The 57671-nt window shown below is 36.7% G+C and carries 51 protein-coding genes; 41 read left to right on the top strand and 10 right to left on the bottom strand.

The features are described from left to right. Window positions 1–324: 324 nt before the first annotated feature. Complete coding sequence (locus tag D1839_RS12970) at window positions 325–1443, top strand: C45 family autoproteolytic acyltransferase/hydolase (protein WP_120380387.1); 1119 nt, start codon at window positions 325–327, stop codon at window positions 1441–1443. A 495-nt stretch (window positions 1444–1938) separates the two neighbouring features. On the opposite strand, the gene D1839_RS12965 is transcribed toward D1839_RS12970, so the two are convergent. Then, window positions 1939–2844, bottom strand: a complete 906-nt coding sequence (locus D1839_RS12965; RefSeq protein WP_120380386.1) for a DMT family transporter — start codon at window positions 2842–2844, stop codon at window positions 1939–1941. A gap of 158 nt (window positions 2845–3002) precedes the next feature. On the opposite strand from D1839_RS12965, the gene D1839_RS12960 reads away from it, so the two are divergent. The 19 genes from D1839_RS12960 (at window position 3003) to D1839_RS12875 (ending at window position 26045) form a co-directional block, all read left to right on the top strand. Beyond that, complete coding sequence (locus D1839_RS12960; protein ID WP_158589658.1) at window positions 3003–4778, top strand: ABC transporter substrate-binding protein; 1776 nt, start codon at window positions 3003–3005, stop codon at window positions 4776–4778. A gap of 402 nt (window positions 4779–5180) precedes the next feature. Further along, window positions 5181–5960, top strand: coding sequence for an ABC transporter ATP-binding protein (locus D1839_RS12955; protein ID WP_120380384.1), 780 nt, complete (start codon window positions 5181–5183; stop codon window positions 5958–5960). After that, window positions 5950–8115, top strand: coding sequence for an ABC transporter permease (locus D1839_RS12950; protein ID WP_120380383.1), 2166 nt, complete (start codon window positions 5950–5952; stop codon window positions 8113–8115). Before D1839_RS12955 ends, D1839_RS12950 begins: the two co-directional genes overlap by 11 nt. Before the next feature lie 36 nt (window positions 8116–8151). Next, complete coding sequence (locus D1839_RS12945) at window positions 8152–8829, top strand: response regulator transcription factor (RefSeq protein WP_120380382.1); 678 nt, start codon at window positions 8152–8154, stop codon at window positions 8827–8829. Continuing rightward, complete coding sequence (locus tag D1839_RS12940) at window positions 8826–9878, top strand: sensor histidine kinase (RefSeq protein WP_120380381.1); 1053 nt, start codon at window positions 8826–8828, stop codon at window positions 9876–9878. Before D1839_RS12945 ends, D1839_RS12940 begins: the two co-directional genes overlap by 4 nt. Window positions 9879–11724: 1846 nt before the next feature. Further along, window positions 11725–12219 carry an RNA polymerase sigma factor gene (locus D1839_RS12935; protein WP_120380380.1) on the top strand — a complete coding sequence of 165 codons (495 nt, stop codon included), beginning with the start codon at window positions 11725–11727 and terminating at the stop codon, window positions 12217–12219. After that, window positions 12206–12865, top strand: coding sequence for a zf-HC2 domain-containing protein (locus D1839_RS12930; protein WP_120380379.1), 660 nt, complete (start codon window positions 12206–12208; stop codon window positions 12863–12865). Before D1839_RS12935 ends, D1839_RS12930 begins: the two co-directional genes overlap by 14 nt. 761 nt (window positions 12866–13626) lie before the next feature. Further along, complete coding sequence (locus tag D1839_RS12925) at window positions 13627–14247, top strand: TetR/AcrR family transcriptional regulator (RefSeq protein WP_120380378.1); 621 nt, start codon at window positions 13627–13629, stop codon at window positions 14245–14247. 364 nt (window positions 14248–14611) lie between these two features. Next, window positions 14612–16936: an ABC transporter permease gene (locus tag D1839_RS12920; protein ID WP_120380377.1), complete on the top strand. Its 2325-nt coding sequence runs from the start codon at window positions 14612–14614 to the stop codon at window positions 16934–16936. Next, complete coding sequence (locus D1839_RS12915; RefSeq protein WP_120380376.1) at window positions 16933–17691, top strand: ABC transporter ATP-binding protein; 759 nt, start codon at window positions 16933–16935, stop codon at window positions 17689–17691. The genes D1839_RS12920 and D1839_RS12915 overlap by 4 nt, the downstream gene beginning before the upstream one ends. Window positions 17692–18141: 450 nt before the next feature. Then, on the top strand, window positions 18142–18327 hold the full coding sequence (locus tag D1839_RS21335) for a DUF2306 domain-containing protein (RefSeq protein WP_353616255.1): 186 nt from the start codon (window positions 18142–18144) through the stop codon (window positions 18325–18327). Window positions 18328–18506: 179 nt separating this feature from the next. Further along, a complete protein-coding gene (locus D1839_RS12910; protein ID WP_120380375.1) occupies window positions 18507–18719 on the top strand; it encodes a hypothetical protein in 213 nt (70 codons plus the stop codon). Window positions 18720–19377: 658 nt separating this feature from the next. Further along, entirely contained in the window at window positions 19378–20637 is a 1260-nt protein-coding gene (locus D1839_RS12905; protein WP_120380373.1) for a cytochrome P450, read from the top strand. Window positions 20638–21148: 511 nt separating this feature from the next. After that, complete coding sequence (locus tag D1839_RS12900; RefSeq protein ID WP_120380372.1) at window positions 21149–21631, top strand: DUF2975 domain-containing protein; 483 nt, start codon at window positions 21149–21151, stop codon at window positions 21629–21631. 10 nt (window positions 21632–21641) lie between these two features. Beyond that, window positions 21642–21863 (top strand): helix-turn-helix domain-containing protein, encoded by a 222-nt coding sequence (locus tag D1839_RS12895; protein WP_120380371.1) that lies wholly within the window; start codon window positions 21642–21644, stop codon window positions 21861–21863. Window positions 21864–21931: 68 nt separating this feature from the next. Beyond that, window positions 21932–22780 carry a DUF817 domain-containing protein gene (locus D1839_RS12890; protein ID WP_286164806.1) on the top strand — a complete coding sequence of 283 codons (849 nt, stop codon included), beginning with the start codon at window positions 21932–21934 and terminating at the stop codon, window positions 22778–22780. Window positions 22781–23225: 445 nt separating this feature from the next. Continuing rightward, window positions 23226–24266, top strand: a complete 1041-nt coding sequence (locus D1839_RS12885; protein ID WP_120380370.1) for a DUF1835 domain-containing protein — start codon at window positions 23226–23228, stop codon at window positions 24264–24266. Window positions 24267–24289: 23 nt separating this feature from the next. Then, window positions 24290–24871 carry a DUF4256 domain-containing protein gene (locus D1839_RS12880; protein ID WP_120380369.1) on the top strand — a complete coding sequence of 194 codons (582 nt, stop codon included), beginning with the start codon at window positions 24290–24292 and terminating at the stop codon, window positions 24869–24871. Window positions 24872–25187: 316 nt separating this feature from the next. Continuing rightward, on the top strand, window positions 25188–26045 hold the full coding sequence (locus tag D1839_RS12875; protein WP_286164805.1) for an AraC family transcriptional regulator: 858 nt from the start codon (window positions 25188–25190) through the stop codon (window positions 26043–26045). Window positions 26046–26707: 662 nt separating this feature from the next. Here the strand turns inward: D1839_RS12875 and D1839_RS12870 are convergent. The 6 genes from D1839_RS12870 to D1839_RS12845 all read right to left on the bottom strand — a co-directional run bounded on the left by D1839_RS12870 (window position 26708) and on the right by D1839_RS12845 (window position 31921). Then, window positions 26708–27424 (bottom strand): GntR family transcriptional regulator, encoded by a 717-nt coding sequence (locus D1839_RS12870; protein ID WP_120380368.1) that lies wholly within the window; start codon window positions 27422–27424, stop codon window positions 26708–26710. 187 nt (window positions 27425–27611) lie between these two features. Further along, on the bottom strand, window positions 27612–28973 hold the full coding sequence (locus tag D1839_RS12865; protein ID WP_120380367.1) for a hypothetical protein: 1362 nt from the start codon (window positions 28971–28973) through the stop codon (window positions 27612–27614). Between the two features lie 42 nt (window positions 28974–29015). Then, the gene (locus D1839_RS12860; protein ID WP_120380366.1) at window positions 29016–30368 is read right to left on the bottom strand and encodes a PTS ascorbate transporter subunit IIC; all 1353 of its coding nucleotides are present in this window, start codon (window positions 30366–30368) and stop codon (window positions 29016–29018) included. A gap of 70 nt (window positions 30369–30438) precedes the next feature. Next, window positions 30439–30717 (bottom strand): PTS sugar transporter subunit IIB, encoded by a 279-nt coding sequence (locus tag D1839_RS12855; RefSeq protein ID WP_120380365.1) that lies wholly within the window; start codon window positions 30715–30717, stop codon window positions 30439–30441. Between the two features lie 14 nt (window positions 30718–30731). Then, window positions 30732–31466, bottom strand: a complete 735-nt coding sequence (locus tag D1839_RS12850; protein WP_120380364.1) for a sugar isomerase domain-containing protein — start codon at window positions 31464–31466, stop codon at window positions 30732–30734. A 2-nt stretch (window positions 31467–31468) separates the two neighbouring features. Then, window positions 31469–31921, bottom strand: coding sequence for a PTS sugar transporter subunit IIA (locus tag D1839_RS12845; RefSeq protein ID WP_120380363.1), 453 nt, complete (start codon window positions 31919–31921; stop codon window positions 31469–31471). Window positions 31922–32318: 397 nt separating this feature from the next. Here D1839_RS12845 and D1839_RS12840 point away from each other — a divergent pair, with 397 nt between their 5' ends. From D1839_RS12840 to D1839_RS12825, 4 genes are all read left to right on the top strand, one after another. Further along, the gene (locus D1839_RS12840) at window positions 32319–32873 is read left to right on the top strand and encodes a histidine phosphatase family protein (RefSeq protein ID WP_286168733.1); all 555 of its coding nucleotides are present in this window, start codon (window positions 32319–32321) and stop codon (window positions 32871–32873) included. Window positions 32874–33009: 136 nt separating this feature from the next. After that, window positions 33010–33564 (top strand): histidine phosphatase family protein, encoded by a 555-nt coding sequence (locus D1839_RS12835; RefSeq protein ID WP_120380362.1) that lies wholly within the window; start codon window positions 33010–33012, stop codon window positions 33562–33564. A 470-nt stretch (window positions 33565–34034) separates the two neighbouring features. After that, window positions 34035–34877 carry a protein phosphatase 2C domain-containing protein gene (locus tag D1839_RS12830; RefSeq protein WP_120380361.1) on the top strand — a complete coding sequence of 281 codons (843 nt, stop codon included), beginning with the start codon at window positions 34035–34037 and terminating at the stop codon, window positions 34875–34877. Between the two features lie 227 nt (window positions 34878–35104). Continuing rightward, window positions 35105–35860 (top strand): class I SAM-dependent methyltransferase, encoded by a 756-nt coding sequence (locus tag D1839_RS12825; protein ID WP_120380360.1) that lies wholly within the window; start codon window positions 35105–35107, stop codon window positions 35858–35860. Window positions 35861–36903: 1043 nt separating this feature from the next. Here D1839_RS12825 and D1839_RS21110 read toward each other — a convergent pair. Both D1839_RS21110 and D1839_RS12815 read right to left on the bottom strand, forming a co-directional pair. Beyond that, the gene (locus D1839_RS21110) at window positions 36904–37410 is read right to left on the bottom strand and encodes a methylated-DNA--[protein]-cysteine S-methyltransferase (protein ID WP_120380358.1); all 507 of its coding nucleotides are present in this window, start codon (window positions 37408–37410) and stop codon (window positions 36904–36906) included. A gap of 67 nt (window positions 37411–37477) precedes the next feature. Then, window positions 37478–38047, bottom strand: coding sequence for a bifunctional transcriptional activator/DNA repair enzyme AdaA (locus D1839_RS12815; protein ID WP_120380357.1), 570 nt, complete (start codon window positions 38045–38047; stop codon window positions 37478–37480). 341 nt (window positions 38048–38388) lie between these two features. On the opposite strand from D1839_RS12815, the gene D1839_RS12810 reads away from it, so the two are divergent. The 7 genes from D1839_RS12810 to D1839_RS12780 all read left to right on the top strand — a co-directional run bounded on the left by D1839_RS12810 (window position 38389) and on the right by D1839_RS12780 (window position 45297). Further along, on the top strand, window positions 38389–38811 hold the full coding sequence (locus tag D1839_RS12810) for a DNA-3-methyladenine glycosylase family protein (RefSeq protein WP_158589659.1): 423 nt from the start codon (window positions 38389–38391) through the stop codon (window positions 38809–38811). Window positions 38812–39333: 522 nt separating this feature from the next. After that, on the top strand, window positions 39334–39927 hold the full coding sequence (locus tag D1839_RS12805; RefSeq protein WP_120380355.1) for a YdcF family protein: 594 nt from the start codon (window positions 39334–39336) through the stop codon (window positions 39925–39927). A gap of 168 nt (window positions 39928–40095) precedes the next feature. Beyond that, complete coding sequence (locus tag D1839_RS12800; RefSeq protein WP_120380354.1) at window positions 40096–41223, top strand: sensor histidine kinase; 1128 nt, start codon at window positions 40096–40098, stop codon at window positions 41221–41223. Window positions 41224–41229: 6 nt separating this feature from the next. Then, window positions 41230–41862, top strand: coding sequence for a response regulator (locus D1839_RS12795; RefSeq protein ID WP_120380353.1), 633 nt, complete (start codon window positions 41230–41232; stop codon window positions 41860–41862). 123 nt (window positions 41863–41985) lie between these two features. After that, complete coding sequence (locus D1839_RS12790) at window positions 41986–42918, top strand: ABC transporter ATP-binding protein (RefSeq protein ID WP_120380352.1); 933 nt, start codon at window positions 41986–41988, stop codon at window positions 42916–42918. Window positions 42919–42931: 13 nt separating this feature from the next. Further along, the gene (locus D1839_RS12785) at window positions 42932–44200 is read left to right on the top strand and encodes an ABC transporter permease (protein WP_120380351.1); all 1269 of its coding nucleotides are present in this window, start codon (window positions 42932–42934) and stop codon (window positions 44198–44200) included. Then, entirely contained in the window at window positions 44197–45297 is a 1101-nt protein-coding gene (locus tag D1839_RS12780; RefSeq protein WP_120380350.1) for an ABC transporter permease, read from the top strand. Before D1839_RS12785 ends, D1839_RS12780 begins: the two co-directional genes overlap by 4 nt. 307 nt (window positions 45298–45604) lie before the next feature. On the opposite strand, the gene D1839_RS12775 is transcribed toward D1839_RS12780, so the two are convergent. Further along, window positions 45605–47095 carry a CapA family protein gene (locus tag D1839_RS12775; protein ID WP_120380349.1) on the bottom strand — a complete coding sequence of 497 codons (1491 nt, stop codon included), beginning with the start codon at window positions 47093–47095 and terminating at the stop codon, window positions 45605–45607. 361 nt (window positions 47096–47456) lie between these two features. On the opposite strand from D1839_RS12775, the gene D1839_RS12770 reads away from it, so the two are divergent. From D1839_RS12770 to rlmD, 10 genes are all read left to right on the top strand, one after another. Further along, entirely contained in the window at window positions 47457–48425 is a 969-nt protein-coding gene (locus D1839_RS12770; protein WP_120380348.1) for a phosphotransferase enzyme family protein, read from the top strand. Window positions 48426–48459: 34 nt separating this feature from the next. After that, complete coding sequence (locus tag D1839_RS12765) at window positions 48460–49002, top strand: GNAT family N-acetyltransferase (RefSeq protein ID WP_120380347.1); 543 nt, start codon at window positions 48460–48462, stop codon at window positions 49000–49002. Between the two features lie 430 nt (window positions 49003–49432). Further along, window positions 49433–49846, top strand: coding sequence for a GNAT family N-acetyltransferase (locus D1839_RS12760; RefSeq protein ID WP_120380346.1), 414 nt, complete (start codon window positions 49433–49435; stop codon window positions 49844–49846). Between the two features lie 174 nt (window positions 49847–50020). Further along, window positions 50021–50512, top strand: coding sequence for an HD domain-containing protein (locus D1839_RS12755; protein WP_199690125.1), 492 nt, complete (start codon window positions 50021–50023; stop codon window positions 50510–50512). A gap of 91 nt (window positions 50513–50603) precedes the next feature. Then, window positions 50604–50858, top strand: a complete 255-nt coding sequence (locus tag D1839_RS12750; RefSeq protein ID WP_120380345.1) for a hypothetical protein — start codon at window positions 50604–50606, stop codon at window positions 50856–50858. A gap of 658 nt (window positions 50859–51516) precedes the next feature. Further along, entirely contained in the window at window positions 51517–51903 is a 387-nt protein-coding gene (locus D1839_RS12745; protein WP_120380344.1) for a GNAT family N-acetyltransferase, read from the top strand. 638 nt (window positions 51904–52541) lie between these two features. Then, the gene (locus tag D1839_RS12740; protein WP_120380343.1) at window positions 52542–53750 is read left to right on the top strand and encodes an efflux RND transporter periplasmic adaptor subunit; all 1209 of its coding nucleotides are present in this window, start codon (window positions 52542–52544) and stop codon (window positions 53748–53750) included. After that, window positions 53722–54411 (top strand): ABC transporter ATP-binding protein, encoded by a 690-nt coding sequence (locus D1839_RS12735; protein WP_286164803.1) that lies wholly within the window; start codon window positions 53722–53724, stop codon window positions 54409–54411. Before D1839_RS12740 ends, D1839_RS12735 begins: the two co-directional genes overlap by 29 nt. After that, a complete protein-coding gene (locus D1839_RS12730) occupies window positions 54404–55651 on the top strand; it encodes an ABC transporter permease (RefSeq protein WP_120380341.1) in 1248 nt (415 codons plus the stop codon). Before D1839_RS12735 ends, D1839_RS12730 begins: the two co-directional genes overlap by 8 nt. A 436-nt stretch (window positions 55652–56087) precedes the next feature. Next, complete coding sequence (rlmD, locus tag D1839_RS12725) at window positions 56088–57479, top strand: 23S rRNA (uracil(1939)-C(5))-methyltransferase RlmD (protein WP_120380340.1); 1392 nt, start codon at window positions 56088–56090, stop codon at window positions 57477–57479. Window positions 57480–57671 lie beyond the last annotated feature (192 nt).

Genomic DNA, 57671 nt, shown 5'->3' with positions numbered 1-57671 from the left:
AAACTCTCCACCTGCTGGAGGGTTTATTCTTTATATAGACATAGAAATAAAGGGGGGAAATTATGATGTATATCTAGCTAAGAGTCAAGACTTACCAGGCAGGCATACGCGGGAACCCTTTATCGATCCCTGAAGATTCGAGCAATGCAAATCTATTCTCACTGAATTTGACTCAGGTTTTCTGGGAAGGAAATCGAAGGGTTTGCTGATGCTTGTCATTCTTTATTGGAAGAAGTCAGTTCATTTCTTTTAAGAATATGTTGAGATAGCTGGTATGTATGTCCACGATATACATCAATCATTTTGACTGAGGAGAGATAAATTATGAAAGAGTCCATTCACGCTTCTTTTTCGTATCTTGAAGGCACTAGTTATGAAATTGGTAGAAAGCAAGGAAAAGAAATAAAAAAGAATCCAGTAGCAAAGAATACAGTTTTATCAGTCAAACCAATAGACGAGGCAAAATGTAAGGATATGGAAAAGCTCATGAACCAGTATTGTCCAGGTTTAAACGAAGAATTACAAGGGTTTGCAGATGAGCTTAATGTAAAGCTAAGTGATCTTGTCTTCTTCGATGAAGCGTTGCTACAACCAGGTGGATGTAGTTTGGGTGCTGTTTTACCGACTAAGACAAACGATCGTAAAACGTATGTCCTAAGAAACTACGACTTGTCCCCAGCCATCGCTGATATGAGACTCTGTACAACAAAAGTAAAGGGGCAATACAGTCATACTGGATTTTCCGTTTCATATTTTGGTCGAAGCGAAGGCTTAAATGAAAAAGGGTTTTGTGTAGCTTTTGCCGCTTGCGGTATGCCAGTTGGAAAACATCCGGGAATGAAAAAGCCGACTATAAAAGGGTTACAGTTTATGGTGATCGTCAGGGCGTTACTGGAAAATTGTAAAGACGTTGAGGAGGGAATTTCTTATATAGAGGATATGCCTATTGGAACAAATATGAATTTGCTTCTAGCAGATGCCGATGGTCATGCAGCTTTAATCGAAACTTATGATGGAAAAAGAGCTGTAGAAAAGAGCACCACCAAATCAGAATATATGATTGCAACTAACCATGCCCTATTTCCTCATATTTCGAGAATAGAAAATGGCATGTTGGAACAGTCCAAAGTACGTTATGATTTTATGAAAAATAGTTTAAAAAGCAATGATCTTATCTCGAAAAACCATCTGCGAAGTTTCCTATTACAAGAATATCCTGAGGGGTTAACGGTGCATAATTATCAACAAAACTTTGGAACCGTGCATTCTATATTGTTTGATTTAGACGCCAAACAACTGGAATTCTCCTTTGGCTCTCCTATACAAAATAACATGCATCAGTTAACAGTTGGAGAAGCTTTACCTGCTTCTGATTTAAATATTTCGGTTGAGAATACAGATTATGGACCGAGTTTTTGGAGAATGAATGATCAATCATTTTAGAATGTAGAAAAAATAAAGTGTAGTTGAAAAATGATGGAGAAGAATGAAACAACTTTATTATTATTTGTTTTTTGTGAAAAAAATCACTGCTATTTAAATCGGTCCGTTTTTTGAATGATTTTATCCCGCATGTAAGGTGCTGTAAGACTCCCACTTCATAATCCCTGAGTTGGTACAAAAGGTCTAAGTGGGAGTAAACGGCACCTAAATACCCAATTGGTTCAAAGGCCTTTAGGTCATACCCTGGCGGTACTAACAACAGTAGAAGATGGAAGAAAAATCCTCCGGAATAAAGTTTCACTTGATGATGCGCTTTTTCCTCTTTAAAATGTTCCCTATCAGGGACATTGCTAATTGGATGCCCTCTGCACAGCCATTTATAGAGAATCAATATGACAGGATAAATGATTGGTTACGGTCTATCTAAAGGAATTTTTCATATCCAGATATCGAGAGTTAGAATCTCGGGACTTCGTTTGGAATGATATTACGAATTTATATGTATTTTTTATTGGTATCGCTAGACTTGCTTTTATTTCTTTCTCCAAAAGATAATAAAAGAATGGAGATGATTAAAACGATTGCACCTGCCGTATTCTGAAAGGTTATTTCAATAGGAAAAAACGGAAAGGATATAACAGCGAGCAATAATGGACTGAATGCTCTCGTTACATTGGCGATTGCGAAACGTAAATGATTCAATGCTTGATACAGAAAAAGTGTTCCTAAAAACCCAGTACAAAGTGAAGATATTACTATATAACTAATTCCTGTTAATGAATACCCCGATGTAAATAGGTCCCCTGTAAAAGTAGCATAAAGAAAAAGAAATATAAAGGTGATACAATTGTTGGTGAATAGAATTGAATTTGATTCTTTTTCTTTTGTTAGGCTCTTTTTTATAAAAATATTGGTTAGTGCGAAAAAGAATGTATATAAAATTGCGAAGAAACTGCCTAATATATTGGATTCGTAATTGCCGTCTTTATGAACAAATAAAAATGCTCCTAAAATGGCTAAGCTAATAAATATGATTTCATTTTTGCTTAGCTTTTCTTTTAATAATAAAACAGATAATAGAACAGCAAATACTGTATAAAATCTTCCAATAAATCCTATTTCAACAGGTGAAAGCAAATGAGTGCTTAGAAATAAAAAAATAACCCCTATTGAATTAAATAAAGCTAACATAATGATTTCTTTTTCAAAATAGAATGTCACCTTCTTGTTTTGTAGTAAACCCAATAAATAACTTGCAAATATAACAGTTATAGCATTAATAACAGATGCCTTTGCAGGTGAAATTTCTACTAGTCCAAATTTGGACAATAACGGTCCTACTGCCATCATGAGAACAGAAAGCAAGTTGTATAGATGTCCTTTTTTTAATGAATTACTCATCTGAATAAATCTCCTGGTATACTACGTTAAGCAATTATTTTTACCCCTTTCTTTGAAATCCGTTTACAAATCCTATACTTATTATTATATTTAATAAAAGGAGAACGAAAAGTGAAAATTGTTATTTATCTTTTCACCTTTTATGGGAGCATTCAATGATGAAACTTATAGACTATTATTTGCAACTGTTTGTTAAATTTTCAAATGGTGTAGCTTTCCAAGAGGTTAAACTAACAAGAGCTAAGATCAGTAAAGAATTACAATGTACGGAAAGAACTGTAACCAATATATTGAATAAGTTGGTGGATAAAAAGTGGATAGAAAGAAACAAGGGAGAAGGAAGAGGTAATTCAACCACGATCATTTTTTTAAAAACAATGGAAGAAATGCTTGATTATTTTGAACGCCTAGCCCCTAATTATGACGATATTCTTAGGCTGATATCACTGTTAGATATGAATGCGTTATATATAGAGAAAGAACAGGTCTATACTGATATCGTTTTTAAACTATTTGGATTAAAAGTTGGCTCTATGACAATGGAAAATGAAGAAAAAAATGATTATGAACATTTAAAGATTCCTTATTTCCGTTCCTTTTATTCATTAGATCCCTCTGCTGTAGAAAGACGTTCCGAAAGACATCTAGTTGAGCAAATTTTTAATACATTAGTTACCTACAATAAGCCATCCGGAAAAATAGTGCCGAACATTTCGCATTATTGGAAACAAGATAATGATGGGAAAGAATGGACTTTTTATATAAGGAAGGGTATTCATTTCCATAACAATAAAATCCTTACTGCAAAAGATGTAAAATTTAGCTTTGAAAGGCTTAGAAATACATCGGAAAAATGGATAGTGAGACACCTTAACAACATAAGTTGCTTAGGGAATTATGTTGTTCGCTTTGAGTTTTCACAGCCGATGAATGGCTGGGATATTCTATTATCTTCCCCTAAATGCTCCATTATTCCTGAAAATTATAGTGGTAAATCACAAGAGGAATTTGCTAAATATCCAGTAGGTACAGGACCTTATATGGTTAGAAAACACGATAAGTATCTATTAAAACTAATGGCTCATGTTACTTACTTTCAAGGGAGAGCCTTTATTGATGAAATATCCATCTTTGTGTTACCGACCATGGAAAAGTATTTTAATGCTAATAAAATGGGGCATAAACCTTTATTTTACATTCCGTTTTCTATAGAAGAAAGTGGTAATGAGGTGTATCAAAATATTCAACAACATAACTTATCCATAAAGTACTTGATGTGGAATATGAAAAAAGAGAATGTAAAAGTAAATAGTGTATTAAGAAGAAAGATATCTTCTATTATAAATAAAGATAAGCTGATTGGGGATTTGGGGTATCCAAGGTTTCAAACAGCAAATTCAGTGATAGATCCAGAAAATGCATATATCTCCAATTCTTTAATTAATCAAGATATTGATTATAAAGAACCGTTAATTTTAATGACATATCAATGGATCCCAAATCAGGATAACATCAAATGGTTGCGGAGGGAATTTGAAGAAGTTGGAGTAAAACTTCATATTGTAAACGTACCTTATTCACGCTTTATAGAGGAGTCGAAACAAGCAGATATCGTTCTATCCGAATTGGTTTTTGACAACTCAAGAGAGGTTTCGGCATATAACCTATTTCTATCTGGTAGTAGTGTATTTTCTAACCTATACCATTCAGATAAGGACATTTATCAATTTATTGATAAAGCTATGAGAGAAAAACAACGTGTAAAGCGGATGCAGTTGCTAAAAGGGTTGGAAGAAAGCTTCATCAATCAAGGTATTATAATACCTTTATATTCTACGTTTGAAAAGGCCATATTTCATAAAAACCTAATGGGGATATCTTTAAATACAATGGGGCTGGTTCCCTTTGAAAGATTATTTTTCCGAAAAAATTAATATATATATGCTTTATCTATTATTAGATTGGTTACATTAAAAATTTAGAATGGTGAGCATAAACTTTTGTGTACGTAGGCACTTTCTGAAAGCGTATCATTTATTTACTAATGCTAAAGCGGAGTCACAATTAAAAACGTTGTTTGTTTTTTTGCTGCTTTTAACTCGAAATTTTAATAGGAAATCTTTAACAAATGGTAATTTTTTAATGCCACCAAGAGGGGACGAGAAGATAGAATAAGAGGAGCGTTATAGAAACCTAGATTAACAAGTAGATGTATAGAATAAGCGGAGATTCAACTTTCCTTACATCATCTGTAAGTGTTCTTAGTCATTTACACCGTTTATAATGTGTATAACTCCATTCGAGATTCAAAATGATCATAAAAAGGAGAGTTATATATGACGAGGCAAGAGAAGTTACTAGAGGTTCAAGACTTACAAAAAAACTTCGGAAAGAAAGACAATATAACAAAAGCTTTAAACGGTGTCAGTTTTGATATTCTCCCAGGAGAATTTTTAGGAATCATGGGACCAAGCGGGTCTGGTAAAACGACGTTATTAAACTGCATTGCCACGATCATCAAGCCAACTGCCGGGCGGGTGCTTTTACATGGGAAAAACATCAGTGCTTTTGACAGTAAGGATTTAGCAGAATATCGTGGTAGTCGAATTGGGTACTTGTTTCAAGACTTTGCGCTGCTAGATAATTTAACGGGACAAGAAAATATCTTATTGCCGCTGTCTATTCATGGGGTGGATTTTGCGAAAGCTCGTGTTAAGTTAGATGAGCTGGCAAGTTTTTTTGAAATTACCGATATCCTTCATAAATTTCCATCTCAGATGTCTGGAGGACAAAAGCAAAGGGTGGCTGCTGCCCGCAGTTTGATTTCTGATCCAGATATCGTTCTTGCAGATGAACCGACAGGAGCATTGGACACACGCTCTGCAAAAATCTTAATGAATAAGCTGGAAGGAATGAATAGAAGTAGTGGAAAAACAATTTTAATGGTCAGCCATGACCCGAATGCCGCAAGCTTTTGCTCCAGAATCCTGTTTATTCAAGATGGTGTTATCTTTCATGAACTGCGTCGCAAACAAGATGAGTCTCGCGAGAAATTTTATGACAGAATTTTAAAGGTATTAGCTCAGCTTGGGGGAGGAAGCGCAAATGTTCTCTAGGCTGATTTATCGTAATGCGAATCGAAGTCGGAAGGAAAATTTAATCTATTTTGCAACACTTGTCACAGCAGTAGCCTCGTTTTATATCATTCTTTCACTTGGAAGACAAGATGTGATCCTATTCTTGAAAGAATTTGAAAGTGATGCGATCGATAAGCTCTTATCGCTCATGCCCCTTGTGTATCTATTTGCCCTATTACTATTGTTTTTTTTGATTTTATTTGCGAATCAGTACCAATTAAATCGGAGAAGCAAAGAGTTTGGACTCTATCTCATGTTAGGAATGCGTAAAGAGCGCCTTGTTCTTCAACTTGCAGCAGAGGGGCTTATGACGTCTATTTTTGCGCTCATTGGCGGCATTTTAATAGGCGCATTTTTAGCGGAAATTATCAGCTTGACGGTTTCTAAACTAGTCGGCCAGGGAATTATCGGTCATCAAATAAGCTTGTCGGTAAGCGCGATAATCTTTACAATCATCGGTTTTTTATTCATCCAGCTCATCGCATTAGTCATTCTTGGCGGAAGGTTATTTAATCAAGAGGTACATCAATTACTTTATGAGCAAATGGATAAGAAACAAGATATGGGACATTTTAAAGGCAATATAATCCATATTTTAGTGGGTATTGTCTTACTAGGTGTTGCCTACTGGATTGTTTTATATCGTTTTATGGATTTTGCAGGACTTCTCCTGTTTGTGGCATTGGCTCTCGGATGTTTGGGAACGATCTTTTTTATGAGGGGATTTGGAAAACTATTTGGCTTATTGGCAAGCTTGTCCGAAGGTAAATCTACGAAAGGGCTGCGCACCTTTACTTTAAGGCAGTTCCAGGAAAATGTAGCGAATAAATCCACTTCTGTTGCTGTAACATCCATCCTCATCACATTGTCGATCATTTTGATCACCAATGGTGCTTCAACGATTATTGGTTTCGATAGTGCTATTACTAGGACTTCCTCGTTATATGATTTTACGGTACATGGAGATCATCAAAAGGTTGAGCAATTTCTTACTTCAGAAAAAATGGTACCATATGTAGAAGACTTGAATCTATTAGAAATCGGGAAAATGAAATATAAGGATGAACAAGGGGATGGCAACTCGCCTTCATCGTTGGTAGACTGGTCTGAATTAAGAGAGCAGCTCATTATGGCTCTGCCAAGCGACTATAAAGAGCAGCTTTTATCCGGAGAAATGCAAGGTTACACGATCAGTTCGGAAAACCACGAAGCACTTAACTTGCTTGGGGTCCTAGAGATTGATGCAAAAGCACCTTACCTTATTCCCGAATCATCTTATAATGGACTTTTAAAGGCAATAGGAGAAAAATCACTGAACCTGCATGCAGATGAAATTGCTCTATACTTTAATCCAGACCTTTTGCATATGGATAATTTAGAACGCATGCCTGTATTAGATCGTATTCTTGAAAAGGCTGAAAAAGAAGGGCAAAGTTTGATGAGCATTCAAGGTCAGACAATATCTATACGACCATCCACTCCAATGAGAGGATTAGTCGCAGACCGTTCGGTAGAGATACATTCCGCATTTATCGTCCCCGATCCTATGTTTGAACAATTTTTAAATACGGAAACTTATGTGTCTTATTGGAATTTTCGCATCCCACAAAAGCTGCAAGATGAGCAAGGTTTAATGAAACCCATGATGGAAGCAAGAGACTTATTACAATCTTCAGGCTTCCAGTTTGAAAGTTATTTGCAAAACTTTGGACGCCAACTCTTCTATGTTGTTGCGGGAAGTTATACGACACTATACGTGGGATTCTTATTCTTGATTATTGCTTGTACGGTATTAGCTTTGCAATTTTTGACACAGATGAAGCAGACTGGACAGCGCTATGTAACACTTTCCATGTTGGGAGCAACACGCAAGCAAATGAAAACGTCGATGCATAGACAAGTGTTGTTGGCTTTTCTGTTACCTATGTCTCTGGCATGTGTGAGTGCGGCTGTTGGGATAAAGGCAATGATTTCATTTGTGGTGATTCGCATCGAAGACAATGCGTTCCTTTATCCGATTGCCTTTGCCTTTGCATGTGTCGTCATCCTCATTTTTGTGATTTATGGAGTAGCCGTTTCCCGTTCAGCAGGTCATGAGATCGATAAATTGCGTTGGAAGCCAAATATAGATTAAAGAAAAGTCACTTTTCATATAGAAGGAGGTGTCAAAGTGGCGAGGATTGCTGTTGTTGAAGATGATTCATGGATGAGAGAAGAGTTAATGGATATATTGCAAAAAGAAGGGTTTGAAGCAGTAGCAATTACCGATTTTCATGATGTAGTCGCGCAAATGGCCACTTTGGCACCAAACTTAGTCTTATTGGACATCAATTTACCGGGACCCTCTGGATTTGAAATATGTAAAAGTCTAAAATCCAAAGGGATTGGTCCCATATTGATGCTTACTTCCAGAGATAAGTTACAAGATGAATTACATGGTCTTCATTTAGGGGCCGATGATTATCTCACTAAGCCATGTAATCGAGACCGATTATTGGCACGCATTCAGAACTTGCTAAGAAGGTTTGAAAGACAACCTGACTTGATCGATGGTGGCAGTTTTTCATTAGATCCCAATACGTTTACGTTGTATAAAGGATCCGAGTCGTTATTGCTATCAGCGAATGAAGGAAAAATTTTATTGGCTTTGGCACAACATAAACCTGAGGTTGTATCCAAATCAACACTGAGTGAAATTTTATGGGGAACAGACCAATATATAGACGAAAATGCTCTTCAAGTAAATCTGACTCGCTTACGAAAAACATTGCGACAGTTAGGCTTGGAGGATCAAATTGAGACAATTAGGGGCAAAGGTTATCGACTGAGGGGGCAGGAGAAGCCATGAAATGGATAAAGCAAATCTATGATTGTTTTCATGCCCATAAACAATGGTTTCTTATCTTAATGGCTATAAGCCTCCTTTTTAGTTATTTAGCTTGGCTGGCTTACCCTGAAACCTTTAAAGTGTTAGTGGGACTCATGATTATTTTTACAATTGCGATGATAGTATTATCTGTATTCCTGATGATAAGAAAGCAAAAAATCATCGAAGCTGCCTTTCAAGATTTTTTGTTAGAACCGAATGAAGCGAACGAAGAAAGATTATGCCGCGTATCTCCTAAGACTCATTGGTCATTTATCCGTAGAGTAGGAAGTAGCTTAAGGTCATATCAGACGGAATTGAATGATCAAGTCATTGAGCTCGCCGATTATGAAAACTATATCGAAGGATGGGTTCACGAAATTAAAAAGCCGCTCTCATTGATGACATTGCTATTAGATAACCGCAGTGACGAAATGTCTCCTCTTGTGAGACAGCGTATGCTTCATATTAGAGATCAAATGCATGGAGACGTAGAGCGAATTTTGTATTTTGCAAGGCTTGGGGCTGCTCATAAAGATTATATTTTTGAACCAATACATGTGCTCGCATTTTGCAAACAGACTGTTGAAGACCATCAAACAATCCTAGATGAATCCGGTTTTCAAGTACAGTTCAAAGGGGAAGAGATGGAGATATTATCCGACCGCAAAGGATTAGCTTTCATCATAGAACAAATCATCTTTAACAGTACGAAATACGTGACGCAGAATCAGAATGATCCCATTTTGGAGTTTGAAACGGGTTATGATCGAGCGAGTGATCAAAGCCTTTTATCTATACGAGATAATGGGCCTGGTGTTTCTGAAGAAGATTTAGCCTTTATTTTTGATAAGGGCTTTACTGGAGGGAGAGGTACCTATACAAGACAAGCAACAGGTATGGGACTCTTCTTAGTGAGCAAGATGGCTTATGATTTAGCCATTCAGTTGGAGGCAAAATCAGAGCTTGGTTCGGGGTTGACCATAAAGCTCAATTTTCCAAATGTGAAAAGCATTTTGTACATTCATTGAGGGGTTTTTTGGATAAAGGGCATATGGTGTAACATCTAGTCTAATATATGTAATTTGTCGGCTCTTACAAACCACAAATAGACACTCTCATTTCTACTGTTGAGTCTGAAAAATAATCATGTAAGAATGGCCTTTTACCATACGGGAATTTGATGCAACTTTGATCAACAGCTTATATGAATTGATTGGGAAGGGTTAAAAATAGCACTGTTGAAGCTGTTTCCATGTTTTTAGTTGATAAGCTATACTATGATGCATTTTTAAGTATCTATAGAAACCGAATCAAAGAACGGCTGATCATTCAGGACAAGGCTAGCGTAAGCGAGCAAAGATGATTCATCAGCAATATGCACTCACATCCATCAGAAAAAAGATACAAACTGTGCAAAAAACCGGACATGTCGAAGCCGCAGCATATCATTTTATTTATAATAAAGATGCGCAGTATCTAGATAGATAGTTGGTTGATTGGGATCTTCATTTAGCAACTGAATCTTATAATTTTATACTTTGTAAACTTATGAAGAAGGATATTTGCTACATGTGAAAAGTTTGCGATTTTCACGCTTCTCACTGGAGTTGCAGAGCCTTGACGATATACTCTAGTTATTATAGAGTTCATTTTCTTCTTAGGTCTTATTTCTATACTTTGGAGTTGATGAAAAAATGCTCCACTAGCAACCCAAATATTAAATATTGTTTGTAAACAAGTTAGGATCATACTTATAAGTTTGTAAAGAAGCTGTTTTAACTGCCGCCTTGGCCTCATTTTGGACTTTAAGAACATTTTCAGCTGTTGAATCTATTATGAAATTATTTTCATCATAAATATGTAGATAAGGGATATCATCAGTGACTTTAGGTTCTTCCAGAACTTGCGGCTCTATAGGTGGTTTCAGAAGTTCTTCTGCTTCTTGACCAGAATACCATCTGCATCATAAAAATCGACTAATAGTTTTCCACCCTTAACAGGGGGTGTCATTCCATATGAACTGCCAGTAGGGATCAGCAAAAGAGCTAATAAAACAAACCAAAAGCTTCTTCATTCATCAATTCCCTCCTAAATATAAATTTTTTCAACAATTAAACTAGTTGCATCATAGCGATACCATAGTATGTGTCCAAACTTTCCCACAAAAGATTTTAAGTTATTCCTTAAATATCATTCCTTTTTATCACTTAGAGAATATAAAAATGATTGTCCCAATTATAAAGGAGAAAAAGATTATGGGGTAATCATACTAACATCGAGGTGCTTTTCATTTTTAAAGCTGCTGTTAAGTACTACATGTTAAGGGGTTTCGGTTTCTGATATTATTGATCTTTAACTTCTTAACACTATTCCACTTCCCGTAATCGTTCTATAATTGTATTTTTCGAAAGTAATGAATAAGCGACCAGGTTATGGTGATTGAAATAGTCATTAACAGCAGAATAGCTAGGGATGTATGCCAAATACTCATTTGAAACTTTGTAAAGTCCATACTTTCTGTTATGCCTTTCCCTACCGCATATGTTATATATATGCCTGCCGTCAAAACAATCGTACCTGTCAGCATAACGCTAACAGGCAAGCGAGTTTACAGTGTTTATTCTATTATCCTAAATACGGAAAATAATACAGTTTAATATCAGTTTTAATCAACTATATCATAAAGTAATGGATGCGGGTTTATTCATTTTCGTTTGAATATATGCCTTTTTTCGTTTGTGGAAAATTTGTCGATGTTAAAGGAAGATCGGCAAGCGTGAGGATCATGTAATGGCTCTGAGTGTAAAATATGTCAGTATTTTTTGTAACGTAATCAAGTTCTGGGAGTTATATCAGTATAAGGGGTGAAAAGAGGTGGACTTTGAGGAAATCTATTGCGAATACTTTCAAGAAGTTTATTTGTTTATGAAATCATTAAGTCATGATGAAGGTGTAGCGGAAGAAATGACGCAAGAGGCTTTTTTTAAAGCATTAAAAGCAATCGAAACATTTGATGGTTCTAAAGATATTCGAGCATGGCTTTTTACAATTGCCAAAAACACCTATTTTTCTCATTATAAAAAAATGAAAAGGCAAATCAACTCGGACTTCATTGATGAACCAGGGACGGGAGTGCAAATTGTACAACATTTGATGAACGAGGAAGAGGCTTTTACTGTTCATCAGTTTCTTCACTCGATGGATGAGCCATACAAAGAAGTGTTTTCACTACGCACTTTTGGCGAACTGCCTTTTGAGAAAATAGGAAGACTTTTTGGGAAAAGCGCCGGATGGGCAAGGGTAACCTTTTACAGAGCCCGGAAGAAAATTTTGGATTATATGGAGGAGATAAATCATGAAAGAGATTAAATGTACCATCATACAAGATGTTTTGCCTCTTTATGTTGATGGAGTAGTCAGCGAAGATACAAAAGAAATGGTCGATGAGCATTTACAGCATTGTGAGACGTGTCAAAAGGAATACGACTCCATGAAGCGTGAACTTTATATTCCGGCAGAAAATAAAGTCTCTCTTTTTAAGAAAATCAGTAAAAAATGGCGCAAGAAAAAAATACTGATTTCAATTGCTTCTGCTGTCGCAACGGCTATCGTTTTATTTGGGGCATTTGCGTATGTTTTTTATTATGAAATGGTCATTCCATATTCAGAAAAGCTCGTCAAAATTGAAAAGCACAATGACCATCAATTGGCTTCCCGTTATTATGGCGAAAGCTATGCTAGTGTTAACGTAACCCATCCCATGAAAATGGAAATTGAAGGAGAAAATAAGAATGTAAGTTTTATTTATTATACAAAAACAATCGCTGATTCACCTTCAAGAGAACTTATTAAGAATGGGGAGGATCCTAATAAGGAAGGATATGTCTTTGAACTTCCAGAAAGTAAAGAAGTTGATGTCGTCTATTATGTAGATTTTGATTCAGAAAAAGTCACTGCCGGAAAAGAAACTTGGGATTCAATTTTAGAACGAGCCGTATTAATTTGGGAGAAATAACGGATCGAGAAAATGTCATGATGCAAGGAGGAAAAGCAGAGAGTGTCAATAGATGAGTAGCGGGGGCCGTACTGTAAGAAATTTGGGCTTGGAACTAAGAAATTCCCAAATATCATGCCAGCAATCAAGTGGAAACAGCCGCTGGGTTAGGGATTACAGCTTAGCATATGGCTGTAACTCCTGAAGGGCAGGGGTTATTTCTTTTTCTGATGGAATGTAGTATCAGAGTCTTGGGATAGTCTGTTTGGTAAAGTAACCGGCAACATTTTGACGATAAAAAAATTCGATATTAAAGGCGCATGCGATCATTGCGGGAATTTCTCATAATAAAATCCCAGTGGGTAATATTGGGAAAAACTTGAAGGCAAAAAAAGAAAATGATGCTTTTATCATAAAGACAATGTAACGCGACTTTATTGTCACATAACATTAGCTAAACCTACACAAAATAACCTCTTCAATGTCATATGGATAAGGGGTTATTTTTTTATTGAGTCAAACTTTCACCATATTGCTTTATTAAGATAAAACTTTATGTAAACTAACCAAATTTGGTGCATTTTTTTTCGGTCACACTGCCACGGATTTGATGTCAATTAGGGTAGCGTGGAATCCACTGTTATGCCAATACCCTTTTGCGCAAAGTTCACTTGATCTCCTTGGTTGCATTTTTTCCATGTCCCATCATTTTTTACTCTTGACATCCTTCATTACAATGTTATAATCTTATAGACAGGCAGTCGGTCTATAAGGAGGATGAAATGAGAAAAGAGGCAGTGGAACGCAAAAATGAAATTCTGGATGCGGCAGATGAGCTTTTTGGCCAGAAGGGCTATGATGGCACAAGTACAAACGATATTCTTGAAAAGGTCGGTATTGCGCGTGGAACATTATATCATCACTTCAAATCGAAGGAGGATATTATGGATGCACTGATTGAGCGGTATAGTAACCGTCTTTTAGGGTCGGCGCAGCAAGTAGCCGCCGATAAGAGCACACCTGTCATTGAACGTATTATCCGTGTTGTCATGTCACTGAATATAAGTGGAGCTAGCAGCCAAGAAATAATGGAGCACATTCACAGGCCTCAGAATGCGCTTATGCATCAGAAAATACAAAAAGTGATCATCAATGGTGTTACACCAATACTGACGGAAATTATTCGGGAGGGCATTGAGCAAGGCCTGTTCAGTACACCGTATCCGTATGAATGTATGGAGATGGTTGTTGCATATACGAATACCGTTTTTGATGATGATATGGTGAATATGACGGATGAAGAGCGAGTTTCACGTATAAAGGCGCTCATTTTCAACGTAGAAAGGATGCTTGAAGTTGAAAGCGGAAGTCTTATACACATGATGAAAATGTTTGACAATTGAAATGGAGAATGAGTATTCAAAGATTTGTTCTTCTTTGATCAGGTTTGCTATTTCAGTTTTAGAAAGTGGGTTTCCCCCGTTCAGGCTTTTATGGGGGGCTGGCAGGCCATCCGTGTCAGGAGTCGCTATAACCGCATGCTTATAATATGGTAGGCGGCAGTCTTTTTGTAAGAGCATGATCTAATTTGCTTTGTATCTTTTCGGATAAGTCTGGCTATGGCAGATTGGTTTACTAGCAAGATTGTATAGGTTTCCCTTCAGAAAAATAGTTGAGTTATCCCATCATGGCAGAGCTTTTTGAACATCGCTTGCAATCAACATTTGTATACTCAAGAATCGAAAAAAATATAAACAGGGGTGACCTATGTATTTCAGAATAATCCGTAATGACATTTCAAAGAGCAAGCTCATTACGCTGACAACGATGATATTTGTCGTTGCCGCGGCGATGCTTGTTTCTCTTTCGGCGATCCTTGTCGTCAATCTTTCGGGTGCGATAGATACACTCATGAAGCAGGCGAAAACACCGCATTTCATGCAGATGCATTCAGGTGCTATTGATACTGTCAGACTTGCGGATTTCGCGGAGCAAAACAGCAACGTTGAGGGATTTCAGGTAGTTGAATTTCTCAATATGGACGGTGCGGAAATTGTCATTGACGGAACCTCGCTGGCGGAGAGTGTTCAGGACAACGGCTTCAGCACACAGAATGAAAAATTTGATTATCTCCTTGATCTAGACGGAAATGTGATCAAGGTTTCCGATGGGGAGATTTATGTTCCAGTAGTTTATATGAAGGATGGCACGGCAAAAGTTGGTGACAAAGTGGAGGTTTCTGGAAAAAATTTCATCGTAGCGGGATTTCTCCGTGATTCGCAGATGAATTCCTCACTCTCCTCCTCCAAGCGATTTCTTGTAAGCAAAAACGATTACGAGGAAATCAAAAGCCTTGGAAGTATGGAGTATCTGATTGAGTTTCGATTAAAGGATTTGTCATCTCTAAGCGCATTTGAAACTGCTTATACGTCCGCGGGACTAGAAGCGAACGGACCAACGGTGACATATAAGCTTTTCAAAATGATGAACGCACTTTCAGACGGGATGATGATTGCGATTGTCCTTCTTGTGAGCGCACTTGTTATTGCCATCGCATTGATGTGCGTACGATTTACACTCCTTGCGAAAATCGAAGAGGATTACCGGGAAATTGGCGTTATGAAGGCAATCGGGTTGCGTGTTTCCGACATTAAGAAGATGTATTTAGCGAAGTATACAGCGATTGCGGCGGCAGGCAGTATTCTCGGCTATGCCCTTTCGTTTGTATTCAAAGGTATGCTTCTTGAAAATATACGGCTTTATATGGGAGAAAGTGAAAACTCCTCATATGCCTTGCTTTTCGCCATCATCGGGATATTGCTCGTATTTCTTGCGATTATTGCCTATGTAAGCGGAGTACTGAGACGTTTTCGGAAAATATCTGCAGCCGAAGCGATACGCTTTGGTACCTCACAGGAAAAAACAGCAGGTGCAAAACGTTTTTATCTAAGCGCGAACAGGATGTTTCATACAAATGTTTTTCTTGGTATCAAAGATGCGCTCGCAAGGAAAAGACTTTACGCCACAATGCTTGCAGTGCTAGCGATTTCGACTTTTATTATCATTGTTCCGCAGAACTTGTACAATACGATTTCATCCAATAGCTTCATTGAATATATGGGAGTTGGAAACTACGATTTGCGCATTGATCTACAAAAGACCGACAATATTTCTGAAAAAGCCGATGAAATTGTAAAAACGGTGGACAGCGACAGCGTTATTGAACGCTATACCGTCATGACCACAAAGCTTTTCAAAGCAAAAATGGAAGATGGAACGGAGGAAAATATTAAAATTGAAATCGGCGACCATTCCATCTTTCCTATCGAATATTCCAAAGGCAGAGCTCCCGCCGGAGAAAACGAAATTGCGCTGTCAGCATTAAACGCCGACGAGATGGGCAAAAAGGTGGGCGATGTCATTACGTTAGTGATTGGCGGCAAAGAAAAAGAGCTTACGGTAAGCGGAATTTATTCCGACATCACCAACGGCGGCAAAACCGCAAAGGCTGTATTTACCGATCATTCGGCGGATATTATATGGAGCGTTGTGTGTGCTAAACTGTCGGACTCCTCTCTTGTTGATGATAAGGTTTCAGAATATGATAATAAATTTATTTTCGCAAAAGTTTCTGACATTGATGAATTTGTTACACAAACATTTGGATCGACAATAAGTTCCGTCAAAAAGGCCATGCATGTTGCACTTGCCGTTGCAATCATGATTACGGCACTAGTTACAGTGTTGTTTATGAGAATGCTCGTTACAAAAGATAGATATTCCATTGCCATATTAAAAGCGCTCGGTTTTACAAACAGGGATATTTCGGCGCAGTATGTTTCGCGCTCAGTGTTCGTTCTAATGATAGGAGTTGTTCTGGGTGTGTTCCTGGCAAATACTCTTGGTGAAGTACTTGCAAGCGCGGTTATTTCATCGTTTGGCGCATTGTCGTTTCAGTTTGTTACCAATCCGCTTTCTGCATATGTATGGAGTCCATTGCTGATGATATGCACAGTACTTATCGCAACCTTGATCGGCACAGCGAGCTCGGGACAAATAAAAATATCGGAAAATATAAAGGGGTCATTATGAAGAAGATTATGATCGGTGAAAATATAGTAAAATATTTCCAGGTAGGGCATGAAAAACAAAATGTTCTCGATGGCGTGTCCATTGAAATAAACGAGGGAGAATTTGTTTCGGTTATGGGACCTTCGGGCTCAGGGAAATCGACATTGTTGTATGCACTGAGTGGAATGGACGACATTAACGGTGGAAAGGTTACTTTTGATGGCAAGGATTTATCATCACTTAGTGAAAAGGAGCTTGCCGATATACGCAGAACTAAAATGGGTTTTGTTTTTCAGCAGCCGACTTTGCTTAAAAACTTGAACATTCTCGATAACATCATTCTTCCTGCAATGCGGGATAATAGAAAAAGCGCTGAGAAGATTACTAAAAAAGCAAGAGCCCTTATGAAAAAGGTTGGTATTGCCGGGCTGGAAAACCGTGATATTACACAGGTTTCGGGAGGACAGCTTCAGCGTGCGGGGATATGCCGCGCACTGATTAGCAATCCTGAAATGATTTTCGGTGATGAACCGACTGGCGCGCTTAACTCAAAAACTGCACAGGAAATGATGGATATCATTTCTGAAATAAACTCCGAAGGCACAGCGATTATTCTTGTAACTCATGACGCAAAGGTTGCGGCTAGGACAGATCGTATTATGTTTATGCGCGACGGTAAAATCGTGAACGAAATGCGACTGGCGAAATCCAGCGGAACCGATATGGAGGACAGGACGAAAAAAGTCATGGCAAAAATGCGGGAGATTGGAATCTAATAGGCTGTTTACGACTGCTATATATGGAAAAAAATTACAGATTAACATAAAAAAGTCTCCTAAAGAAGAAGTAAGACGCAAAAAGCGTGGTTACCCACCAACTTCAACTTTAGGAGATGGTAAAAATGGTTGTTCATTGAAAACTATTTACGCTTATTACATTTGGAAAATTTCCGTCATCCTATAAGCCGGAGGGGATCTCAAACCAGAGATGGCTAGCAATCATCGCGTATGAGTTGTGTGAGCATGGGAACGATCGCCAAGGACTTTTACAAGAAGAAGGCACAAAAAAAGTAATCCCGGCCGGCCAAGGGCATCCGAAGAAGTTCAAGCCGGTGAAACTAATAGATGGACAGACAATAAAATAAAGGCTAACAAAATAAGAGAGGAACCGTCTTAGTTCAGTACGCCCGAGATGGAGTGCTAACAAACGAATTATTATGGGTACTTATGATTAGGTTACAAATTATTTTTACGATTATCTCCCTTATCACTGGGCCTTTGGGTGTGATCAAGAAGTTACGAATAAAATCGATCCATTTTCATCGTTGGAATGGCCGAGTTTATGTTCTTTCTATTTTGTTAAACTTTATTCCCGGTGTTTACGCTGTTTTTTTGCGACGGGGGGATGGTTAAGCACTTTCGCATTCCTCGTTTTAAATACACTATGGCTAGGCACGACAATCCTTGGCTATATCCATATTATAGAGGTAATAATGTGATAAAGCATCGTTTATGGATGACGAGAAGCTTCTTTCTTGCTTTTGTCAATATGATCATCTACATTCGAACAGCGTAAAGGATATGGAAAAGGATTGGTTCAATTTGTTTGTGTGCATTACAAAAATAAAAGGCATACCATGCTCGTTGGAACAGGGGACAGCCCATTCCCCATCCCTTTTTATCAGGCTTGTGGCTTTACGATTTCACACCAAATTGATGATTTTTTTATTTGTCATTATGATCAACCGATTTATGAAGGTGGAAAGCAGTTAATCCATATGATTATTTTAAAGAAAAGATGGTGAGGGGAACTGATCTCTGGACAGCTGAAACAGCTATCTCCGATGATTCGTTTTCCTCGGCATAAGCAACCAGTTCATCGCCCTTAACCATATTGTCAACTAATTTTTGAGGATCTTTACTGTCAATTGAACTTTCAAGTTCATTGAAATAAGTAGGAACCTCTTTTTTAGTATGGTCGGCAATATCCGAGATAACTGGAGAGGAGAAGCAAAGTATCTCTACTTCAAATTACTCGTTGTTAAAATGAGCGATCTGGAAACTACCCTATGTCTGAAAGGAAGTTTGAAGAAATATACAGACCGTAAATCACCTGTAGCCGTTGGTTTTTGCATAATTGTATATTTTCACCAAATGGGCAGTGCCATCTTTCTTCAAGCTTTGACTTTTTTGGCTCAAGATTACAGGGAGTAGTTAACGGAATATTCGGTTTTTGTTATATAATGCTAGTGATATTTATTACAAATGTATCTTCCAACAAAGTGGTTTTGGTTAATTGCATTTCTAGTAGGATGCTAGCTTTTTAGTAAGAACCACAATTGTTACGCTTTTTTCAAAAGAAAAAGCATAACTTAAACCATTCTATATTTATAGCTCTCAGATGTTGTAAAAAAAGACCGATTGATCCATAATAAGAACTCATAATAAAACGGAGTTGATCTTATGTCAAATACAGGAAAAATGCCTCAAGAAAAGGGAATAGACCAAAGTTTAAGTTTAATGAGAGAAGGCTACATGTACATTTTGAATAGGTGTCGCAGTTTCAATTCTAATATTTTTGTAACTCGATTACTCGGAAAGAAAGTAATCTGTATAAGTGGAAAAGAAGCTGCAGAAATTTTTTATGATTCGGAGAGATTCAAAAGGAAAGATGCAGCACCAAATCGGTCAATACAAACATTGTTTGGTAAGAATGGTGTACAGGCACTAGATGGATGGGCTCACAAACATCGCAAAAAAATGTTTATGTCTATCATGTCCACGGAAGAAATTAAAAGCCTTACTGACATTTTGAAAAAACATTGGGAAATAGCAATCAATAAGTGGCAGGGAATGGACAAGGTAATATTTTATGAGGAAACCAAGGAAATATTGTGTCGAACAGCTTGCGAGTGGGCGGGTGTTCCAGTTCAAGAAAGTGAAATGAAATCGTTGACAAGTAATTTAGGAGCAATGATTGAGTCAGCTGGGACAGTTGGTCCTAATCATTGGCTTGGGAGGAATGCAAGGAATAATGTTGAAAGATGGGCGCAAGGTCTAATTGTGAAGGTTCGCCAAGGGACATTAAATCCTTCCGAAAATACAGCATTGCATCAATTTTCCTGGCATCGTGAACTGAATGGAGAATTTCTTGATACTGAAATTGCTGCAGTGGAAGTCATCAATATACTACGTCCGGTGGTGGCGATCGCTATATATATTAATTTCATTATTGTAGCAGTAAATAATTACCCAAAAGAAAAAATGAAGCTCCAGACTAGTGATGAAAAATATGCGGAAATGTTTATCCAGGAAGTACGGCGCTTTTATCCGTTTTTTCCATTTGTCATTGCAAAGGTGAAGACTGATTTTACTTGGAACGGCTATCGATTTGAAGAAGGTACGTTAACCCTTTTGGATCTTTATGGTACCAACCATGATCCTAAAGCCTGGGATAATCCTGATGTGTTTGAACCTGTGCGTTTTTCTGACTGGAAAGGGAGTCCTTTTGGATTCATCCCCCAAGGTGGCGGTGACTATTTTTTAGGACATCGTTGTGCAGGTGAATGGATAACAATTGAAGTTATGAAAGTTAGCGTTGACTTCCTTGTGAACCACATGGATTATGAGATTCCGGCTCAAGATTTAAGTTATAGCATGGTAAGCATGCCAAGTATACCTCGAAGTAAAATAATAATTAAAAATGTGAACGGGAAAATATAGTTTCATTTAAAAAGTTGCTTTATCTATGCCAAAATCATAAAGGTCAGCTTTTTATATCTTCTAATAAAATGAACGTGCCTCCTTTAAAGTGGACAGATCAAACTTGCTTTAAATGGGAGGTTTTTTATCTCTGCATTAAAGAATTGTAATTTTGAAAAGGGTTCGGGCAACAAGCTGTCCTTTGTTGTTTTTGTTCAAAGATAAGAAAGTATAAATTTTGTCGCTTTGGGATAACGAAATGAATAAAATAAGCCACGTCCGGCGCATGAGCCCAGTATTTTCTCATAAAGAATGAACTAAGGCGCGGGGTGCCCGTTTTTGTTTTTTGATAGTAGAAAAAAAGGCGAAAAACAAGAGAGAGTTAGGTATATTGCCATAACGATACAATCATGTATAGGGTTAAGTTGGAAATGAATAGCGGCAATAAATTATTTATATTTGATAATTATTTATTGCAAATCGATAAAAATATGCTACAATCAATATTGTGAATAATGAGGAGAGGTGTTGTATGAAAAAAGTAACGACAGTATTCTTAAAAATAGCTGTTATTTGTATAGGGATCCCAGTTCTTGCCTTATGTATATTTTTAGTTCCTAAGTTAGGAAATATTGGAGTCGAGTTGTTGCCTGATTTTGCTTTTATAAAATATCTTATTTTCATCATCTTTTATGCGTCGGCTATTCCTTTTTATGTTGCTTTATATCAGGCTTTCAACCTTTTGCGATTTATTGACGAGAATAAAGCGTTCTCTGAATTATCTGTACGGTCGTTAAAGAAAATCAAATATTGTGCGATTACAATCAGCAGTTTGCATGTTCTCGTCTTGCCGCTTTTCTATCTATTTGCGGAGATAGACGATGCCCCAGGTGTTGTTATAGTTGGAATGGTTGTTCCGTTTGCTTCAATAGTTATCGCTGTCTTTGCTGCTGTTCTCCAAAGGCTTTTTCAGGAAGCAATTAATATAAAATCAGAAAATGATTTAACGGTCTGAGGTGAATCCAATGGCAATTATAGTCAATATTGATGTGATGCTGGCAAAAAGAAAAATGAGTGTAACGGAACTTTCGGAAAAAGTTGGAATTACGATGGCTAATCTTTCTATATTAAAAAACGGCAAGGCAAAGGCAGTTCGATTCTCGACTTTAGAGGCGATTTGTAAAGCTTTAGAATGTCAGCCTGGAGATATTTTAGAATACAAATGTGATGAAGAAACCGAAGAATAATGAGGTAGGGTGGGAAAGAGAGAAGGAGGAGCTATTTTCCTGACTACATTCATAAAGGGGGGATAAACATGAATTTAGACGTTCAAAATGAGTATCAAGAAAAAAATTTGCTAACAAAAATCATGAGAGCAATAAAACAACTTGTTCGTTTTGGTTGGGAACAGGCTCTATCATGTTTGTTTCCGGTCGTTATCTTTGCCTCTTTGGCTGTTACTCAAATAATAGCCCTTCCCTTCTTGCCTCGGTACGACTGGTTGCTTATTATCTGTCTCTTGATGCAGTGGGGCATGGTGCGTTTGGGGCTTGAGACACGCGATGAGTTAAAGGTTATCACCGTCTTTCACCTAATCGGGCTTGCCCTGGAGATTTTTAAAGTACATATGGGGTCCTGGTCTTATCCGGAGGAAGGATATCTTAAAATTTTTGGCGTTCCTTTGTATAGTGGATTCATGTATGCAAGTGTGGCGAGTTATCTTTGTCAGGCATGGAGAAGACTGCATATAAAATTAATTAAATGGCCGCCTTTTATGGTGGTTGTACCTCTAGCAACTGCGATTTATGTAAATTTTTTTACTCATCATTATTGGATTGATGTTCGTTGGTGGTTAACGGCACTTGTCATAGTTGTCTTTTGGCGATCATGGGTTAAATATGAGGTTGGTGGAACCATTTATCGTATGCCACTCGTGTTTTCTTTCATGCTCATTGGATTTTTTATATGGGTAGCCGAAAATATTGTCACATTATTTGGCGCTTGGGAATATCCAAATCAAACCGATGCATGGAGTCTAGTACATTTAGGTAAGGTAAGTTCATGGGTCTTATTAGTAGTTGTTAGCTTTCTTATAGTTGCAACGTTAAAGCAAGTGAAGGGAAAAAATTCCACAAAATTATCAAATGAGAAGGTGGGGAAGTGAATAGAATGTCTAATAATATAGAAAAATAAAGAACATACAGCATATACTCTCAATTGGTCATGAATAAGCTGATAAATTGTAAATATATTGAAAACTTATTCCTTAGAAAAAAAGTAAAATGGAACCAGAGTTACTCTATAAATTAAGGCTGTTTAGACTGATTCATTCGTGGAAGATCGGTTTAGATTTATCTTTTAGTTTTTTAATAATCAAAACAGCGATGTAATTATTTGTGTTAGCAATGTAAGAAATGTTTCGGAAGCAATACGGATATTAGATTTCGAAATTCTAGACCAAGAAGTTTTGGCATGGTTAATAAAGGTAATGTAATGTTAGAATATCTTATATGATCGAACTTTTGCTTGATTTTTCCGTAACTTTTTGAGAATAATGAAAGGAAATATAATGTAATATTACGGTAATTTAGTGGGGAGGAACAGTAAAAATGGTTGCTGAAATGAAAAGAATCCTTAGAAACTCATCTAAAGAAGAAATGAATACACTTTTACTTTCTATGTTTATGCAAATGGAAATGCATGAGGAAACAGCCCAATTTACGGATGAGCAGTTGGTGAAGGATTTAAAAAGAACCTATCATTCCTTTTTAAATTATAAAAGGAATCAAACGGATATAAAAAGCGATAATACCTATCATGCGGTACATATTCTATTTAGTGATTCCACGTATGGTAGTTTAAAACAGGCGTTAAAAGTATCAGGATTGCAGGACGAAGAAAAGATAATCGCATTTTCAGATTTATTTTCGATTGGTCCAATGTGGCGATTACATGAACAGGAAGGGCTTAGCTACAGATACGAATGGCTGAAAAATCATATTAACTTTGATGATGAATATATAGATGAATACGAATATAATTTTAATCATATCGTCTCCATGATTGACGATGTTTCAGAAAGTACACCCATAATCGTGTGGACAGGAGAAAATGCCCATGAACAAACCGCTTTACGATATGTTCTTTTTCTATTAAAAGAAAAAACAAATGATATTTTTATAATAAACGCAACGAAGCAATTTAAAAATCAATTTAATGTTCCAAGTAATGAATGTTTCCCGTTACATACTGGAGAAATTGTACCTGAAAAACTAATGATGATATATGAAGAAAGTAGAAAAGAAGCTCCAGCAAGTCAAAAGCAACTTGAAGAATTTGCAAAGGAATGGCAAGTTTTATCTACTACCAAGGAATGCCTCAGAATATGGGAGGATCAAGTAATAAAAAGTGTAGAGGAAAATATTTATGATGACTACATTATAAATAAGGTTAAGCAAATACATAACGAGCGAAGAAATAATGATTTTATATATTCAGCGCGACTTGTCGGTGAAATAATAGGGGATTTAGATCAATATATTGGTGATGCGTTTTTTGAGTACAGAGTGAGACAATTAATTATAAAAGGAATTTTTGAAATAAAAGGTGTTCCAAAAGCAATGAGGTACTATAGAGTAAGACTTCATTAATTATAGGGGTGAGAATTAACAGGATGACAAAGAAAAATGAAATCCATAATAAAAAGGAATTGTCACTAGAAAAAAGGAAAAAATTACTTAAAGTATTGCAAGTCCGTTTTGAGAACAATATGCACCGTCATAAAGATATGGAATGGGCTAAAGTCCAAGCAAAGCTGGAAGCTAATACTGAAAAAATATGGTCCCTTCATGAAATGGAACGAACCGGCGGTGAACCGGATGTGGTTGATTATGATAAAAAGAAGGATGAATACACTTTCTATGATTGTTCAGCGGAAAGTCCTAAAGGTCGCAGAAGTGTTTGCTACGATCGTGAAGCGTTAGAGTCAAGAAAAAAACATAAACCAGAAAATAACGCCATAGATATGGCCGCTGCCATGGGAGTTCAACTTTTAACGGAAGACCAATATCGAGCATTGCAAAGACTTGGAGATTTTGATATGAAAACGTCGAGTTGGATTTTAACACCTCCTGACATTAGAAATCTTGGTGGAGCGCTTTTCTGTGATTTTCGTTTTGGTCATGTTTTTGTATATCATAATGGCGCCTCTTCTTACTATAGTTCCAGAGGGTTTCGTGGTTGGTTAAGGGTTTAATTTACCCCGCATGTAAGCTGCCGTGAGATTCCCACTTCAAGACCTGAGTAAAGAAAAGGTCTAAGTGAGAGAAAACGGCACCTAAATGTCCGATTCGTTCATTACCCTGGCGGTACTAATATTCAGTAGGAGATGGAAGAAAACCCCTACTGAATGAAGTTTTACTTTATACATAAATGCGTCAAAAAGGGGGAATTATTTAGACTGATTACTGGATTGATAAGAAATGGCAACAATCTGTCCTCACAAAGCACAGATGAACAGGAATGAATGAATCCATTTCGCTAGAATGAGTGTGGAGAAGGGAGGATGTTAGGTGCAGGAACTACAAAGGATGTTGGACAGCATAGAATTTATCGAAAATAATTTATCGAATACTCTTCATGTTGAAGAGATTGCAACGGTCGCTTGTATGTCTAAATTTCATTTTCAACGGATGTTTCACATGTTAACTGGATACACATTGAATGAGTATATTCGCAACCGCCGAATTACAGTTGCTGCACAGGAGCTTGTTAATTCGAAGGCAAAGGTAATTGATGTTGCGCTGAAATATGGGTATGAAACACCAGAATCTTTTACAAAAGCGTTTCGTCGAATTCATGGTGTGAGCCCATCAAACGCCAGAAAAAATATGTATTCTTTGAAAGCTTATCCCAAACTCTCTTTTCAAATTCAACTAAAGGGTGATGTAGAAATGGATTATAAAATGGTGGAAAAAGGTGCTTTTGATGTTGTAGGTAAAAGTATTCGTACAACAACCATAGGAGGAGAGTTGAATAGAAAAATACCAGCTTATTGGAAGGAATCGAATGCGAATGGATTTACGAAAGAGCTTGCAAAGAATTGTGGTTCTCTAGGAATTATTGGAATATGCATGGACTTTGATAAAAAACAGGAAAACTTAACTTATTTGATTTGCGCAGAAAAGAACTTGGATCAAATTCCTTCTGATTGGGAGGTAAGACAAATACCTGCTGCTACTTGGGCAGTTTTTCCTGTACACGGTGCGATGCCAGATGCAATACAAAAAACATGGGAAAGAATCTTTTCTGAATGGTTTCCTTCTACCGGATATGAGCATGCTGGTGGTCCAGAAATGGAAGTATATCAAAGTGAGGATGACCCCTATTCTGAAAACTATTACAGTGAGATATGGATACCGGTAAAGTAAAGCTTCAATTAGTGGTGTTTTTTTCTCACTATTATTAGATGTAACAAAAATGAAACGGCTAAAAACGAAGCATCCCCCTTCTTCATCAGGCTTGGTTATGAATATTGTGAGATATAAAGAGATTTTGCCATAAAACAACGATTAACTCTAAAGGCGAATAATTTAGCTTCGAAAATATACGGAAACGTCAGAGCGGGAGGAAAGGGTCGGTGAGACCCAAATACATTAGAAAGCGGGAGGTTACAAGTCTCTCTAAGATGCGCGAAGTATATTTCCGGAGCGAGTTATTTGCTTCAACTATGATAGTTATCAGCATTTTAAATACATGGGAATATACGACATCTTCAGCTATCTAATTTAAAATGATAAGCGTCCATCCTTTGCTTTTTGCATAGCTAGAAAAAACCCTCCAAATAAAGGGGAAAGAGAGTTGCCCGATAATGTAGAATTGATTGGTTCGTTTGCCGAATAGACAGCAACAGAATTATCTAGCATGACATCGCTGAATCGTATTATTTATTTGTTTAGAAAATAAATGATTTAAGCATATAACTTTAATTCCAAAATAAAGGAGAGGTGTCTACCGTTTTCAACAGTAGAACCAAACTTTTATAATAGCCTATACCTAGGAGAGATAAGGAACTGGTTTCTAATCGAATTTTCTAGGTTAGCTCTACGATATATTCAAATTTGTCCCCTCGTGACACACTAATGGTATAACCAATCAGTTGGTCATTATGATATGCAAGACGTTTAATTAGCATAGCAGGACGACCAGGAGGTAGCTGCAAATAGTTTGCTTCTTCATCTCTTAAAGTAGTTGCAGAAAAGCTTTCAATAGCTCTTGTTACACCTAACCCATAGTCTTCATAAAAAATTTTATACATGGATCGATTATATAAGGTAGTTTTTGTTAAATCAGGAAATAAACGCTTGGGTAAGAAGGTTGTCTCATATATCAAAGGTTCATCATCAGCAAACTGTAACCGAATAACTTTGTAAACTTCTTCAAAAGAGGGGATATTTATTTTCTTTGCCAACCGCTCATCTGCTATCAAACTATCAAATTTAATAATCCGTGTAGATGGATTTCTCCCTTTTTTCTTCATTTCCTCTGTGAAATTATATAGCTTCACCAACTTTTGATCATAAGGTCTGGAAGAAATAAACGCTCCTGCCCCTTGTATCCTATATATGTACCCTTCTCTTTCAAGCTCATGCAAGGCTTGTCGAACTGTAATTCGACTAACACCATAAATTTTACACAATTCTCTCTCAGGAGGGAGTTTTTCACCTTCTAAGATAAACTTTTTTTCAATCATACTAATTAATTTTTCCATTAATTGTAAATATAATGGAATCTTACTTGTCTTATCCATAGTTTTTAAATCTTCCTTTATCATTTATAGGTATATTTTCATTTTATATAAGAAGTATAACTTAGAAATTAGAAATAACCAATCAATGCTCAGGAAACAGTTAAAAAGCAATGTTAGTAATTAAAAAATATGTGCAAAAGCCAAGCATAGTTGACTTTTGCACGGTTAAAAGCTTTAAATTCCTCTATTATTTTTGGGGGGTATATAGCTTAATATCATCAATTATTGCTGAGCCTTCATAATAATTGATATGGGGTATACCAATTATAAAATAATCCGGGTATGCTGAATCCTCAGGCCATTGTTCTACTGAATAGCTACCATATGGCCCAGTAAAGGTGAGAGTAGAGTTAAATTCTCCGTTATATTGTTCTGGTGTGTTATTATAGTGCCAAATTGGTCTTCCATTTTCAATAAAGTCTCTTTCATAACGTAAAGTTTTTTGTCCGATATATTTGAAATTACCCGTCATTTCCATTACATAGCCAGTTTTACTTCTTTCTATGGCAAAAGTGTACGTTTCCTCAGGCATTAATTCTGGCTGTATTTCAGCATTTGAAATGATAGAATAGGGTGTATCTTGATCAGAAAATGAACCACATTCGGTTTCAAACATAAATGAATTATATCCAATGGACTCATCTCTAAACGTATCTCCAGCAAAAAAGATACCATTAATAGCATTGTTTGAACTTTTTTCACTTGTTTGACTGTATAATTCACCTGTAAAAGGGTCACATACACCATATGCCTTTGCCCAAGGACCGCTAACATTATATGCATCCATACCTACTTTTCGGTGGTTGTGGATGAACACATTATTATGAGGAGCGGGGTTTTCATAATCCATAATGGATAGAAAGTAATATCCATTTTCCTTGGTCACGTCACCAAAATTAGGATTATTGTGAGATGTATCGCCGGCGAAATCACCACTGCGTTTCCATGGGAAATTAGACTTTCGTTTCTCTAGTGTATACCCGTTGTGTTTATCACCATAATCAAAGGTGCCGTTTCTTTGCCCCCCAAAATCAATATTTCTTAGTTTATATTCTATTCGGTACTCTGAAGGCAAAGCATCAGTAGATCGAATAATTAGACCTGAATCAAAGCTGGTTGATAACTCAGCTGAATGTTTCCCTCTATCTAATTTCACATTCTTTAAAGACGCATTTGTATCAGGAGTTCCGTCCTTATCGTAGTCTCTTGCAGCAACTTCGGCAGTTAGCCAACCGTCTTTGCCGAAATTTACTCGTTTTCTTAACAGATCAAAACTATTCAGTTGTTTTTCAAACTTAGTTCCACCTTTAACTTTAAAGAACTCTCCGTCATCATCAAGGTGATCTACATTCCACGGGCTTGTTTCGCCATAGTTATCCATTACCCACGGTGCTTCATCGACAGGTAGTTTTTGGTTGAACTTTTCATGATATTGCAACTTCCAGCCTTTGTTATTATCCGTTTTCGTCTTTTTAGCAGCAACAACATTTGTTTGACTAAGCACTAATGCAATACTTAGCAGAAATACCCATGCCGCTCTCTTTTTCATTTAACTTCCCTCCTTTTTTAACCGTAACATGGTAAAGCGTATTCATGATTCTAAAGTTGTTTTCTTTTTATAAAATATACTTAGTAAAATAAAAACTGCTAGCAAGGCAATAAAGCCGACAATTGGAATATCTAAAGTGAAGAAAAGTTTAATTAAAGCCAATACGATTATTCCATCTGGTACCAAGAAAGCAAGTCCTTCTACACCATATACTTCTAAACCGAACAAAGGATAGAATAGAGCTACTGGAACGGTTAATATAATTCCATAAGTCAATCCTGAAATCATTGCTCCTCGTCTTCCTCCCATAGCATTCCCGAATATTCCGGCAATTCCTCCTGTAAAGAACCCGCCAATAATGGATGGTAAAGGTACGATGGTGCCAAACAAAGTAGAAACAAGCATTCCTAGAATCATACCGATAATAGAGAAGAGAAAACCAAGCATAAGCGCATTTGGTGCATATGGGAAAAATATAGGTACATCTAGTGCAGGTTTTGCACCAGGAACAATTTTTAAGGCTATACCGCGAAACGCTGGAACAATTTCGCCAAGAAACATCCTTACTCCCTGAAGCAATACAAGAACTCCTGCTGCGAATCCCAAGGCATTAAGTGTGCTGAAAACTAAATAGTTTTGTCCATCGGATAGTGGGTTTACTACCTCAGGTCCAGCAAAAAGTGCTGTAATGATATATATAATAAACATGATTAATGATACCGATACGGCTGTGTCTTTGAAGAAACTTAATTTTTCAGGCATCTTAATTTTTTCGCTGTCTTGTTCTTTGTTTCCCAAAACTTTACCTACCCAAGCAGAAGCCACTACACCAGTAGTAGTTAAATGTCCATACGCCACTTTATCATTGCCGGTTATTTTTTGTACAATGGGTTGAGATATTGCTGGTAATAACACTAGCACTATGCCATGAATGATAGAACCGAAAATGATTCCATATGTTTCGGATACACCTAAGTCGTGAAAAGCCCATGCAAGAGCTCCTGCTAGTATCCACATCATATGACCGGTTAAGAAGATGTATTTAAATGGTGTTAAACGAGCTAATACAATATTTGTTAAAAATCCGAATAGCAGGATAAAAGATGTCATTCTTCCAATAGCAGCAACAGAGTCAACCAAGGCTGCAATAACTGCCTCATCTACAGGGACTACACCTGTTAATTGAAATGCCTCCTCAAACATCGTAGCAAAGGGTGATAAGTTGGTAACTATTAGGGAGGAACCGGCACCTAGGATTAATATCCCTAGAATTGTCTTAATGGTTCCTTTAACTACATCTGTTACCTCTTTTTTTTGTAATAAAAGACCTAATAACGCAACTAACCCTAGTGTAATTGCGGGGACAGTAAGAATTTCTGCAATCGCTCTCAACATAATTGAACCCTCCCTTTAGATAATGGGTGATAGGCAGCACTTGAGGTTTCCCAAGTGCTTGGCAAACCATTTATTCATGGATCTTTTTTAAATAATCAAGCAGTTTTTGTTCCACCTCAGCAGCATCCGTGAGATTATGAATAAATATTTTACTTACTTCTACTCCTTCTAAAGCAGATTCTAAATCTGCTGAGGCCATGATTAAATCTGCATTTCTTCCCTTGGCTGACCCCGCATCCAATGCACTTACTTCTGCTTTGATGCCTTCTTTTTCTAAAATATCGTCTACCGTCATTTTTAGCATCAAACTTGTTCCAAAGCCCATTCCGCATACCGTAATAATTTCCATATTATCCCTCCTGATTATAAGCAAGTTATTCTATTGCGATATTTCTCTATAAAACGTTTATTGATCTGATCCCCTTTGTCTAGGTTTGAGCTAACATATATGGGTGGTTCTCCTCCGTCTTTTACTAGGTTCTCAATAACCTGTACCACTATAGATTGCAAAATAGTAAATCCGATAATGGAGGAAGTGGAGCCGAATTTAGATTTTAAACCTGGGGTTTCCATAATTGCATCTCCCGGTTCTCCATGATTATCAAGTACGATATCGGCTAATTGATATAATTTTTCTCCATTTTTATATCTGGATTCTACTTCGTTAGAAAAAGATAGAGATGTGAGCGCAATAACCTGTAAACCTTTCTTCTTAGCCTCAATAGCCATTTCAATTGGTACAACATTTCTCCCTGATGTAGAAACAATTAACATGACATCTTGCTGCTGAACATTTTCTCCATCCAAGATTACTTTTGCAAGCCCCTCCTGTCTTTCTGAAAATGTACTTAATGGGGCGGAAGGTGCTAAAGATAACGGAGGAGATAGGATTGCATTTACAGGTACGAGTCCTCCTGCTCTATAGAACAGTTCCATTGCATACATTTGTGAGTGTCCACAACCAAACACATGAAGCACACCGTCATTCTTAATAGATTCTTTAATAATATTTGCGGCTTGGATTATATTTTCATCTTCTTCTTCGACAACTTGATGTAGGATATTAGTAATGTTTGTAAAGAAATCTTTGTATCGCATTTCTATTCCTCCAATTTTCCATTAATTAATTCGATTACCCGTTCTACACTTTTTGCTTTTCTAATAGCCTCAAGCAGGTTAGTATCCTGTAATACTTTCATTAAACCGGCCATTAATTGTAAATGGGAGTCATGATCAATGGCACCTAGCGCAAATATTAAATCAACGGGATCCTTATCACCAGCTCCGAATTCAATAGGGGTTTCCAGTGTCAACATGCTTAAGCAAATTTCATGAACATTAGACGCAGGGCGAGCATGAAATAAAGCAATACCTGGTGCGATTACAATATAAGGACCAAATTCATGAACTGATTGAACCATACTCTCGATGTACTCTTCGTTAATTGATTTATTTTTTAGTAATAAATCTCCCGCTTTTCTGGCAGCATCTTCCCAATTTTTAGCACTTACATTTAGTCTTATTGTATTTACATTTAAAGCTGTGCTTATCATGACTTACCTCTCTTTCAACCCATGTATGATGGATTTTAAATAAAGTAGGTGATTCCAATTATTGGTTATGTTGTCATAACCAATTTGGTGTTGGTCATTTTCTGTTTTTCATATTACTCTCCTTTCTAAATAAAGGTATTTTTTACCTACTCCATAATAAAAATGAAATCCAAAATTGGTTATAACCAATTTAAGTATAGTTTAAATTAAAAAAGTTGATTTGTAAAGCGCTTTCAATATTTTTAAATATAAAACTAATAGAAACATCAAAATGAGTTAACACATAGTTTAGAGGGCCAATATGAAGTATGATGAAATAAATGATCTAAGTCCAAAGAGGAATTTAGAAAAACTAGTGAGGAAAGGTCAGAAAATAATGGGAGAGATAAAATTGCTTATGAACTTATACTTAGTTAGACATGCGCATTCTGTTTATACACCAGATGAAATGGGTAGACCGTTGTCAGAAAGAGGGTTCAAGGATTCAAAAGTTGTTACGGAATTGCTTAAAAAAGAAAAAATAGATTACGTTTTTGCTAGTCCGTATAAGCGAGCCATTCAAACAGTAGAAGGAATTGCTACATATATAAATAAAGAGATTAAGATAGTGGATACATTTAAAGAACGAGTTTTGGCAGGAAAACCAGTTAAAGATTTTACAGCTGCAATTACAAAAGTATGGCAAGATGAAAACTTTGCATGGCAAGGGGGGGAGTCGAATAAGACTGCTCAGAAAAGGGCGACTGATTCTCTTTTCCAAGTATTAGATAAGTATAAAGGGAAAAATCTTGTCATCGGGACACATGGGAATATAATGGTATTAATGATGAACTATTTTGATAATCGTTACGGATCTGAATTTTGGAAGCGTCTTGAAATGCCCGATGTATACAAATTATCTTTTGAAGATAATAAACTTCTTGAAATAAAGCGAATATGGAAAACGTATTGACCTAGTATTTTAACTAGAATAAAAGTGCGATGACTCATTTAGTTTTCAAAATATTTAATTGTTGTAATCCGAGGTGAATACTGTAAGGAAATAATATTATGAGGTAGACCAAATTAAAATGAATAGAGGGGATAGGATGAATAAAACTATCTATATTATTAGGCATTGTGAAGCGGAAGGGCAAGCTGCTGATGCGTCACTTACGGAAAGAGGATGGATGCAGGCGAAAGAATTAGCTGATTTTTTATCAAAACGAAAGATTGATCGGATTATTTCAAGTCCATTTTTAAGGGCGATTCAATCGATAAAGCCATTTGCAGACAATAAGAATTTAGAGATCGAACGGGAAGATCGTTTAATGGAACGAGTACTTAGTTCCACCTTTTTCCCAGATTGGCTGGATAAACTAAAAGTGACCTATTATGATCTTGATTTAAAGTATGAAGGTGGGGAATCGAGTAACGAAGCTATGAACCGTATTGTATCGGTAGTGGGGGATATTATAGAAAGTAATGCTACACATACAGTTATTGTGGCGCATGGAGGGATTATCTCTTTATTACTCCATTATTATGACCAAAGTTTTGGGTTTGAGCAATGGAAAGGTTTAAGCAATCCTGATGTTTATGAATTAAACATTTCAGATCAGGCTATTAGTTATATACGTTTGTGGGATAATAGAAGTAAATAAGGCTCATTGTATCGTAGTTAGCTAAAAAACTAGTATAATTTTTTAGCTTATACACTATATTTATTCCAAATATAAAGTGCTGTAAGACTCCCGCTTCAGGAATTGGAAGATGTGTGCTGGACAAGTCTAAGTGGAGATAATAGCACTTGAATTATATTGGCTGTACACTAAGTCAGAATAACATACCAATGCTTAAAACATTTGCACATAATGGGTGTTCCGTATTAGAAACCAATAAAGTTTATAAAAAAAGAATAAAACATTGCCTTAAATTAACGTGAACAAGCATGCCGTATGTCGTTATGTGAAGCAACATTTCCGTTTCAGCTTAAACGATTAAAAAGTGTTGCAATTCATTGATGTACTTAACGGAGGAGAAGGTTTAAGAAGTTGTTCTGATGTATACAAGAGTTGACAAAAAATCACATAGCAAGTAGTTGTAAGTGCGTTTTAAAAGGGAGACATGATAAATGAAAATAGAAACAGTGACTTGTAAGGGTGTGGGTAAACTGAATGAAGATTCCGTTATCATTAATGATGATATTTCGATCTACGGGGTTGCTGATGGAGTATCTTCTATCGTACCTTTCGCTAATCAAGAAAATGAAACAGGCGGTTATATTGCCTCTAACCTAGTCAGAAATTATTACCAAACACTTCATTGTGCCAGCAGTTTTCTGGATGATTTTGCAAAGATAAACACGCAACTGCAGGATAAAATGAACGAATATAATATAGACACTTTGAAAAAAGAACAATTATGGGGAACTGCATTAGCTTTGGTTAAGATTTCTCCAAATGGAATAGACTTTATCCAAACAGGCGATTGTATGATTTTTGCTGTATATGAAGACAATGCAGTAAGGACGTTAACTCGAGCGCAAACAGCACCTTTAGAAAAAGCTGCTATAAATAGATGGAAAGAGCTTATTGGTAAAGGAGTAACCAAACAAGCAGAATTGATGAAGGATGTCAAAGACATTCTTATTACTAATAGACAAAAAAGCAATACCCCTGCTGGGTACGGCGTGTTAAATGGAGAAGATGACGCTATTAAATTTACTGAGTTTGGAAAAATAAATAAAAACGGATTAAAGCATATCGTGATAATGACAGATGGACTCTTTCTTCCAAAAGAATTGGTTCCTGAACACGAGTGTTACTGGAAGTCTGTGATTAACGAGGTTCTTTCTAAAGGACTACAAGCATATGCAGATGAGTTAATTGAGCTAGAGGCGTCTGATCCAGAATGTGTGAGGTATCCGAGGTTTAAAATGTCAGATGATAAAGCGGGGGTATGGATCACGTTTTAATTAGCGGATAGATATAATACATAAAGTAAATGATTGAGCAAAGAATGCTTAGGTATTATGCAGAAAGAGATGAGCTTTATAATTCTTCGCCTAATGAGAATTAAGCATATCCTCTTTTTTGAAGCTGTTGATTTCAACTTCAAGCAATGCTTGACTACATAATTAAGTAGTTTGCAGGGAAAGGGCTACCAGTATAATTAGATGATATTAATGAGGAGGAAAGTGTTTTGAAAAAGAATTTGAGGACGGAAGAAGCGATAATTAGATGGAATACCTTCGCCGAATTGTATGCAGCAAACCATTCCGATCAAGGAGATGTGCATAAAGAAGTATTTTTAAACCCAACATTATTTTCCTTAATGGGAACAGTTGAGCATAAAAAAGTATTAGATGCTGGGTGTGGTGAAGGATATTTCAGTAGGTTGTTAGCAAAATCAAATGCAATCGTAACAGCTGTAGACTATTCCCCAAAAATGATAGAATTAGCGAAACATAGAACACCAGATGAATTAGCGATCAAGTATTACCATGGTAATTGCGAGGATTTACATTTCTTAGAAGACGCTAGATTTGATATCATTGTATCTAACATGGTTATGCAAGACCTGGAAAATGTTGAAAAAGCTTTTCAGGAAATGTATCGGTTATTAGTCAATGGAGGTACTTTTATTTTCTCCATATTACATCCATGCTTTATCACGCCAGAAAGTGGGTGGGCGAAGGATGACGATGGTAACAAATTACACTGGAAGGTCGATCAATATTTTTATGAAGGGGTATATGAGCAAAGATTTGGTGATGAGGAGAAAATTCTGCTATTCCATCGGACTCTGACAACTTATATCAACACTTTACTTGGGATTGGTTTTAGTTTGGAAAAAATAATGGAACCGAAGCCATCTCAAGCGATGTTAAAAAAACATCCTTCCTTTGAAGAAGATTTCCGTTGTGCTGATTTTATTGTCTTTAAATTAAACAAGTAATAAATACTCCCTCTTTTATAGCAAGGAAGTTGATTGCAGTATTTTAGCTCTATAAAGGGAGTAGTTTTATCCTGATATAAGGTGCTGTAAGACGCCGGCTTCAGTTGTTGAATAATCTGACTGGAGCAAGTCTAAGCGAGCTATCACAATACCTAAATGGCTTTATTCGTTAGTGGCCTTGGCTACACAAAGCGCCGTGGGGGGATAAATGAAAGCCCTACGGATGGAAGATAAGAAAGCATAAAGTAAGGTGCTTGGGTGTAACGAAATAACCGAAGAGTCACGTCCGGCTCATCGCCCAGCAACGATGCGGCTTTAGAAACCGCCCTCCGATAAGGCCACATCGGTTCGCCTCTAAGAGGAAGACCGACTAAGCATCGGCCGTCGGCATACCCCCTATTTTAGTGGCATGATTCTTTTATCCCGGATATAAGGTGCTGTACACTCCCATTTCAAGGATGGAAAATGTGAGCTGAACAAGTCGAAGTGGGAGATAACAGCACCTAAATCCCCGATTCGTTCAACTAACAATCAGCGGGGATGAAGAAACCCCCGCTGATTGAAGGTTCCCTTTATCTTTCATTGATTTGTTCTGCAATTAGACACGACCTAACTCCTTCAGTAAAGCGTTGTGCAATCTATTTTGACATTTGGTCATATAGGATTGTTTATGGAGTTTATCGCTTTTAAATTTTCCAATAACCTGACGTACATTTTTATTGTATACGATAAGTTTTTGGTATTGTCCATCGTCAAGATCATTTTGAAACCAGGATTGTCTCTTCAAAATTTTAATGTTCTTGCAAATATCTTCTTCATCCACCTTTAAAAAAGGGAATGTAAACTGTAATGTTTAACAGATCTAGAAAAATCCATTCATATGCCATGATTCATCCCTCCTTGGATAAAGTTTTCTACCAATAAATACGTCTTAAACAACAAAATGGTTCCATACTAAAAGAGTATACCTTTATAATTTCTCAGTTATATTCTATACTCAAGGCTGCAATCAGTTTTTTCTTGAAAAAAACAAGATTCCGTTTTTATGTTTCTTTAGCTTTTTCAAATAATAACAGTCGCTTTTTCATATCTAGACCACCACGAAACCCTGTTAGTGCTCCGTTTTTTCCAATGACCCGATGGCACGGAACGATAATGAAAATGGGGTTTGCTCCAATGGCTGCTCCAACAGCACGTACAGCCTGTGGCTTTTCTATAGACTCTGCAATATCAGAATACGTAACCGTTTTTCCAAATGGTATTTGTTGCAATGCTTGCCACACCTTTTGTTGAAAAGCTGTTCCATAAAGGTCAACATCTAATTCGAACTTCTGCCTTTTCCCTTCCAAGTATTCTTGGAGCTCCAACATATAAGGATGCAACATGTTTTCGTTTTCCTTAACTTCTTTGTTTGGCAATTGCTTGTGCAAAAATATTTCCATTTCATTTACTGCTAAGTGACGCGGGCCTAGGTAGCACAATCCTTTCTCGGTCGCAGCTGCATAAAACTTCCAAGTATTATAATGAAATGTTGTCCAATAAACGGTCACTGTTTACTCGCCTCCTGCATAATTTTTGTCATACCAATCGTTTGTAAAATCAAATCCCGTAAGAAGGTTATTTTTCCGTTTGCTGCATCTGGAAGGCTAATCGGAATTGTTTGGGAGATTTCCCGGTATATTGTTTAAATAAAGTAATGAAATAAGAAGTATTCGGTAATCCTACTTTTACACCTATATCAGCAATGGATTGGTTGGTTTGCATTAATTCCTGTTTTGCGTGATGAATTCGTATACGTTGTATATAGTCAACCGGTGACATGTTCATGATTCGTTTAAACGTTCTTTGTAAATAATAAGAGCTACCATGACAATGATCCGCTAACAGAGCTAAAGTCAATGGTTCGTGGTAATGCGTATCAATAAATGCTTTTATTTGAAGCACCCATTCCTCATCTGGCATTCGTTGTTCACATGGTTTGCAACGTTTACAAGGCCGAAATTCTTCTGCCAACGCCTGCTGGGCATTTTGAAAGATACGTACATATTCCCTTTTAGGATTTGGTGATTTACAAGAAGGACGACAGAATATACCTGTTGTGCGAACGCCGTATAAAAAGACAACATCGAAAGAAGCGTCATTTGTTATAATGGCTTGCCATTGTTCTTCTGTTATGGAACTTGTCATCGAATCACCTCACTTGTTCATTTTATTATAACGGTTTTAATCAAATAGATGAACGGTTTAGAAACATCATCGCAAGATAGTGAAACTTTTAGAAGAGTAAATATGATACAACTAGATTAGAAGAAGGCAAGATAATGGAGGTAGAAAATGTTTGGAAATTGCGGTTCCTTAAGGCTTTCGGTTTAAGAAAATATACGTTATTTAGCAATTGCAAATCATGAATGCATGTATCAAGTAATAAACAAGTATGGAAAGCAATTAACGTGGATAAAACAGTTTTTTAATGGAATTGAGTAAAGCAGAAGATGGAGAATCGCTAGTTCGAGTCGTGAAAAGTTTCCATTCTTTTTCTGAAGCTAAATCATAGTAAAATTACCGCCTATGTACGTGATTGGTTTGATTTAGATACAGATTTATCTGATTCCTATCAAATGGCTGAAAATGAACGTTATTTACAAATGCTTGTTCATACTATTTATGGGCTACGCTTGATAGGAATTCCGAATTTTTTCGAAGCAATGATTTGGGCAAGTATTGGACAACAAATTAATCTTTTATTTGCTTCTAAATTGAAAAGAAGATTGGTTGAACGGTTCGGAAAATCGATCCGTTGGAATGGAGGAGATTATTGGCTTTTTCCCACCCCAGATGTTAATGCAAATGTGCCGGTTTCAGAATTGACATCGTTACAGCTATCGAAAAGAAAAAGTGAATATTTAATAGATAGTGACCATTCAATAATTGATGGCGCATTGTCTAAATAAAGTGCTACAGATAGCCTTGAGGAAGCAGAAAAAATCCTAACAAGTCATAGAATAATTAGTTCATGGACAGCGCATTATGTATGGATGCGTTGTTTGCTTTTTCGTAATGCATTTCCGATTGCAGATGCGAGTTTACAAAATGCAATTAAACAGTTAGCTAGGTCGGAAAAAAGCCAACCAAAGAATATATGTTGCAGCTAAGTTCTGGTTGGGAAAATTGGCAAGGCTATGCTACGTTTTATTTATGGAGAACGCTCTACCAATAATATTTTGGAAAGCACAGTAATAGGATTGGGCGAGCTTATTTATAGCAGTCTAGGACGTTACCTTTGAGAGGGAGAGGATTGGAAAATGATTGAAAAACACCTTTAAATCATAGATACTTGATAGCAAGATACCCATTTACACATGAGGATTTTCCAGGGTTGATTTCATATTATCTACTGCTTCTTAATGATCTAGCAACTGAGATATTGTAATTTTTGGACAGTGTTTTTGCCGCATTTAAGAGGAGGTAATTTCATGGTAATTGCAGCATATATTTTAGGTGTATTCATACTATTCCCGTTAGCATTCATCATCGTCATTCATTCCCTTTTTAGGAGAGCCTCCTATAACCACGGACAACAGAGAGATGTTTTGATCCTACTTGGTTACCCTGCAAAAAAAGATGGGAGTCTGTCACCTATTTTACGGGAACGAATCAATAAGGCTGCTCAGGCTTACCATCAGGGTATTTGCAGAACTATTATTTGCTCTGGCGCTGCCGTTTATAACGACTATAATGAAGCGGAAATAATGGCGGCACGCTTAATGGACTATGGTGTACCTCATTCCAGCATCCTTCTTGAAAAGCAATCCCAAAATACATACCAAAACTTGGTTCATTCCAGAGAATTAATGCGGCAAAATAACTTTACAACAGCGGTTATTGTTTCTTCCCCTTGGCATTTGCGGAAAGCTAGTTTCTATGCTTCTAAACTGGGTATTGAACATACAGTAGAAAAATCACGAATCCCAAAGAGACATGTATTCATTAGTATCGTTATATATTTTTATATTTACACAAAGATGTTATTTTACCATCTACGTTATCAAAGCCAATGGAAAAAATAATGAATAGCTTTAATAAGAGGGGGAATAGTTGAGCAAACAATACGAAATCACGGAAGAGGAAAAGAAAAAAGTATTAAATACATGCTTTAAACATGTGCAGTTGCAGTACAAATCATGGTATTCTTTATTGAAAGATATTATATTCGGATTTTGTCAAGGAGTTTGACTATGAAGAAAGCGTATTTTATTTGGCTTATTATTTATGGCGTAGTATGGGTTTTAATACTGATTGATTTAATACCAGACTTAAATGAATGGCAACTGGTAAGTATTTGCATATATATAATCGTATTATTTATAGTTCCCCTTTTTTCAGAAAGGCCGAACACGCAATGCCTATTATTTTGTATCCAAGCATTAACTTCCATTGTTATTTTTTTCCCTGTAAACGGCGTAATAAATCCTTATGTATTATTAATCCAATTATTAATCATCGCTGAAACTGTTTATTATCTTTCTCGCCTACGTAGTTTCATTGTAATAGGGGTTCAATCGGGGAGTGCTGCGTTTATTTTAATGAAATCCGATACTACGGTTTCACAATTAGCTTGGTTTGGATTTTTTTATGTTTTATTCGTAGTTGCTTTATTTTATTATCAATCCATGCGTGCTAACGAATTAGAGCTAAGAAAAAAGAATGATGTATTACTAGATGAATATAGAAAGATGAAGCGACAGCTTTTGATAGAGGAAGAATTAGCAAGACAGGATGAACGTATGTTGATTGGTCATGAAATACATGATTCTGTTGGTCATAAACTTACGGCTTTATTAATGCAATTTGAAGCTTTTCGGTTAACTGCAGCTGATGACCATAAAGACAAGATCAATAATCTTAAAGAGCTTGCTGAACAAAGCTTAGAGGAAACAAGACGGGCTGTAAAATCTTTTAAGCAAAAGGAAGTAGGCGGATTACAGGGTGTAATACGACTAATTCGAAAACTGGAAATGGAAAGCTTTATGAAAGTAAACTTTTCGGTAAAGCATGGCGCGTTCCTTGCGTCTTTAACAGGAGAGCAATCTTTTGCTGTATATCGCGCTGTGCAAGAGGCGTTGACAAATATCATGAAGCATAGTACGACAAGAGAGGCACAGGTTATATTTGAGACTCTTGGGGGAAGTGTTTTTCGGTTTGAAGTCGTCAACGAGTCAGAGCCTAACCCTTTCTTTCAAGAAGGATATGGCTTAAAAGCAATGCGCGAGCGATTAGAGAAAGTAGGCGGATCGTTAGCTATTCATCATGATCAGTATCAATTTGTGGTAAGTGGCAGCATAAGGTTAAGAGAGAAAGGGTAGTGGGAGATGATTCGTGTCTTGTTAGCTGAAGACCAAATTATGGTTCGTCAAGGTTTAAAGGCGATGATTGAAACAGATGAAGGAATTCAAGTAACGGGTGAAGCTGATAATGGTAATGAAGCAGTTCAATTATGTGATCAGCAATTTTTTGATGTAGCAATTTTGGATATTCGTATGCCTGAAATGGACGGGATAGAAGCAGCCAAGATTCTTCGTTCACGCTTTCCAAGCATGAAAATCTTAATGCTCACGACGTTTGATAATCAACAATATGTAATGGATGCTCTAAAAACAGGAGTAAGCGGCTATATGTTAAAAAGTGGTGATACCGAGTCCCTTATTCGTTCTATTAAGAGTGCATTAAGGGGAGGATTATCATTGGAGGATCAGGTAGCGGCGAAGGTAATGCCAGTTTTGCTTCAAAGCCAGGAGAAACCCCACATTGATCCGTCATTAACCCCAAGAGAAAGGGCTATTTTAAAGTGTATCGGAGAAGGACTGAACAATAAGGAGGTTGCAGAGCGGTTAGGCTTATCGGTGGGAACCGTTAAGAATCAAACGAGTCACATTTTAGATAAATTAGAATTAAGGGATCGTACGCAATTGGCCATTTATGCGATTCGCCATCGGATGGTATGATTTCAAATAAAATGACTAAAGTAATAATAGTATTTTCGTGACGTGACCAGAGTCAGTAGAGGCTTTGGTTTTTTTGTTTTAAGATAAAATTATAGCTGTACGACAAACGAAGGAGGCAACCGCATGCTTGAGGCAATCCATTTAAGCAAGAATTTTAAAGGAAAAAAGGCAGTGCAAGACGTTAATTTATACTTGGGTCATGGCGAATCAGTTGGACTAATAGGGCCAAACGGTGCTGGAAAATCGACGACGATCTCTATGATATCCTCTTTAATTAAACCAACTAGTGGAGAAATCAAATTAAATGGAGTAAATACGATTACAAAACCAGGGGAAATCAGAAAAATTTTAGGTGTAGTGCCACAGGAGTTGGCGCTTTACCAGGAGCTGTCAGCATATGAAAACCTGCATTTTTTCGGTTCCATTTATAAAATGCAAGGAAAGGAATTGAAAGATAGCATTGAACAGGCGTTGGAAATTGTAGGTTTGACAGATCGTCAGAAGGATTTAGTAAAGACTTTCTCTGGTGGTATGAAGCGTAGAGTGAATATTGCTGCAGCATTATTACATCGTCCAGAAATTCTTATTTTAGATGAACCTACCGTCGGCATTGATCCACAATCGAGAAATCATATTTTAGAAACAGTACGGATGCTAAATGAAAAAGAAGGTACTACGATTCTCTATACAAGCCATTATATGGAGGAAGTTGAGCAACTTTGTGACAGATTGTACATTATGGATCATGGTGAAATTATCGCAGCGGGTACCAAAGCTGAATTGCTCAGTATTTTATCTACGGAAGATACGTTCAAATTAGAGCTTAGTAAGTTGGACGGAAATTTTATTGAGCGAGTAAGGGCGATAGAGGGAATTCGGAAAGTTGAAGCTTTCCAATTGCAAATGAAGATCATTGCTAAAAAAGGTAGCAATTTGATTAGTGAACTTGTCCATCTTGCGGATCAGCAACACATACAAATTATTAACTTTCAAACAGAGACGCCTAGTTTGGAGGATGTATTTCTTCATTTAACGGGACGGACTCTGAGGGACTAGGGGGAAGGCAATTGTGCGAAGTTTTATCAAAAAAGATATACTGATGTTTTGGCGTGATCGCAAGGAATTGATCACGGTGCTAGTGCTTCCTGTCCTTTTAGTATTCATATTAAATTTTGCTTTTGCGGGATTATTTAACCATGATAAAAAGTCGACTATAGATCTCCAATTGGCTGTTGTAAATCAAGATAAAGAAGCTGAGGCGTTGGAACAGTTGAATAAAAAGTTGATGAATGAAGCGTCTTTGGAAGAGCAGGAAGCAACAGCGTTAGTTGAACAAGCGCAACATATCCAACCTGTACCTCTGTTATTTGATTTTCTTGAAAATAAAGACATAAAAAACTTGGTAACGGTTCACAGGCTTAAAGAGGCTGAGGCAGTAGACAAAATAAAAGAAGGGGACTTAGACGCGATTCTGATTATACCTGATGGTTTTACTGCTGAAAGTTTATATGCCGCTTTTGTTGGAAAGACTCCAACAGTTAAATTACAGTATAAATTGGAGCAGCAAACGAATAACAGCAGCGCTTTAAACAATATAATTCAAGGGTTTATGTATCAGTTAAATTATCAGTTTGCAATACAGACAATAGCAGGTGCTAAGGAGGTAGAGGTGACGCTTCCTGAAGGCGGATTTGAAGAAATAGGTACTGGTGAAACCTTTACAATGTCTCAATATTTTACCATTACAATGGGGGCCTTGTTTGCTTTATTCATGGTAGCTACGGCAGCAACGAAAACGGGAATAGAGATTAGGCAACAAGTATTTAATCGAATTTTATTGACGAATAGCCATCCGATGCAATTTTTTATCGGAAAAATGGTATCTACCATTTGTTTGGTATTTTTGCAAATTATATTCGTCATCATTGTATCTAATTTAATTCTGAATATATTTCCAGACCGTTCTATGACCTTTTGGATAGGAATTGCGGCGATGGCTGTTTTATTTTCGTTCGCGATGTCCGGCTTAGCTGCTGTATTTACAGCAATTATACTAAGGATGAATAATATAGATGCATCCAATGGAATTTTTATGTTAGTCATTTTACTGTTTGGTATTATTGGAGGGAATTTTGTTCCTATTCAGATGTTACCTGATTGGTTGCAACAAATTGGCGAATGGACACCAAACGGTCTATATTTAGTCATGTTCACAGATTGGATACAATTTGAGGAACTATCCTCCCTAGCTAAGCCAAGCATGCTATTGATAGGCTTTGTCATCTTGTCCACTATGGCGGGCTTAGCCTTGTTTCCAAAAAGGGGGATTACGAAGTGAAAGCAGTATTATGGGCACAATTTTGTAAGGATAAACGAAATCCGTTAGTTGTTCTTTTATTTATTGCTGGAAGTATTCTTGCAACTCTTTTATTTGCTGGAGGCGTCTCCTCACCAACGACCGTCCCTATTTTCAGTGAAGAAAAGAATGCTTCCGAAATCGAAAAAAAGTGGGAATCATTGCTAAATGTCAGTGACTCCTTTCGATTTGAAATAATGGATCCAAAGCAAGCACGCGAAAATGTAAGAGATGGGAATATTGACGTTGCAGTGAAGGTAATGGCTACGGATTACAGGTTGGTTGCGAACAGTGAACGGCCGACTGTGTCTTATGTTCAACAACATGTTGAGAAGGTATTTAACCGGGAGGCACAAATTAGCGCAATTGCTAAAACGCAGGGAGAAGAAAATGTTCGTAGCGAGATTGAAAACTATTTAGAGGATGCACCTTTTCAATTAGATACTCAAGGGCTAGATAGTGAGCACATTCCTAAATATAACTTGAGTATCCAGTTATTGTTTGCATTTACGTTTTTAATTTCGATGTTTATTGCTGGCCTTAAGGTGAATAATGTGACAAATGACAAGGTTTCAGGTGTTTGGAATCGGATGATTTTGTCATCGATTAGTAAAACGAGCATGTATTGCGGTTATGTACTATATAGCTTTTTAATTACTTTAGTTCAAGTTTTAGTCGTGCTGCTGTTGTTTAAGTATGTCATGGATTATGAGGTAGGCGATCATCTGTGGTTGATTATTTTGATTGCTGCGTTTTTTATATTTAGTATGATTAGTATTGCCATGCTAATAACTGGCTTTGTGAGGTCTCCAGAACAGTTTTACGCAATATATCCATCGTTAATTCCAATGATTCCACTTATCAGTGGGTCTTACATGTTGCCAGGGACGATTACAAATCCTGTGTTATTGTTTATCGCAGATCTATTTCCAATGGTTCATGCGATAGAGGCAATTATGTCGGTTGTTTTTTATAGTGCCGGATTTGAAGACGTGATCATGTCCCTTCTGCTTATGTTGTTAATAGGTGTGGTAGCAATGGGCTTAGGGATTAACTTGATGGAGCGGAGAGGCCATTAGCCTAGAGGAGTATAGGCTGTTGTTATCGCTTTGGATAGGTGAAGGATATAGGCGGTTACGCTTTTAAATATGTTGCATGTATAATAAGGATCATCACTACTGTTTGAAAGACTTAGATTGAATCTTACTATGGCTTGGGTATAAAAAGCGGGAATGATTTAACATTGGGCTATCCAGAAGGTTTACTAGCTTCAGGAAGCCCTATGCTTGTACTATTAAGAAAGCATAAAACTTTAGGCTTTATGCAGAAACTATAGCTTTTCGCATAAAGCCTTGGCAACAAGCCAATTTTTTCTGATTTGAATATTTACCCTTCATTCAGGTCAAGAAACGGATCAAAATAGTCATACTCGACAACGCCATTTGGAATGAGCTTACTGATCCTAATCAATTCATTGACAATTTCCTCTGCATCTTTTCCAAACACAGGAAGCGGCTGGTAGTTATTTTCTGTTTCGCTGCCATTTGAATTTTCTAATGTTGGTACAATTCGCAACCCTTTCGTTACGACAGCATTATTTTCTATTGCAAACGTAAGTCGAAAAATTGCTGTTTGCCGAGATTTTAACGTTGGGTCAGCGCCAAAAGCATAGTCACCCATACTGTAAATGATATATTTGCCATTGTACTTTTCAACACTTTGTAAACGATGTGGGTGGTGACCGATAATAATATCTGCCCCTGCATCTATAGCGGCATGTCCAAATTTCGTTTGGTAGGTAGCAGGTATTTCCATGTATTCGATTCCCCAATGCATATTAACTATGACTAGATTATCTTCTTTTTTATACTTTTGAATGTCTTGAATAATATGATGAAGGTATGCGTCCGCAGACTTTCTATATCGATAATCATAGCCTAGAAAAATCGTTTCAATTCCGTTGATGTTTTTAGTAAGTGGTATATCTTCATTAAACACAGCGACATTATGCTTCTTAAAAGCATCCAATGTATCTTCATACCCAGCTTCAAAATAATCCATGGTATGGTTATTTGCTAGATTCGCCGCTTCAATGCCACTAGCTGGCAAAAAAGCCGCGTATTTGGGATGGCTTTTTATGCGCCATTTCTTATCTTGGGCTTCTGTCTTTGTTGTAAAAGCACTCTCTGCATTTATGACTGTATAATCATCCGAATGAAACCATGGCATGCTGTTTTTAAAAACATATTGGTTGTCGCCATTATTCCTTTCGAAAACGGTATCAAACTGTAAATGTTTAGGTGCTTCAGGATATGTACCAAAAGATGTATCTCCAACCATGCTAAGAGTTATTTGTTTGGGAACCTTTTGACCTTGCTCATAATTAGCTGCGGCAGCATAAAACCAATCATAAGGGTCAATCTCTTTTACATCTAAGGATGGGTTTGTTCCTTTTATTTTTTTTAGAGCAGATAAGTAGTCAGGGTATACTTTCCCTAACGCTTTTTCATCTGTGTTTGGTTTACGATAGGAAACAATTGCTTCTAAGCAAGTGGTTAATTTGTTCAAATAATGTTCTAATGTCTTATCTTTGGCTTGAATTTGCCGAGCTTTAGAAATAAATTGATGTAGTTCACCTACCGCTTCTGTTGAACCGCCTGATGATGCTACTTGTTTTAGAATATTCTCTGCCTGCTTGGATAAATCTGCTGCTAATTCTACTGTTAGTGTTGGTGATTGCTTTTCTTTCTTTGCTTCAGAAGGGGAACTTTTTTGTCCTGTAATGGAAAAAACAAGTATGCCTATGCCAAGCAATATGACGGCAATTAGTACCCATGCCCGTTTTTTTAGTTTTCTTCGCCTTCTTTTTTTATTCATCTTTTACCTCCAAATCATTATGGTAGATTTAGTTTGATGTATTTATAGAAAACTAGATAGCTAGTTTTCAAAGAAACGTAAGGAAGCGAAAACTTTTTGACCAAATGAACGTTGACCTTTGCAGTTTATGATGAATTTGTAAGAAGGAATAAAAGTTTGACAGGTTCATTATTCCTAGTGCTATTTTACCTTAATTACCGTCACGTTGCACTTTAATATCTCATAATTAGGTAAAATAAGTAAATAGTGGTTATATTTTTGGGACGTCTGTGGTTTTCTAGCGCTTAATTAGTGAAGCCCTGAAGCTATGAAACTTCTTCTTTATTAATTCGTAAGATTATAAAAGGGAGTGGTTTATATTATGGATAGTAAACTTTTAGGCAAAGGGGCAAGGCTATTTGATGTAGACGGATCTGATTTAAAATTAATTGGCGGGTTTTCAAACAATGTGTTTGAAGTTAATAGTAGTAAAGGGACATTTATAATCAAATATTATCCAAGTTCCATGTATGAAAGATATTCTATTGCAGCAGAGTTAGAATGGATTACATATTTATCTGAATCCGGAGTGAATGTGACGACTCCTATTGCTTCCATAAATAATAAACTATTGGAAGTAATAATATTAAATAACGAGGAAGTTTGTTACGTCTCAGCGTTTGAAAAAGCAAAAGGTGAATTTGTTGATGTTTCCAATAATAAAGTATGGAATGCAAGCTTTTTCTATACTTGGGGTAGGACGTTAGGAAAAATACATCGTTTGTCCAAATTATATCGACCAACTGATCCAAAAATGAAAAGGAAGGATGGGGAGAGCGGGCTACTGTTTATAAACTCAATTCTTGTTAGTAAATTGATAAAGCGGAAGTGGGAAAATTTTATCCATAACTTGAAAAAGCTGCCTAAGGATAATAACGGATATGGGATGATCCACCATGATTTACACCATAAAAATTTCTATTTATATAAGAAAGAGCTGGTATTATTCGATTTTGGCGATTGTGAATACAGTTGGTTCGTATATGATATCGCAATAGTTCTATACCATGCACTGCAAGTTGTTGATAACAGGGAGAAAAAGGATTTTGTGTATAAATTTATCCGTCCATTTTTAAAGGGATACCAGACCGAAAATCAACTTCAATCTGATTGGCTGCTAAAAATTCCGTTCTTTTTAAATTACAGACAAATCTACTCCTATATGTATTTTTCAACATATCTCACGAACGAGCAGCGAAAAAATGGCAAAACAAAGCAAGCAATCCAACGTTTGAAAACAAAAATCGAAAATGGTATTCCTGTTTTAGATTTTCAATTACCAGTATTCTAAAGGAAAACCAACGGAATATAAAAGGAGGAATTTTTTGTTTCATTCTAATAGAATCCAATTAAGAAAAATGACCATAGAGGATGCTGAACAATATCATACTTGGAGAAATGACGTCGATGTAATGATTTCAACCAATCCTTCGTTAGACTTATATTCGTTATCAGAATCGAAAGCTTTTGTAGAAGGTGTGATTCTACATTCAAGTTCCTCGAAAAGTTATATTATTCAGGATAAAGATAATGAGAAAGCAATTGGAATTACTTCGTTGATTAATATGGATCAAAAAAACAAAAATGCCGAATGTATTATTGATATTGGAGAAAAAGACTATTGGGGGAAAGGATATGCCAAAGAAGCCATGAAATTACTACTTGATTACGCCTTCTTAGAAATGAATTTGCATCGTTTATCATTACGCGTATTCTCATTTAACAAAAGGGCGATTCATTTATATACAAAGCTAGGCTTTAAGCAAGAAGGCGCTAGTAGGCAAGCACTATTTCGCAATGGAAATTGGCATGACATCATTCATATGGGAATACTTCAGCAAGAATATATGACTAGTCAGGAGAATTAAAGGTTTTTTAACTTGTTCTCAGATGAAGTAGAAAGCTTCCTTTTTTAGAATGTAACATTATTTTAAAGTGACATTAATTTGCGAATATCCCATTTTTAACATATAATATTAAAATAATCCAAGGCATTCTTATGTTAATACCCTCGTCTATAACTACTGCAAAGATGATGTAGCAAATAAATAGTAAAAGCAATCTACTTGCTTCATTGGTTGGCAGAGTGGATTGCTTTTTTCATTAGTCCTTATCCAACACCCATTGTCTCCAACATAGAGATGCCGATGGAATTATTCCCTGCGCTAACTCATTCTATGAAAGGAGAGAGGCGTACCACATAGCATCACTGGATATACTTATCAACATTTTTCTTTATAAGTAGTTATAAAGAAAACGCACTCTGCCATAATTAAAATTTTCATAGGAGGAACGCATATGTCAATTCGATATATAGAAGGCAGCGTATTTGAGGAAGAACAAATAAAAGCGCTATATGATAATGTAAAATGGACAGCTTATACAGACGACATTCCTAAACTAGTAAAAGCAATAGAACATTCCCTAGCTGTTATAACAGCTTGGGATAATAACAGGTTGATAGGCTTAATACGAGTTGTTGGGGACGGGTATACGATTATTTATGTTCAAGATATATTAGTGTTGGAAGAGTACCAAAATCAAGGGATCGGATCTGAATTAATGCAGCGAGTTCTGTATAAATACCATGATGTACGTCAAAAAGTGCTCTTAACGATTGATGCACCTGATGTTCGAGCTTTTTATGAGAAAAATGATTTTCATTCTTGTGATAACGGGGGTTTAGTTGCTTTTGCGAAAATGAAAGAATAGCATGAGTCATTACTCTCCGTTTGTTATAAGCTCTAAACTAAAAAGAAAAGGGAGATGTCCTAAAATGATGAGAAGTCATCCTATTATTGCAGAACCCCTGTACAATGAAGTAGAAATTCTATCCATGGGAGGTAAAACTTTTTCAAACAAGTTATGTGAGAAGATTGAAGCATCTTGCACATTTTGGTGGTGGCGCATACGTTACTCCAGTTGTACATAGCAGATATGAACATACTAGGTGTATGGAAATTAGCAGCAGTTTATTTTCCCAATCATCATGTATTGAGGGCAGCTGCAATTTTACATGATATCGGTCATCTATCGTTTTCTCATGCGGTGGAAAAAACCTTGGGATATGATCATCGGGCGTTGACAGAGGAATATATACAGAGTCCAGAAGTAGTATCTATTCTTCATACAGCTAATTTAGAACCGAGTGACATCATTCATTATCTCCGACTGCCTTCGCCTTTGACAGGGACTCAGAACATATTAGGACTGGATCATTTAGACAGTTTTTTGCGGGATACCTATATGACTGGAAACATAGAAACGATGCCGAGGGAATTGATAAAAAGAATCCATTGTTCAGAGCAAGGTATAGAAACCGATGAACCAACAGGTCTTCAATTACTCCGGTTAATCGTTCAAGTCCATTATTATTAGCAGTAGATCGATTACTGGCAGAAGCTATTTCACTTTATTGGAAATATGACAAAAAAATAAAAATGCATTTACCAAACAAACGGATGCAGATATGATTGCGGCATTGAAGGCATCGAAGAATCCAAAGGTTCGAGATATTATTCACACTATTTTATATCGGCCTGAGCAAATTAAGGTGCACCAAAATTCAACAGGAAAAGGTATCTCTTTTGGCATTAGAAAAGTGTATCTTAAAAACCCTCTAGTGAATGGCATACCTTTATTTGAGTCTGTAAAAGGTAAAGAAATGCTAAATCGCATAGAGCAATTAAAAAAAGAATACGAAGTGAACATTCCTTCGTTATAAAGGTATAGAAGAGATGAAGCTATGTCTCTCTTTGTATTAGTAATTTAGTGAAGCAAATAAATGCGGTTCCTCGCTACTTAGTAGGGAGCACTTAAAAGTCCACCATACAAAAGTAACGTAAAAGCTTTAGAACAAGTTTTTGGACCTGTTTTTTAATTATATAGTTTGCGTATCTTAATTTGTTGCTGGTGTATTCTGCAGATAGCGTCATACTTGGTCCAGGGTCATGTCATGTCATGCCTTGGTATTGAGGAATATTGGGCTAAGATTACAAGCTAGCAACCATGTGACTTCGTATGAAACTCCCAAATCTTCCTTTTTCCCCCATTAGTAAATTTAAACAAATGATTGTTTAAGATGGTCGGGCTATTCCGTTATATTGTTATCCCAATGCCAAAATCTTTATGCTTTCTTATCTCTTAAAAAGAAACGTGGTACTTATAAATCAGATAGAAAAAGTGTGGGGGTATACCGTGAAGGAGGTGTCATGACTATCAAAATGATAGCGTAAACCATCGTCCTCCATGAACAACACCATTAATCACAAATCAAAGATATGATCGGAGGTAAAGTAAAATGAATATTCGTTTTGTCCAAAGTTCTATTGCTTATCCCCGCTCTTATTAATGAATGGTGGGGTGGAAGGAATATATCACATATGTTGCCAAAGTTATTTTTTGATCATTTTCAAAATACAAGTTTTATTGCTGAAAGCGATGGAGAATTAATAGGCTTCCTCATTGGATTTCTCTCACAATCAAAAGAGAATGAAGCGTATATCCATTTTGTCGGAATTCATCCTGAATTTCGGAAACAGCAAATTGGAAAAGTATTATATGAACGTTTTATTGCAGTTGCTAAACAAAACAACCGTGAAATTATCCGTTGTGTAACATCTCCTGTAAACAAAACTTCGATTGCTTTTCACATAAAAATGGGATTTGGCATAGAAACAGGAAACAAAAAAATAGATGGGGTTGAAGTTATTGCTAATTACGATGGAGAAGGACAAGATAGAGTCCTCTTCACTAAAAAACTATACTAATCTTTTATCTCAGACTTCCCCTATTGCATTTTTAGGGATTGACCTGGATAAGGGAAGAAAGCAAACGAATGGTTGTCGTTGGATTTGGGGAGACATAATAAAACGGTTATTTACGGAATAGTCATGTCCGGCTCCAGCGCCCAGCAACTAGGCGACTTCACGAAATCGGCTTCCGATTAGTCATCATTGGTTCGTGCCTCACCATGATTCCTTTATCTCACTTGATTCGTTCCACTCGCTACGTTGCTAAACGGGCGCTTGCGCCTTTGTTCCACTATAGGAAAGTATAATTTTTGGTTTATAGTATAAGAGAAACAAAGGCTTCCGCCATAGGACTTGACGACAAGCCAAGTTTTTCTAAATATTCCTCCATAAACTTTTAAAAAAACTTTCTTAATCCACTTAACGAATTATTAAATGATCTGCCAACGGTTAATCCTCGGGTATTTAAAATTGTATATAGTTATCTATCATTAAATTGAAATTCTATTGAAATAATATTAACTTTAGTGTAAAATAAGTAATAATTTTGTAATATTTTATATATTATTTTCCAAATTTGTTTGTGTGTTCCTGCGAAAATTGTCTTAAAATCTTATTATTAAGGACATCGTTTTAAATGTTAAGGAGGAAAAAGAGTGAGTAAGAAGAAAAAGGTTATTCTGACTATTGTAATCATCCTCGTTATTTTAGGGGGCGTTGGAGGTTATTTTTTCTTTACTAGAGGAACAGGTACTGCAATAGAAGAAGAACTCACGCCGTTGATGGTAAGTGATTTTAGTGGTGAGATGAGTTCAGGGAGTGAATTATTTGCTGGTGTGGTGGAACCAAAGGAAACACAGAAAATTATGTTGGAGCCGGATCGTGGTAGCGTAAAAGAGATTTTTGTTAAAGAGGGAGACAAAGTCAAAAAAGGAGATAAGCTCTTTTCTTATCATAATCCCGAAGGACAAATGTTATTAAAAGAAAAAGCAATCGATTTGGAAATGGCGAATATAACAATTAATCAGAAAAGTAAAGAAGTAGAATCCCTGCGTAAACAATTATCAAAAGCAGAAGATGAGGAAAAAGGGGAGATTCGCGAGCAGTTAAATCAGGCAGAAATAGATTTGAAAGTGGCGAATTTGGATGCACAAAAAGCTAGAATGATGCATGAAGAGGAACAGAAAAAAGTAAATAACAGTATCGTGACAGCCAAAGTTAATGGGATTGTTCAAAAAATTGATGAAGATCAGCAGCAAAAACAGCAAACAGATGAGGAAACTGGTTCAGAATCTTCAGGGGGCACATTTATACAAATTGTAAATACAGAAGCTGCCTATGTAGAGGGGACTGTTAATGAGCTTGTAAAAGATGGATTGAAAGTTGGTCTTGAAGTTAATGTTGCCAGTAGAAAGGATCCCGAACAAACATGGTCTGGCAAGATTGCAGAGATTGGCAAACTGCCAGTAGAACAGTCCGAAGAGGATGTTGAAATGGACATGTATTCAGAAGATCCTAGCAATCCAAACGCTTCTAAATATCCGTTCAAAGTGGAGCTTGAGAACCACGAGGGATTAGAATTTGGATATCATGTATTTATTGAACTAGTAGATGAAGAATCAGCCAGTGAAGAAATAGTGTTGCCGTTTGAATATATAGTTCAAGAGGAAAAACCATATGTTTGGGTAGTGAAAGAAGAAACACTTGTGAAGCAAGAAGTTGAGCTTGGAGCAGAAAAAGAAGATGGTATGTTGATCGTAGTTAAAAAAGGATTAAAGCTTGATGATTATATCCTATTCCCGGAAGATTCATTAAAAGAGGGAAAGAAGGTTACCATTGATGATTCAATTGAAGAAGATTTATAAGTCTTATAAACAAGGAAAACAACAAGTGCCGATTTTACATAATATTGAACTAACGATTGAGCAAGGAGAGTTTGTTTCAATTATGGGACCTTCCGGCTCGGGGAAATCTACAATAATGAATGTTATGGGCTGTTTAGATACACCTACTTCGGGAGAGTATACACTTGAAGGAATGGATATGTTGAAAGGTAAAAATAATGATCTCGCTACCATACGCAATCGGTATATTGGTTTTGTTTTTCAAAGTTTTCATTTACTACCACGTTCTTCCGCACTTGAAAATGTAGAGTTACCACTTATATATGCAAAAGTGGATAAAAAAGAACGAAAGGAACGTGCAATGGAAGCACTTGAAAAAGTAGGTTTAGCAGATCGGCTGCATTTTAGACCAACTCAGCTTTCAGGTGGACAAAAGCAACGGGTGGCAATCGCAAGAGCTATAGTGAATAACCCCAAATTTGTGCTCGCTGATGAGCCGACTGGAGCGCTTGATTCTAAATCAAGCGAACAAGTGATGGAGATCTTTACGAAACTCAATCAAGAAGGAGTCACGGTCGTTTTAGTAACACATGAGCAGGAAATAGCTGTGTATACAAATAGAACCATTTTCCTTCGTGACGGTAGGATTCTTAAGGATGAAAGGAGAGCAGTCCATGCTTGATAATATTAAACTTTCTTTCCAGTCCATTTTTGCTCATAAAATGCGGTCCATCTTAACAATGCTCGGAGTGATCATTGGTATTGCAGCAATCATTACGATTGTATCCATGATCGAGGGGCAGAAAGAAAGCTTAAAGTCTGAAATAATTGGCACGGGCAATAACTCGGTTACAGTCATGTTTCAATCGGACAGTGCTGGCGACATGATGTCGGGAGAATATATTGGCGATGTGCATGAAGATCCGCCACCGGATGTACTGTTACCTGTATCGCAAGAGCGTTTGCAAGAAGCAGCTGATATAGATGCCGTAAAAAATGTTGCGCTTTTTTATCAAAATTATGCAGAAGTGTTTCATCTAAACAACTACTTGGATGCAGAAATTTATGCAACAGATGAAAGATATTTAAGATCTTTTCCAATAAATATTTTAGAAGGTAGAAAAATAACCTCTTTAGAATATGATAAAGGTCATCAGGTTGCAATAATCAATGAAGAGATGAGAGATAGCCTATTTCCAGAAGATGGCATGGCGCTCAATAAAGTTATTGAGGTGAATGCTGTTCCATTTCGAGTAGTAGGAGTCTATGTAGATCAGAAAAATAAGGAAGAGAGTATGTGGATGATGGATGAAGGTGAAGGGAAAATGCTAATTCCTAAAGCTGCCTGGTCTCATTTAGGGAGCTTTAACGACTTGCCACAAGCTCTTGTACAGGCTAAACGTTCGGATGATATAGAGAAAGCGGGACAAGCAGTGGCTGACGTATTGAATCAAGAGATTCCAGCTGAGTCTACCTGGCACTACAGTATTCCAAATGTAGATGAGATTGTTGGTGAAATTGAAAAGGTTAACCGCTCTTATACATTGCTTCTTGGTGGAATTGCTAGTATTTCTTTATTAGTAGGAGGTATTGGTGTGATGAATATTATGCTTGTGTCTGTGACTGAAAGAACCCGTGAGATAGGTATTAAAAAAGCCTTGGGAGCAAAGAAAGGTGCAATATTAGCACAGTTTCTTACGGAAGCGGCAGTTTTAACAAGTATTGGTGGAGTAATTGGTATATTACTAGGAATTGGGGGTGCAAAGGCAATTTCTCACTTTGCTACCATGCCCTTTGCCATACCTATTACAGCAATTATGGTTTCTGTTTTGTTTTCCATGGTTATCGGAATCGTTTTTGGGCTGCTCCCATCTATGAAAGCAGCTAAAATGAAACCAATTGACGCACTGCGTTATGAATAAAATAGTTGTTTACGTCAAGCTCTGATCCATAATAAGGTTTAGAGCTTTTTTAACACATCACGAGAAAAGCCTCAGGTAATGGCATATCCGTCTGAGACAGAGAATAGTTGGACTACTATTCAAAAACAAACCATTTAATAGTATTACAGTGAACTGAGATAGAGATATATACTAAGTTAGTAAGGGAAATGGTTGCGATAATGAACAATTAATTATAACATTATGCTTAGCAAGTTATTTTTTTGCGATGGCTAAATAAATTTGCGTAAGTGTTTAGCGGTTCAGAAGGAGTCTGTGCGCAATCTTGGTAAAAGTGTAAAATAATTTCTTCTACCCCTTTAGGTGGTTTACTCAGCTAACTAGTAAGAGCTTGGGTGACAATTTTATCTGAATAATCTGAAAAGTAACAACAATTCAATATCAAAGGAGGAAATTAATGGCATATAGATTTAATGAAAATACAATTATTACAGATGTAACGCAATTCGATGCAAAAGGATTAGGGAGGGCATCCATTCAACGTGAAAATAAACGGGGCAGGGTGAGAAAACAGCATGTAACAATTCCTTATACAATTCCTGGAGAGAAGGTAAAAGCTACACTTGTTCCTCCATATAGAAAACAAATCGCGCAGCTAGATGAAATCATTGAACCACATCCAGGACGTATTGAACCGCAATGTCAACATTTTGGTCGATGTGGTGGTTGTTCCTGGCAATATATGTCCTATGAAACTCAATTAAAGGAAAAAACAATTCAAGTTCAACGATTGTTAGAAGAAATGGAGTTTGATTCATCTGTTGTCCATCCTACAATCGAGACAGAAAGCGCCTGGCATTATCGCAATAAAATGGAATTTACGTTTAATAAAGATGGTAAGCTAGGCCTGCATGAAAAGGGTAATTTTAGAAAGATTATTCCGTTGAAAACATGCTTAATAACAAGTCGAGAAATGGCTACTGTATCTATGGATATAGCAAAATGGGCGGAAAAGCATCGATTATCAGGATATAACAAAGAAACAAAAGAAGGACTTTTAAGGCATTTAATGGTTCGGCAATCACAAGCAACTGGCGAAATGATGCTCGCCTTATTTGCAACCGAACGACTTGGCAATAGTCACCGCGCTTTATCAGATCTCACGCAACAGATAAAAGATAAGTATCCTTATGTAAAAAGTTTACTTTGGTTAGTAAACCATGATATTGCTGATAAGGTGCAAGCGCAAGAGATGCATGTTTTATATGGGCGCGATTTTATTTATGATGAATTGGGCGGCTATCGCTATCGTTTGTGGTACGATACGTTTTTTCAAACAAACGCTAAACAGGCAGAGAAATTAGTGAATTTAGCAATAGAAATGGCTCAACCTAAGGAAACAGATAAAATGATTGATTTATTCTGTGGTGTTGGAACATTCTCTTTACCGTTTGCAACTCGTGTTTCACAGCTTGTCGGTATCGAAATCGTAGAAGCCTCGATTCAGTCTGCAAAACGAAATGCCTTAGATAATGGTGTTTCTAATACACTCTTTATAGCTCAAGATGCTCGACAGGGGCTTAGATCGGTGCTTGAAAAATTTGAAAACCCTGATTTATTGTTACTTGATCCGCCACGTTCAGGGGCGGGAGGGAAAGTAATGCGCCGAATTGCTCGGTCCAAGCCAAAGCGCATAGTGTATGTTTCGTGTAATCCAAAAACATTTGCCACCGATATTAAAGAGTTGGTACCATTTGGCTATCAATTAGAGGTGGTTCAACCGGTAGATTTGTTTCCGCAGACGTATCACGTGGAGTGTGTATCGTTGTTACAAAGAGAAACTATATAGAACTCCTTAGTTTTAAACATTTTTACAAAGAATGTCGTGTTCATAGGAGAAGGCGAAAAAACGAGAAATAAAAAAGTACTGAAAAACCACATTATCGTTTCAGTGGTAATTGATCTGGGGTTCCCACACAATTTGCGCATAAAAAAATATACACGCAAACATCCAATTCTTTTATACTTGAATTGACTAGAA

The sequence above is a fragment of the Roseburia sp. 1XD42-34 genome (assembly GCF_009917385.1).
Taxonomy (GTDB): domain Bacteria; phylum Bacillota; class Bacilli; order Bacillales; family Amphibacillaceae; genus Virgibacillus.
Note: the sequence above shows the minus strand (reverse complement) of the source record. Positions and strands in the feature narration are given on the sequence as shown.

What these genes read in the sequence shown, in the direction of transcription:
- D1839_RS12745 (WP_120380344.1), top strand. Translation starts at nt 51,517, where the DNA reads ATGTTGCCAAAGTTATTTTTTGATCATTTTCAAAATACAAGTTTTATT.
- D1839_RS12915 (WP_120380376.1), top strand. Translation starts at nt 16,933, where the DNA reads ATGAAGAAGATTATGATCGGTGAAAATATAGTAAAATATTTCCAGGTA.
- D1839_RS12845 (WP_120380363.1), bottom strand. Translation starts at nt 31,921, where the DNA reads ATGATAAGCACAGCTTTAAATGTAAATACAATAAGACTAAATGTAAGT.
- D1839_RS12930 (WP_120380379.1), top strand. Translation starts at nt 12,206, where the DNA reads ATGAAAGAGATTAAATGTACCATCATACAAGATGTTTTGCCTCTTTAT.
- D1839_RS12835 (WP_120380362.1), top strand. Translation starts at nt 33,010, where the DNA reads ATGAATAAAACTATCTATATTATTAGGCATTGTGAAGCGGAAGGGCAA.
- D1839_RS21335 (WP_353616255.1), top strand. Translation starts at nt 18,142, where the DNA reads ATGATTAGGTTACAAATTATTTTTACGATTATCTCCCTTATCACTGGG.
- D1839_RS12750 (WP_120380345.1), top strand. Translation starts at nt 50,604, where the DNA reads ATGATTGCGGCATTGAAGGCATCGAAGAATCCAAAGGTTCGAGATATT.
- D1839_RS12885 (WP_120380370.1), top strand. Translation starts at nt 23,226, where the DNA reads ATGGTTGCTGAAATGAAAAGAATCCTTAGAAACTCATCTAAAGAAGAA.
- D1839_RS12790 (WP_120380352.1), top strand. Translation starts at nt 41,986, where the DNA reads ATGCTTGAGGCAATCCATTTAAGCAAGAATTTTAAAGGAAAAAAGGCA.
- D1839_RS12890 (WP_286164806.1), top strand. Translation starts at nt 21,932, where the DNA reads ATGAATTTAGACGTTCAAAATGAGTATCAAGAAAAAAATTTGCTAACA.
- D1839_RS12950 (WP_120380383.1), top strand. Translation starts at nt 5,950, where the DNA reads ATGTTCTCTAGGCTGATTTATCGTAATGCGAATCGAAGTCGGAAGGAA.
- rlmD (WP_120380340.1), top strand. Translation starts at nt 56,088, where the DNA reads ATGGCATATAGATTTAATGAAAATACAATTATTACAGATGTAACGCAA.
- D1839_RS12795 (WP_120380353.1), top strand. Translation starts at nt 41,230, where the DNA reads ATGATTCGTGTCTTGTTAGCTGAAGACCAAATTATGGTTCGTCAAGGT.
- D1839_RS12970 (WP_120380387.1), top strand. Translation starts at nt 325, where the DNA reads ATGAAAGAGTCCATTCACGCTTCTTTTTCGTATCTTGAAGGCACTAGT.
- D1839_RS12805 (WP_120380355.1), top strand. Translation starts at nt 39,334, where the DNA reads ATGGTAATTGCAGCATATATTTTAGGTGTATTCATACTATTCCCGTTA.
- D1839_RS12840 (WP_286168733.1), top strand. Translation starts at nt 32,319, where the DNA reads ATGAACTTATACTTAGTTAGACATGCGCATTCTGTTTATACACCAGAT.
- D1839_RS12860 (WP_120380366.1), bottom strand. Translation starts at nt 30,368, where the DNA reads ATGTTGAGAGCGATTGCAGAAATTCTTACTGTCCCCGCAATTACACTA.
- D1839_RS12730 (WP_120380341.1), top strand. Translation starts at nt 54,404, where the DNA reads ATGCTTGATAATATTAAACTTTCTTTCCAGTCCATTTTTGCTCATAAA.
- D1839_RS12920 (WP_120380377.1), top strand. Translation starts at nt 14,612, where the DNA reads ATGTATTTCAGAATAATCCGTAATGACATTTCAAAGAGCAAGCTCATT.
- D1839_RS12800 (WP_120380354.1), top strand. Translation starts at nt 40,096, where the DNA reads ATGAAGAAAGCGTATTTTATTTGGCTTATTATTTATGGCGTAGTATGG.
- D1839_RS12760 (WP_120380346.1), top strand. Translation starts at nt 49,433, where the DNA reads ATGTCAATTCGATATATAGAAGGCAGCGTATTTGAGGAAGAACAAATA.
- D1839_RS12925 (WP_120380378.1), top strand. Translation starts at nt 13,627, where the DNA reads ATGAGAAAAGAGGCAGTGGAACGCAAAAATGAAATTCTGGATGCGGCA.
- D1839_RS12815 (WP_120380357.1), bottom strand. Translation starts at nt 38,047, where the DNA reads ATGACAAGTTCCATAACAGAAGAACAATGGCAAGCCATTATAACAAAT.
- D1839_RS12880 (WP_120380369.1), top strand. Translation starts at nt 24,290, where the DNA reads ATGACAAAGAAAAATGAAATCCATAATAAAAAGGAATTGTCACTAGAA.
- D1839_RS12900 (WP_120380372.1), top strand. Translation starts at nt 21,149, where the DNA reads ATGAAAAAAGTAACGACAGTATTCTTAAAAATAGCTGTTATTTGTATA.
- D1839_RS12865 (WP_120380367.1), bottom strand. Translation starts at nt 28,973, where the DNA reads ATGAAAAAGAGAGCGGCATGGGTATTTCTGCTAAGTATTGCATTAGTG.
- D1839_RS12850 (WP_120380364.1), bottom strand. Translation starts at nt 31,466, where the DNA reads ATGCGATACAAAGATTTCTTTACAAACATTACTAATATCCTACATCAA.
- D1839_RS12895 (WP_120380371.1), top strand. Translation starts at nt 21,642, where the DNA reads ATGGCAATTATAGTCAATATTGATGTGATGCTGGCAAAAAGAAAAATG.
- D1839_RS12965 (WP_120380386.1), bottom strand. Translation starts at nt 2,844, where the DNA reads ATGAGTAATTCATTAAAAAAAGGACATCTATACAACTTGCTTTCTGTT.
- D1839_RS12855 (WP_120380365.1), bottom strand. Translation starts at nt 30,717, where the DNA reads ATGGAAATTATTACGGTATGCGGAATGGGCTTTGGAACAAGTTTGATG.
- D1839_RS12960 (WP_158589658.1), top strand. Translation starts at nt 3,003, where the DNA reads ATGAAACTTATAGACTATTATTTGCAACTGTTTGTTAAATTTTCAAAT.
- D1839_RS12955 (WP_120380384.1), top strand. Translation starts at nt 5,181, where the DNA reads ATGACGAGGCAAGAGAAGTTACTAGAGGTTCAAGACTTACAAAAAAAC.
- D1839_RS12775 (WP_120380349.1), bottom strand. Translation starts at nt 47,095, where the DNA reads ATGAATAAAAAAAGAAGGCGAAGAAAACTAAAAAAACGGGCATGGGTA.
- D1839_RS12770 (WP_120380348.1), top strand. Translation starts at nt 47,457, where the DNA reads ATGGATAGTAAACTTTTAGGCAAAGGGGCAAGGCTATTTGATGTAGAC.
- D1839_RS12940 (WP_120380381.1), top strand. Translation starts at nt 8,826, where the DNA reads ATGAAATGGATAAAGCAAATCTATGATTGTTTTCATGCCCATAAACAA.
- D1839_RS12870 (WP_120380368.1), bottom strand. Translation starts at nt 27,424, where the DNA reads ATGGATAAGACAAGTAAGATTCCATTATATTTACAATTAATGGAAAAA.
- D1839_RS12830 (WP_120380361.1), top strand. Translation starts at nt 34,035, where the DNA reads ATGAAAATAGAAACAGTGACTTGTAAGGGTGTGGGTAAACTGAATGAA.
- D1839_RS12905 (WP_120380373.1), top strand. Translation starts at nt 19,378, where the DNA reads ATGTCAAATACAGGAAAAATGCCTCAAGAAAAGGGAATAGACCAAAGT.